The following is a 55,421-nucleotide window of genomic DNA, read 5'->3' as shown; positions in this document are numbered from 1 at the left end:
CTTTGAGTGGATTGAAGCGCAGCCCCACCTCCAGCGCAAAATCACCGCTTTTCGGCGGCTCTACGAAGAAGGAGACGCCCTCACCCGGATGATGGCCTCGTGCCTGCTGGAAACGGCGCTCTTTTACTCCGGGTTTTTCTATCCGCTGTACCTCGCGGGGCAGGGCAAGATGAGCCACATGGGGGAGGTCTTTACCCTGATTTGCGCGGATGAGGCCCTGCACGGCACGTACGTGGGGCTGCTCTTCCAGGAGCGCTTCGCCGCGCTGCCGGAAGACGAACAAGCGGAGGTCCGCGCCCGCTTTGAGGCGCTGGCCCGCGAGTTTTACGAAAACGAGTGCGGCTACACCGACGAGGTGTACGCGGCGCTGGGGCTGGCGTCGGAGGTCAAGAAGTTCGTGCGCTACAACTTCAACATCTGCTGCGACAACCTCGGCCTAGAGAGGCTTTTCCCCGACGAGGAGGTCAACCCGCTGGTCCTCAACGGGATTCGGACGACGGGGGGCACTACCCACGACTTTTTCAGCATCAAGGGGGCGGGGGGCTACTCCAAGATTGCGGTAACGCCCCTGACCGACGCCGCCGTGCGGGAGGCGTGGGATGCCTAAGCCCTTTGTGCTGCTCACCCAAGAAGACTGCCCGGCGTGCGTGCGGCTGGAACGGATGCTCGCCGGGCCGCTGCGCGGGGCCTTTGACGCGCAGATTGAGGTCGTGCGCCGCGAGGACGGCGAGCGGGCCTTTCTCGCCCTCGCGGAGGAATACGGGGTGCGCTCCACCCCGGCCCTGGTGGAGCGGGGAACGGGGCGGCTTTGCGGAGGGGAGAGCCTGTACGAGGTGCGGACCTTTCTGAGGGGGTAGGGGAGGCCGGGGAGCGCTACCCTGTCTTCCATATGTCTGACGCTCTGCTCACGCTGGAAATCGAAAAACTGGTCGCCGGGGGGTTGGGCCTCGCCCGCGACGAGTCCGGCGTGGTGCTCGTGCGCGGGGCACTGCCCGGCGAGCGGGTGGAAGCGGCAGTCCGCACGGGCCGGGGCGTGCGCCAGGGGATGACCCGCCGGGTGCTTATCCCCAGCCCCGACCGGGTGGACGCGCCCGACCTCCCCACCGTGGACCTCGCGCACGCGGCATACCCCGCTCAGCTCCGCTATAAGCGCGGCTTTGTGGAAGAGGCCCTGAGCCGCATCGCCAAGCTGCGCCATCCGGTGGGTCAGACGGTGCCCAGCCCCCGCGAGTGGCACTACCGCAACACGGCCCAATACCTCGTGACTCCGGCGGGCCTCGCCTACCGCGAGCGCCGGGGCCGCGAGCCGCAGCCTGTCGGCGAAGACCCCCTCGTCATGGAGGCGATAGGGGCCGTGATGGACCGCCTCGACCCGGCACTGCTCGCCCCCGCTGGCGAGGTCGCCTTTCGCGCCAGCCGCCTGACGGGGGAAGTGGTCGCCGCGCTGGTTGGGGCGGGCGAGCCACGCGCGTTTCTGCGGGCTTCGGACCATCTGATGGACGCGGGAGCGGTCGGCGTCAGCCTCGCGGAGCCCGCCGGGCGGCGCTTCGGGGCGGGGGTGCGCCTGGTCGCGGGTGAAGCCGAGGTGCAAGAGGAGTTCGGAAGGGTGCGCGTGGGCGTCACCGCAACGGGCTTCGCGCAGGTCAACCCCGAAGCGGCGGGGTTGGCCTACCTCCGCGCGGCGGAGCTGGCCGGGCAGGGCACCCACGCCGCCGACCTCTACGGCGGGACCGGGGCCATCGGGCGGCACCTTGCGCCCCACTTCACCCGCGTGACGGTCCTCGATTCGGCCCCCGAAGCGCTGGCGCGGGGGCGGCAGGCGGCGGCCCGCGCGGGCGAGCGCAACGTGACCTACCGCAGCGGCGACGCGGCCCGCTTCAGTGAACTCGGCGTGGACGTCATCGTCGTGGACCCGCCCCGCGCTGGGCTGGATCCGGAAGCCCGCGAGCACATCCACGCGAGCACCGCTGACCGCCTGGTGTACGTGAGCTGCGACCCGGCAACCTGGGCGCGGGACGTCGGGGACTTCGTGCGCCGGGGCTGGCAGCTCGGCGAGGTGACCCCCCACGACTTTTACCCTCAGACCAGCCACGTCGAAGTCGTGAGCGTGCTGGAGCGGTAGGGCGTGACTCGCTGCCGTCCCCTCCCGCTGCTCCTCTTGGGGTTGGCCCTTCCCCTCACCGCCTGCCAAGACCGCGAGGCCAGGGCCGAGGTGGCCCGCCTGGAAGCCCGCGTGACCGACCTCGAAGCAAGGGTGGAGGCCCTCCGCGCTGCCGCTCCCCTTTTGGCAGAGGCTACTGCCACCGTGCAGCGGGCCGCTGCCGCCCACTGCGAGGCCGACTTCTCGCGCACGCTGGAGCTGGCCCGGCAGGAGCGCGGCAGCTACCCCGCAGAGGCCGCGCTCACGGTGCCGGGGTCCTGCCAGGGGTTCCGGGTGACCTGGGCGCGCCTCACGCCGCAGGGGTACGCCTTTCGCGTGCTGGACGGGTCCGGGCAGACGTTGGCGTCGGGGGCGGAGGAGTAGGCTGGCCCATGCCTCCCGTGCCCCTCTCTTTCGACGACCCCCGCGCTGCCCGCCTGATGACCGCCCAGCAGCGCGAGCTGCGGACCCTCTACGGCGACACCGACGAGCGCACCGAACCCTTCGACCCCGGCGTGCTCGCGGGCGAGGGCAGCGTGCTGCTGGGGGTGGAGGAGGGCGGCGAGCTGCTGGCGTGCGGTGCCCTCAAGCGCTTGGGGACGGAGAGCGCCGAGGTCAAGCGCCTGTAGACGGTCCCGGAGGCGCGGGGCCGGGGGCTGGGGCGGCAGATTCTGGCAGGGCTGATCGAACGGGGGCGGGCGCTGGGCTACACGCGGCTCGTGCTCGAAACCGGCGACCGTCAGACCGGGGCTTTGCACCTCTACGAATCGGCGGGCTTCCGCCGCATTCCCAACTACGGTTACTCCGTAGGGATGGAAGGCAGCCTGTGCTACGGGCTGGACCTGGGCGAAGCGGCTGAAATGGAGCGGGACGGCTGATAGCCTCGCCCCCATGGGTGACATCGTGGTAATCGGCGCGGGCCTTGCCGGGCTGACGGCGGCGCGGGTGCTGACGCGGGCGGGGTGGCGGGTGCGGGTGCTGGAGGCAGCGGGGCAGGTTGGCGGGCGGGTGACCAGCCGGGTGGTGGACGGCTACACGCTGGACGCGGGCTACCAGGTGTTGTTCCCGGCCTATCCGGCCCTGCGGCGCAACGTGGACCTCGCGGCGCTCGACCTCGTGCCCCTTCTCCCGGCAGGGGTGGTGCGGCGCGGGGAGCGGGCCGACGTGGTGGGTGACCCCCGCCGCGACCCCGCCAGCCTGCCCTCCACCCTGAGCACGAGCGCCCTCACCCTGGCGGACAAGGCGCGGGTGGCCCGGCTCGCCGCGCGGCTGGCGCTGCCCGCCCCCCATACCCTACTCGTCGGCCCGGACGAGACGACCGAGCATTACCTGCGCCGCCAGGGCTTCAGCGAGCGGGCGCTGACGAACTTCTTCCGGCCCTTTTTTGGGGGTATCTTCCTGCGCCGGGACCTGGGGACGAGTGCGCGGCTCTTTCGCTACTACTTCCGGATGCTCTTGGACGGTGGCGCGGCCCTGCCCCGCAGCGGCGTGGGCGAACTCTCCCGGCAGCTCGCGGCGGGGCTGGACGTGAGGACCGGGGTGCGGGTGACCGCGCTGCGGCCCCGGCCCGGCGGCGTGACTCTGGTGACGAGTGCCGGAGAACTCGATGCCGCGTCGGTCCTCGTGGCGACGGACGCGGACACCGCCCAGGCGCTCACCGGCGAGCCGCTCTCGCGGGGGCGGCTGGGGAGCACGTACCTGCACTACGCCTCCACGGTCCGCCTGGATCCCCAGCCCCGGCTGCTGCTCAACGCCGAAGAGGGCTTTCTCAACAACGCCCAGTGGGTCAGCGAGGCGCTTCCGGAGCGGGCACCCGCCGGGGGACACCTCCTCACGGTGACGGTGCTGGGGGTGCCGGACCTCGACGACGACGCCCTCGATGCCCGCGTGCGTGGCGAACTGGGCCGCTGGTACGGGGCGAGGGCGGCGGACTTACGGACCCTGCACATCGAGCGCATTCCTTTTGCGCAGTTTCCCCAGCCCCCGGAGTACGCCGCCACCCTGGCGGGGCACGCGACCGGGCTGCCCGGCGTGCTGCTCGCCTCCGAGGCCACCTCCATGAGCAGCATTCAGGGGGCGATGGAAAGCGGCGAGAAGGCGGCGGCCATCCTCCTCGGCGACCCCGCAGGCATGAGCCGTCCGCGGGGGGCGTAGGGGAGGGGAAGTGGGGAGTGGTGAGTGGGAGCTTCTGCTCTGGCGGAGGTGGCCTTTTCCGCTTCCCACTCACCACTTCCTACTCTCCACTCCCTCTTTCCCCTATCCTCCTCGCATGTCCGCCGCCATTCCCGACCACCTCGTCGTTGCCGCCCGCACGTTGGAAGAAGGCCGCGCCTGGGTGGAAGGCCGCCTGGGGGTCGGGATGCAGCCCGGCGGCGAGCACGCCCTCTTTGGCACCCACAACGCGCTGCTCTCGCTGGGGCCGGACCTCTACCTGGAGGTCATCGCAGTCAATCCGGCGGCCCCCTCACCTCCCCGCCCGCGCTGGTTCGGGTTGGATACGCCGACCGTACGGGCGCGGCTGGAAGGCGGTCCGGTCCTGCTGCACTGGGTGGCCCGCGTGCCGGACCTGCTGGGGGTCGACCTCTCCGGGCATGGGGAGGGGCTGGAGCTGTCGCGCGGCGAGCACCGCTGGACGCTCACCGTTCCGGCAGACGGCTTGCTGCCGGGGGGCGGGCCGCTTCAGGGGGTGCTGCCCAGCCTCATCGCGTGGCACACGCCGCCCCCGCCGACGCGCCTGCCCGACGCCGGGGTGCGCCTGCTGACCCTGCGCCTGGGCACCCCCGACCCGGACGCTCTCCGCGCCTTTCTGAGTGCCCTGCCCCTTGCGGGCGACGTGGAGGTCTACGAGGCTCCGCAGCCCGAACTGGCGGCCTTGCTGGAGACGCCGGGGGGGATGGTGACGCTGTGATACGGAGTCCGGAACATCCGTGCCAGCCCCTGCGCTTCGCTTCGGTGCCTCCACTCCTCTCCGTCAATGCCTGTTCTTCTCCTGGCAGCTGGGGTTCCAGTTCTTGCAGAACTGTTCAACCGGAACTCTTATGACCCGGCGACCGGGCAGCCCGCTGCTTGCACTACAGTTGGCCCCGTGACCGTTCCGCCCGCCGCTCCCGACCCCAGTCCGCCCCCGCAGGGTCCCGCCGCACCCGCTCCGGCTCCGCAGCGCTCGCTGCGGGTCAACACCCTGATTGTGATGGCCGGGACGCTGGGGTCGCGGCTGTCGGGCATCGTGCGCCAGCAGATGGTCAACCTGTTTGACACGTCGCTCACGGACGCCTTTGCGGTCGCCGTGCGAGTGCCGAATCTGTTGCGCGAGCTGCTTGCCGAAGGCGCCCTCGTCAACTCTTTTATTCCGGTCTATAAGACGCTGAATGGGGCCGACCGCAAGCGGCTCGCGCAGGCTTTTAGCGGGGTGCTGGTCGCGGTGAACCTCCTCGTGATGGCGCTGGGCATCTTCGCGGCCCCCTGGATTGTGAACCTCCTGACCGCCGCGAACTCCAACGTGGACCCGGCGCTCGCCACTTACCTCACCCGGCTGGTGATGCCCTTTTTGATGCTCATCAGTCTCTCGGCGGTGGCGATGGGGCTGCTCAATGCCGACGAGCACTTCAAGGAGAGCAGTTTTGCCCCCGTCGCCTTTAACCTCGCGTCCATCGCCGCGCTGCTGCTGCTGCCCAATACAGCGACGTGGCTGGCCTTTGGGTGGCTGATAGGGGGCGCCGCGCAACTCGTGGTGCAGCTTCCGGCCCTGGCCCGCTTCGGGCTGCTGCCCACCCCCGCCCTGCGCAGGCACCCGGCGCTGGGGCGGGTGCTGCGGCAGATGGCTCCCTTCACCCTGACGGCAGGGGCGCGGCAGGTCCTGAACGTGTACGTGACCCGACTGCTGACCAACAGCAGCCAGTTTCCGGTAGGCACCCAGACGGGCTATGCCAACGCTGAGGCCCTCTTCACGATGGCGAATGGTCTTTTCGTGGTGTCGCCCGTCTTGGCCCTCTTTCCGCGCTTCTCGCAGCACGCCGCCGACCGCGACTGGCGGGCCTTTCGGGCGCTCACGGTGCAGGGCCTGCGCACGACCACCTTCTTCGCCGCGCCCATGAGTGCGCTCCTGGTCGCACTGGCCCCCTATGCCGTGAGCCTCTTTAACCTCAGCCGCTCCTATGAGGCCACCAAGTTTCAGGCGGGGGCGGGCATCCTCACCGGGTGGGCGCTGGCGCTGGTGCCCTGGGCGGTCGTGACCGTGCTGCTGCGGACCTTTTACGCCCGCGAGCGCACCCGCGAGGCCGTCGCCGTCAGCGCCGCGGGCTTCGTGCTGGAGGTCGGGCTGTACCACGCGCTGGTGCCCCGGCTGGGGTTCTTGGGCTTTGGCGTCAGCACGGCGGTCAGCGGCGTGCTGATGGCGGGGGCGCTCATCTTGATGTACCGCCGCGCCCTGGGCTTTCCCTCGCGGGAGGTCGCCGGGCACCTGGGGCGGGTGGTGCCCCTCGCCGCCGTTTCAGGGCTGGTTGCCTGGCTGGTCTCGCTGGTGATGCCCAGTCCCGGCTTTATCGTGCCCGGCATGGTTGGGTTGGCGCTGGCAGGCGGCGCAGGCCTGGCTGCCTACCTCGCTGGGGCACTGGCCTTGCGGTTACCGGAGGTGGCAGGCGTGCTGCGGCGGCTGGGACGCTGAGGGAGCAAACGCGAGCCGCCCGCGTCACATCGCTTCGAGACTGAGGGTGGGCGTCCGCGTGCCGGCCACCCGGTCCCAGCTCCAACCCGCCTGCCGCACCATCGCGTGCAGGGCGCGCCGCAGGGCCGCTTCGCCCTCCAAGCGGGCCGCGAAGTCGGCGTCGTCACGCAAGGGAAGTCCGGCCTCCCGCAGCGCCGCGAGGTCCGGCAGGGGAGGAACGGGCGGGTCGCTGTCGTGGACCTGGGCAAACGATTCCAGCATGCCCATGACTGAGGCCCGCAGGGTCCGCAGTCCCCGCAGGCGCGGCCCCTTGAGGCCGTGCTCGGCAATCAGGAGGGCCTCGCCCAGCGCGGGCAGCAGCAGGTGCACGTCTTCTTCGGCGAAGCGGTCGTGAAAGCGGTGCAGGTAGGGTGCATTGCGGTGCTGGGCGTCCACCTGCACGAGGTCGCTCGCCATCTCTGCAAAGAGGCCCTCTAGCCCCTGCGGGTGCTCCTGCCAGCCGGAGAGCACGAGTTGCTGGGCGGTGTCTCCGGCGCGGTGAATGCGCAGGGCGAGTTCGCGCCGCGCCCCGTGCGCCTGCGCGAGCGGCGTCAGGAAGGTGATGGAAAAAGTCACCAGAAAAAAGCCGTCCAGCGCGGCGAGGGCCGTCAGCACTCTGGGAAGCTGGCCTTCGGGCCGCAGCTCGCCCAAGCCCAGGGTGCTGATGGTGAAGCCCACGAAGTACACGACCGCGCCGAGCTGCGCCTGGGTGCCCTCGTCGGCCCCCACCACCCAGCCGGGCACCGACCAGAAAATCAGCACCCAGCCCAGCCAGGTCAGCGCAATCCACACCAGCAGCGTGCCGATGACGAGGACGCCGGGCGTCCAGGCCAGGACCTCGCGGGGATGAACCAGCCGCGAGAGCGCCCGCATCGGTCGGTACAGGCCCGTATGAACCAGCCGGGTGAGGCGGCCCTCGCCCGACTTCAGGCTGGTCACCAGCAGGTCGGCCAGCACGGCGAGCAGAATCAGGGTGCCGGGCACCCACAGCAGCGAACGGAGCATGGCGGGCATTGTGTCAGGCGCCGGGGGTGGGGACCTGTGCCGCCCGTTACCGGGAGCGCACGCCCAGCACCGCAGAGGCCAGCAGCGCCAGCCGCTCGCGCCCCCGGTAACGCCAGTCGGGAGGCCAGTTCAGCGGGCTGGGGCTGGCGTTCGCACGCATGCCCAGGGCGCGCGCCAGCCCCAGGGCGCGGGGCATGTGCGCCGGGTCCGTCACCAGGGTGACGGGGGTGCCGGGCGGCAGCAGGGCGCGGGCACCGCGCAGGTTGTCGGCGGTGGTGCGGCTTTTCGTCTCGGCAAGCAGGGCCGGGGCCGGAACTCCCGCCGCCCGCAGGTACCGCACGCCGACTGCCCCCTCGGTGTGGGGGTCGCCGGGTTGCCGCCCGCCCGTGACCACGATGCGGCGCACCACACCCGCCCGGTACAGGGCAAGGGCGTGGTCGAGCCGCCGGGCAAAGGCGGGGCTGGGCGTGCCGGCGTACTGCGCGGCCCCCAGCACCACGGCGGTGGAATGGGGCGTGCTCGCCGGAGCGGGCAGCCGCGGCATCAGCACAAAGCCGAGGAGCAGGCCAAGCAGCACCAGCAGCGGCAGCAGCGAAGCGGCAGACCCCCGGTCACGCATGGGAGCTGGAGCGTAGCACGGCATTCTGCGGCCTGCTCTTGCACCAGCGCGGCCCGCGCCGCCTTCCACCCCGCAAAGAGCGTGCTACGCTCGGCGCACTTCGCCCCGGTGGAGTCACCTCTTATGCCCAAAACCCTCGTCATCGTCGAGTCGCCCGCTAAGGCCAGAACCATCGAGAAATACCTCGGAAAGGGGTACGCGGTGGAGTCCTCCATCGGGCATATCCGCGACCTGCCCAAGAGTGCCGCCGACATCCCGGAGAAGTACCGCGGCAAGGCATGGGCACGGCTCGGTTTGGACGTAGAGGACGATTTTCGGCCCCTGTACGTCGTCGCGCCCGAAAAGCGCCAACATGTCGCTCGCTTAAAAAAACTGGCTGCCGAAGCCGACGAGATCATTCTGGCGACCGACGACGACCGCGAGGGCGAAAGCATCGCCTGGCACCTCTACCAGGAACTCAAGCCCAAGGTTCCGGTTCGGCGCATGGTCTTTCACGAAATCACCAAAGAAGCCATCGAGCAGGCCATCCGCAACCCCCGCGACATCGACACCAACCTCGTCGAGGCGCAGGAAGCCCGCCGAGCCCTTGACCGACTCTACGGGTACGAGGTCAGCCCGGTGCTGTGGAAAAAGGTCGCGCCGCGGCTCAGTGCGGGCCGGGTGCAGTCGGTGGCAACCCGGATGCTCGTCGAGCGCGAGCGCGAGCGGATGCGCTTTGTTTCTGCGGTGTGGTGGGACCTTCTGGTCACCGGGCGCACGGCGGCGGGCGCAACCTTTCCCGCCCGCCTCACCGAAGTGGACGGGGTGCGCCTGGCGACGGGCAAGGACTTCGACCCCCTGACGGGCCGTCTGAAGGAGGGCGCAGCGGTGCGCCTCTTGGACGAGGCGGCGGCCCGCGCCCTCGCAGATGGCCTCACCGGGCAACTCCTGACGGTCACCTCGGCGGAGGAAAAGCCCTTTACCCAGCGGCCCTACGCGCCCTTTATCACCTCCACCCTCCAGCAGGAGGGCAGCCGCAAGCTGGGCTTTGCGGCCACCCGGACAATGCGGGCCGCACAGCGGCTTTATGAGGGCGGGTACATCACCTACATGCGGACCGACTCGACCACCCTCTCTTCGGAAGCGGTGACGGCGGCCCGCACCCAGGTGAAGTCGATGTATGGCCCGGAATACCTTGCGGGGCAGCCCCGCGTGTACACCAAAAAGGCCAAGAACGCGCAAGAAGCGCACGAGGCGATTCGGCCCGCCGGGTCGAGCTTCCGCACGCCCGATTCGCTGCGCGGCGAGCTGGGCACGGGGAGCGATGAGTGGCGGCTCTACGACCTGATTTGGAAGCGCACGGTCGCTTCTCAAATGGCCGATGCGCGGGGCCGCAGCCTGCGGGTGCGCCTGGCGGGGAGGGCCATGACCGGGGAGGCCGTGACCCTGAGTGCCTCCGGGCGCACGATTGACTTTCCCGGTTTCCTGCGGGCTTACGTCGAGGGCAGCGACGACCCCGCCGCCGCTCTCGAAGACCGCGAGACGCCGCTGCCTCCGCTGCGGGAGGGTGACCGCGTGACCGCCGAGGCGGTGAGGGCCGAGGACCACGCCACGCAGCCCCCCGCCCGCTACACCGAAGCCAGCCTCGTGCAGGCGCTGGAGGCGGCGGGCATCGGGCGGCCCTCGACCTACGCTTCGATTCTGGGCACCATCCAGGACCGGGGCTACGCGGTGAAAAAGGGACAGGCCCTCGTGCCCACCTGGACCGCCTTTGCGACCTCCGCCCTGCTGGAGGGGCATTTCGGCGAGTTGGTTGACTATGACTTCACCGCCCAAATGGAAGAAGCCCTCGACGACATCGCGGGCGGGCGGGCGCAGCGGGTGCCCTACTTGCGGCGCTTCTACCTGGGGGAAGGCGGTGAGGGGGTGGCGCTGCGGCCCCTCATCGATTCCAAGATGGGCGAGATAGACGCCCGCGGCATCGCCACCATCGAGGTGCCCCGGCTCGCGGGAAGCGGCATCGAGGTGCGGGTGGGCCGCTACGGGGCCTACATGCAGCGCGGCGAGGAAAAAGTCAACCTCCCCGATGACCTGCTGCCTGATGACCTCACGCTGGAGAGGGCCGAGGAGCTGCTCAGCCGCCCCAGCGGAGACCGGGTGCTGGGCGAGGACCCCGCGACCGGGCATCCGGTGGTCGTGCGGGCGGGGCGCTACGGCCCCTATGTGACCCTGGGGGACGAGACGCCGCCCCTGCGCTCGGCGAGCCTCTTTCCCGGCGAGGACCCCGCCGCCCTCACGCTCGAACGGGCGCTGCAACTGCTCAGTTTGCCCCGGCTTGTCGGCGTCTCGGAAGGCGAGGAAATCTGGGCGATGAACGGCAGGTTTGGCCCGTATCTGCGGCGCGGGGGCGACTCGCGCAGCCTCGCTTCGCACGAGCAACTGTTCACGGTGACCCTGCCCGAAGCCGAGGCCCTCTTCCGGCAACCGCGCTTCCGGGGGAGGGGGGCCGCCGCCGCGCCGCTGCGGACCTTCGAGTACGAGGGCCGCGCGCCCATCTTGCTCAAGTCGGGCCGTTACGGGCCGTACCTCACCGATGGCGAGAAAAACGCCACCCTCCGCAAGGGCGAGGACGAGGGAACCCTCACCGCCGAACGCGCCCTGGAGATTTTGGAAGAGCGCGGCAAGGAACCCAAGAAGAAAGCGGGCACACGGACCGCCAAGGCAGGCGCAAAGGCCGGGGCCAAGGCGGGCACGGCGAAAAAGGCCCCCAAGGCCACGGCGGCCAAAACCGCCGCGAAGAAAACTTCGGCCAAAGCCCCCGCCCTGAGTTGGGCCGACCTGAAACCCCACCTCGCGGTCCTCAGCGACACCGAGCGGACGCTGCTGACCGCGACCCGCGACGGGGGGCGCAAGGTTGAGGACGTGGCCGGCGAACTCGGTCTGGACGTGAACAAAGCGAAAGGTCTGGTCCTGCAAGCGAGCAAGAAGCTCCACCGGGCGGCGCGGGGAGAGGGGCGCTGAGGCTCTTGCCCCCGCGCCCCCCCCGCCCGGAGCCGCCCCAGGCCCTGCACCTCGTGCGGCTGGCGGGGGGTACGCCGGGCGAGTGGGTGACCCTTCCCGGCGGGGGCTTGCGGGTGCTCGCGTTGCCGGGCAAGGTGGGTGGCCCTCCCGTCACGGGCTGGCTGACTTGCCTCGCGGGTGAAGCGGTCCTCGACCTGCCGCACGGCGAGTTCGTGCGCCTGCGGGCCGCCGAGGGCTACCGGGTCACGCCCACTCAGCCCTGGACAGCCCTGCCCGTGCGGACGGGGACGGTGCTGCTCCTCGTGCCGCAGGCGGAAGGGCGGGACGCTTGACGCCCCCCGGCGGTGCTAGCGTGCGGGTATGACGGCGGACGTGCGCGTAGGGGCCAGAGTGCTGGAAAAAGCCGCCTCCGGGGTGCGGCTGGAGGCGGAGGAGTTGGAGGCGCTGTACGCCCTGCCCCTGCCGGAGGTGGCGGCGGTCGCGCATGGGCTGCGGCTCACGCGTGCTCCCGCCGAGGTCGTCACGTTCCTGATTGACCGCAACATCAACTACACCAACATCTGCAACGTGGGCTGCAACTTCTGTGCCTTTTACCGCACTCGTCGCCAGCCCGACAGCTACGTGCTGGACTATGAGCAGGTCAGCGCCAAAATCCGCGAGCTGGAGGCGGTGGGGGGCACCCGCATCCTGCTTCAGGGCGGGGTCAATCCGGCGCTGGGGCTGGACTACTACACCGGGCTGCTGCGGCACGTCCGCGAGCATCACCCCACCATCCGCATCGACGCCTTCTCGCCCGAAGAGATTCTCTTCATGGAAAAGACCTTTGGCCTGAGCCTGGACGCCCTGCTGGACACCCTGATAGACGCCGGGCTGCACGGGCTACCGGGGGCGGGGGGCGAGATTCTGGAAGACGAGGTCCGGGCCAGGGCGGCCCCCGCCCGCATCCGCTCGGCAGACTGGTTCCGCATCATCGACGCGGCGCAGCAAAAGGGGCTGTACACCATCGCCACCATGGTGATTGGGTTTGGCGAGACGGTCGCGCAGCGGGTGCGCCACCTCACCCGCCTGCGCGAGCAGCAAGACCGGGCGCTGCGCGAGTACGGCGGCAACGGCTTTGCGGGCTTTGCCCTGTGGACCCTCCAGACCGAGCACACCCGCCTTGCGGGGAAAGCCCCCGGTGCCTCTGCCCACGAGTACCTTCAGCAACTCGCGGTGGCCCGCATCGCTCTGGACAACTTCCCCCACCTGCAAGCCTCCTGGCCGGGGCAGGGCTTCAAGGTCGCGCAGGCCGCGCTCTACTACGGCGCGAACGACCTCGGCTCGACCATGCTGGAGGAAAACGTCGTCTCGGCGGCGGGGGGGCACGGGCGGCACCGGGCCACCGTCCGCGAACTCGTGCGGATTGCCGTGGACGCGGGCTTTACCCCCGCCATTCGCAACAGCCGCTTTCACATCATCGAGTGGCCCGACGTAGAAGCGGTGCTGGGCCGGGCCGAGCACAATCCCGAAGCCGGGCGGGCGGTGGGGGTCTAGGGTTCCTCGCTCCAGCTCAGGCGGGGTGCCCCTCCCGTGACCGGGCCAAGGGGCGGCGGGTCCCCTCCAGGCCCCTGGTGCCCCCGTCAGCACCGAGATTCAGCCGGGTCTGCCGAGCCGCGGCGTGGGCCAGCAGCGCGAGCAGCACCATCAAGACGAGCAGAGCGAACATGGGCACCAGGGTAGGGGAGAGGGCTTCTCATGTGCCTTGCTGCGGCCTGAAGGTGAAGGGGGGACGGTGAACTTCCCTCCAACTCTCCCTCACGCGGGGGGGCGGCTGCACCCTCACACTGAGCCGCGTGACGACGCGCATCGCCGGAAAAAAAGTGCTGGCCATCGTCCTCGCCGGGGGCAAGGGCAGCCGCCTTTCTCCGCTGACGACCGAACGGGCCAAGCCCGCCGTGCCCTTTTTGGGCACCTACCGCCTGATTGACTTTCCGCTTTCCAATCTCGTCCACAGCGGCGTGCAGGACGTGTGGGTGGTCGAGCAGTACCTGCCGCACGGCCTCAATGACCACCTGTCGGGCGGGCGGCCCTGGGACCTCGACCGCACGCGGGGCGGGCTGGTGGTGATGCCGCCCTTTTCCAGCCCGGAGAACGAGGACGGCGAGTTCGCCCATGGCAACGCCCACGCCCTCGCCCAGCACGTGCCGCTGATGCGCGAGTTCGGCCCCGACGTAGTGCTCGTCATGAGCGCCGACCACATCTACAAGCTCGATTACTCCGAGGTGATTCGCGCCCACATCCGCCACGGGGCCAGCGTCACGATGGTCACGACCGAGCTGGCGGACGAGGCCCAGGCCACCCGCTTCGGCAACGTGCGGGCAAACCGCGAGGGCAAGGTCACGAAGTTCGCCTACAAACCTGACCAGCCGCTTGGCAAGACCGTGACCGCCGAAGTCTTCGTGTACGACGCGAAGATTTTGATGGAAACCCTGGAGGAGCTGGAGCGGCAGGGCGAGCTGGGCGACTACGGCGAAGAGCTGCTGCCCGCCCTCGTGGCGCGGGGGGACGCCTACGCCTACCCGCTGGAGGGTTACTGGATGGACGTGGGCACGCTCGACGCCTACATGCAGACCCACCAGGATTTTCTGGACGGCCAAGGCTTTGAGCTGGACACCCCCGACTGGCCCTTTATCACCAGCTCGATTGCCCGGCCCCCCACCCGCGTTCACGGCTCGGCGCGGCTGGACCACGCCTATGTCTGCGGCGGGGCCGTGATTGCGGGCGAGGTCATCAGCAGCGTGGTTGGTCCCAACGCGGTTGTGGAGGAGGGGGCCAGCGTGCGGCACAGCATCGTGCAGCCGGGGGCGGTCATCCGGGCCGGGGCGCGGGTGAGCCGGGCCATCGTGGACGTGGGCGCGGTCGTGGAGGAAGGTGCGGTCGTGGGCGGCCAAAGCGCCAACAGCCGCCTGAGCGTGATTGGAGCGCACAGCACCGTGCAAGCGGGGGCCAAAGTCGGCCCCGGCCTCATCGTCGAGCCGCGCCGGACCGTCCGCGCCGGGCGGGAAGGGGAGGTCACCCAGCCCGCCGAGCGGGACGACCAAGGCGGAAAGTAGGGGCCGGGGAGGCGCTTCCATTTGGCTCTGCCCCCGCCGGCTACACTGCCGGGCGATGAGCGCCGCCCTCCGCCCCCCTCATACCCTGTCGGTCGCCCCGATGATGGACTGGACCGACCGGCATTGCCGGGTCTTTCACCGCACCCTGACCCGCCGCACCCTGCTCTACACCGAGATGGTCACGACGGGGGCCATCTTGCACGGCGACCGCGAGCGGCACCTGGGCTTTTCCGGGGTCGAGCACCCGGTCGCCCTGCAACTCGGCGGCTCGGACCCGGCGGCCCTCGCGGAATGCGCCCGCATCGCCGAAGACTGGGGCTACGACGAGGTCAACCTCAACTGCGGCTGTCCGTCGGACCGGGTGCAGAGCGGCGCGTTCGGGGCCTGCCTGATGGCGACCCCGGACGTGGTGGCCCGCGCTGTGGAGGCGATGCGGGGCGCGACCCGCCTTCCCGTCACGGTCAAGCACCGCATCGGCATCGACGACCAAGACAGCTTCGCGCACCTCACCCGCTTCGTGGCGGCAGTCGCGGCGGCGGGGGCCGAAACCTTCATCGTCCACGCCCGCAAAGCGTGGCTCTCCGGCCTCTCGCCCAAGGAAAACCGTGAGGTGCCGCCCCTGCGCTACGAGGTCGTGCGGCAACTCAAGGCCGACTTTCCGTGGCTGACGGTGGTTCTCAATGGCGGGGTCCTCAGCCTGGAGGCGGCCCGCGAGCATCTGCGCTGGGCCGACGGCGTGATGATCGGGCGGGCGGCCTACGGGGAGCCGTACCTCCTGGCGACCGCCGACCGGGACGTGTTTGGGGAAGACGTGACTCCGCCCACCCGCCGCGAGGCCATCGAAGTTTTCCTGCCTTACGTCGCCGCGCAGCTAGAGCGGGGCCAGCCCCTGCACCGGCTGATGCGGCATACCCTGGGCCTCTTTGCCGGGCAGCCGGGGGCACGGCACTGGAAGCGCACGCTCAGCGAGCGGGGGCACCTGCCCGGAGCGGGGCTAGAGGTTGTGCGCGAGGCGCTGGCGGGGGTGCCAGAGAGCGTGCTGGAGGCACGGGCGGGGGTGGCGGAGATTGCCCCACCTAGGGCCGCACCGGAAGCAGCTCGTACACGCTCTTGACGCTGCCGTTGTCAAAGGTCAGCTTGCCGATGACGCCCAGACGGGTGTACACCCGGTCGGTGCGGGCGCGGACGTTGAGGGGCAGGGTGAAGATGAGGCGGCTGCCTTCCTGCCGGAAGCGGATGGCAGTGCCGCCCGCGGGGGGCCAGCGGTCCACCCCCGGCAGGCTGAGTTTGCCCGTTTTTCCGCCCTCGCGGTACTCCAGCTCGTAGCGGAACTCGGCGGCGACGGGACGCGCTCCGTTGGGCACCGTCTCGATGACCAGGTCGCACAGGTGCGCCCGCCCCGCCAGCAGCTCGGCGCGGACGGCCCCGCTCGCCGCGTCGCGGCAGGCCGTGAAAGACCACTCGGTGAACCGGGGAGCGCCCACCGCCGCCGTGCCCGCCGCCCCGGCGGGAGCAGCTCCGGCAGAGGTTTTTGCCCGGCCATAGGACTGGCAGCCATTGACGCCCGCCCAGGCCACGTCAAAGCCCCGCGCCGGGAAGGTGTAGGTGAGGGCCTGGCCCCCGCTGCGCCGATTGACCCGCACCACCAGCCGCTTGCCCGCGTTCAGCCCGGCGGCGATTTGCGCGACGACCGCGCCCTGAAAGCCGATATTGCGGGTCAGCACATTCTCCCCGCGGTCCACGACGGTCACGAGGTCCGCGTCGCGCAGCACGACCGGGGGGTCGTCGCCCAGCCGAATGGTTACGGTGGGTTTGAGGCCCGCATAGGCGTCTTCCTCGCTCAGAAGGGCGTTTTTGGTCGCCAGTGAGGCCCACAGCTCTGGGCGGTCGCGGTCGGCGCAGCGCAGGGCAAACCGCGTCTGCCCGGAGGTATCATTCACCTCGTCGATGACCACGGTGCCCGTGTTCGCGTCGGTGATGGGGTCGCGGGCCGCCGAGTAGTAGGTATAGGTGCCGGGCACGCGGGTCGCCGCGAGCGCCGTGCTGGAGAGGGCCGCGCTCATGAGGCCGCCAAGAAGCAGGATTCGCCGCATGCCCCCACTGTGCCTCAACTTGCCTGCTCCGGGGGCCGCACATGAGGAAGCGGGCGGGGAAAAAAGCCCCCCTCCACACCGCCCCACTGCCGTGCTATTATCCCCGTCGCCCACCGGCCTCAGCCGGAGCGCCACCCGCGGAGAGGTGCCAGAGTGGTTGAATGGGTCGGTCTCGAAAACCGAAGTAGTCGCAAGGCTACCGTGGGTTCGAATCCCACCCTCTTCGCCAGACAAAACGCCAGCCCTCAAGGGGGTTGGCGTTTTTGCTCTGGGGGCGGAGTTGGACCGGAGGAGGGAAGACGGATGCTGCTTGACCCGCCAACGAAGTGCTTTCGTCCGAGCGGACTCGCAAAGCTGCGAAGCAGAGTGAGGATCGAGGGGTGACGCTGACGCATGACCCCCAGGTTGCTTTTCCAGTAAGGCCAGTAAGGAAAGGAATCGAACGGAATCCGTGTAAGCCACCCAGCTGATGTCCCCTTCTCCCCTGACATGCCACGCTGACTGCACGATGCTCAAGCTCCTGAAGTAAAGGCACACCTTTTCCCTCGCTCTCCCGGTCTACCCTGGGGTGATGCCGGAACGTGCCTCCCCTCCCGCCGCCCGGTGCTTGCCGCGCGGCCCGGAGTGCGTTTTTCTCGCCTCTCTTTCCTCTGCAAAGGATGTGACCTCGCATAGATAAAGTGCATGGCAATACGTCGGGCCTCAAGGCGGCCCAACTCAAGGCTCTGGGCAACCTTTACCGCCGCCGCATCGAGCCGGGGCGGGTTGGCTCGCCTGAACTCGCGCGCAACCTCGCCGAACTCTCGCACGATATCCGCCGCGAAATCAGCGTGCTCATCGACCGCCGGGGCCGGGTGCTCTCGGTCAGCGTGGCCGACGCGAAGGGGGCCGAACTGCCGGGGGTGCGCCTCGGCGAGAACCGCTTGGCGGGCTTTCACCTGCTGCACACCCACCCGCGCGGCGGGGCGCTGAGCAAGGGCGACCTCTCCACCCTGTTTTTGCGGCGACTGGACGCGGTCAGCGCCATCGAGGTGCGCGAGGGGGGTCAGCCCGGCCCCGTGCACACCGCGCATCTCACCCCGCCCGGCACGGTGGGCGAAGAAGAAGATTGGCGCATCCTCGCCCCGGTGCCCAGCTTTCAGATTGACGAGTTTGACCTCGGTGCGCAGGTCGCGGCGCTGGAGGAAGAAATCGCCCGCGCCGCCCGCACCCGCGAGGCCAAAAGAGACCGCGAGCGGGCCATCCTCGTGCAGATTGACGGCGGCGAGTTCGATGCCGAAGAGCGGCTAGAAGAACTCTCGGAGCTGGCGCGAACTGCCGGAGCCGAGGTCGTCCACCGCGAACTCGTCTACCGCCGTCACCTCAAGGCGGGGACACTGGTGGGCGCGGGCAAGCTCGAAGAACTGACCAGCCGGGCCTACCACCTCGACGCCGACCTTCTCATCTTCGGGCAGGAACTTGGCCCAGCTCAGGCCCGCGAGATTGAGGCGGCAACCGGACTCAAGGTCCTGGACCGCACCCAGCTCATCCTCGACATCTTCGCCCTGCACGCGCAGGGGGTCGAGTCGCGGCTGCAAGTCGAGCTGGCGCAACTGCGGTACATGAAACCCCGGCTGCTGGGCGCGGGCGCTCAGCTCTCGCGCATCGGCGGCTCGGCGGGGGGCGCGGCGGGCGGAGCCATCGGCACCCGCGGCCCCGGTGAAACCAAGCTGGAGCTGGACCGCCGCCGCATCAATGACCGCATCGCTTTCCTGGAAAAGCAACTGGAAGGCGTGGCTGTTCGGCGGGAGGAGCGGCGCAAGGCCCGCGCCCGCAACGACGTGCCCGTCATCTCCATCGTGGGGTACACCAACGCGGGCAAGTCCACCCTGCTGAACACCTTTACCCACGCTGCTGAGGAACCGCGCCGGGTGCTGGCCGAGAACAAGCTCTTTGCCACCCTGCGCCCCACGAGCCGCCAGGGCTACATCGAGGGCATCGGCCCGGTGGTCTTCACCGACACGGTGGGCTTTATCCGCGACCTGCCGAGGGACCTCGCCCGCGCCTTTCGCGCCACCCTGGAGGAAATCGGGGATGCCGACGTGCTGCTGCATGTCGTGGACGTGGCAGCACCGGGGGCTGACACCCGTCTCGACGCCGTGAACCGCATCCTCGAAGACCTTGGCTTGCGCGAGCTGCCCACCGTGGTGGCCCTCAACAAGGCCGAGGCCGCTGACCCGGACGTGCTGGCGCGTGAGCTGGAGCGCACGGGCGGCGTGCCCGTCAGCGCCTTGAAATCCTTGGGCATCGGCGACCTCAAAGATGCTCTCGCGGACGCGGTTGCCGGGGTGCAGCGCCGCGAACTCGCCCTGCGAGAAGAAGCGCGGGAGCGGGCGGCGGCGTATCCGTAGAGCACCCTCGCACTGGTCTGGGGGCTGGCGAAGGGGTCAGAGAGCGGACGCTTCTCACCCGGCTGCTCGCCGACCGGGAGTGGCCGCGCTGGGCCAGGCCGGACGCTCACGACCTTGCCCGCTTGCCCGATCTGTTCCTGCGCATTGACGACCTGCTGGCGCGGGACCTCACGCCGACCTGGACGCAGGTGCTGCCGGAACTGGGCAGCGCCTACCCAGCACCGTTGGCCGAGGACCGGGCCACCCATTAAGTTTTTCGCGGCGGCGCATGAACCCCCTGTCCTTCCCCATCCCGGCACAATGCCCGGAGGGTTGGGGCCGCTTCGGCTGAGCTGCTGGCGCACCCCCCCGCAGGAGACCTATGCCGCAAACTTCTCCCCCCTTCGCCAGTTTTTTGATGGGTGGCTTCGAGTGTTCGAGCCACCGCCGCCGCGACCGCACCCGGCTCGACCTGATTGCCGCGACTCAGCATGACCGCTTCGCCCGGCAGGACTATGACCGTCTGCGAGCACGCGGCATCCTCACCGCCCGCGACGGCCTGCGCTGGCACCTGATCGAGACGCGCCCCGGCTCCTACGACTTTTCCAGCTTTTTGCCCATGCTGCGGGCCAGCCGAGCAGCAGGAGTGCAGGTCATCTGGGACCTGATGCACTACGGTTGGCCCGACGATACGAACCCCCTTGCGCCGGGGTTTACCGCACGGGCTGCGGCCTTTGCTGGGGCGGTTGCCCGGCTTCTCGCGGCGGAGGGCGAGACGGCCCCCTGGCTCGTGCCCGTAAACGAAATCAGCTTTTTGGCTTGGGCGGGGGGCGAGGTGGGATACATGAACCCCTGGCGGGAGGGAGAGGGGCACCGGCTCAAGCGGCGGTTGGTGCAGGCCAGCCTGGCCATGATGGACGCGGTGTGGGCCGAGTTGCCCGCGGCCCGCTTCTTGCACACTGAACCCCTCATTCACGTGGTGGCGCACCCCCAACGCCCCGCCGACGCGCCCAATGCGGCGGCCTTTAACCGCGGACAGTTCGAAGCCTGGGACATGCTGGCCGGGACCCTGCATCCCGAACTGGGGGGGCATCCCCGCTACCTCGGCCTCTTGGGGGTGAACTACTACGGCCAAAACCAGTGGGTGCACCATGACTCGCCCGCAGAGCGCGAGCTGTTGCCCCCCGGCCACCCCTGGCGCAGACCGCTGGATGAGATGTTGCAGGAGGTATGGCAACGCTATGGGCGGCCCCTGTGCATCGCCGAGACGGGCGCTGAGGGAGACGCGCGGGTGCCGTGGCTGCGCTCCGTCGGGGAAGAGGTGCGCCGCGCCATGAGCGCCAGAGCGCCCGTTCAGGGGCTGTGCTTCTATCCCATCCTCGACTACCCCGGCTGGGACGACGACCGCCACTGCCCCACAGGGCTGTGGGGCTACGCCGACGACGCGGGTCACCGCCCGGAGTACCCTCCCCTGGCCGAGGAGTTGGCGGCCCAGGCCCAGGCTTTCGCCGCCCTCTAGGAGGGTGCTCAGAAAGCTCGCCGCCCGGCCCTTCTTCATGCGCCGTTCGTGAGCGCTCATCGTGCTTTTCATCAAGATGAAGCGAGGCCTTTTTTGCTACACTTCCTTGTGCCGGAAATCCCGGCCATACCTGGGGGTGACCCGGTTTCGACAGGGGAACTGAAGGTGATGCTGCGTGTCGGGGAGCCGTTGGCCCCGTCAACAAACGGCAACGCCATTAACTGGCAACCAGAACTACGCTCTCGCTGCTTAAGTGAGACAGTGACCGCCTAGCCCGGCCTTTGGCGAGGCGCGAACTGCAACAAAAGAAGGCTAGCCGACGCGAGGCTCCATAGCAGCAGGCGAACCTGAGTGGAGATAAGGCTGCAGGAAACCCGCCCGTTGGTGGCCTGCCGCCCGACAACCAAACAGCGGGATACACACGTAGATGCACGCTGGACGGACCTTTGGACGGCGGTTCGACTCCGCCCACCTCCACCATCAAGCCCCGCCGGGGAGAGGCGGGGCTTTTGCTTGGTTGCCTTTGCTTCTGGGCGCCGACAAGTGCTAACCACGTCGGGGAAGGCCCTAGGCAGCAAGACAAACAAAAAAACCCGCGCAGCGTGTGCGCGGGCTTTTGGCTGATGCCAAGTGGTGGCGATGGACGGACTTGAACCGTCGACCTAACGATTATGAGTCGTTCGCTCTAACCAGCTGAGCTACATCGCCTTGAAAAGTGCCCCGCCGAGAAGCGGGGCCTTGTGGTGGAGCTGAGGGGATTCGAACCCCTGACCTTCTGAATGCCATTCAGACGCGCTCCCAACTGCGCCACAGCCCCGAAGGCCCGGTTAGATTACAGTGGCCCCTCCAACTTGTCAACGGCTTCCCGCGAGTCCGGTTGTGCGCCGCGGGCCGCGAGGGCCACGTACCCCTCAATGAGGTGCACCACGACGGGGTTATGGGTATGAACGCCGTGCGCCTCGCCGCTCCTGCCCTCCTCGATGAAGTGAGCGATGACCGCCGCCTCGCCGTCGCGGGCAAGCAAAAAGGCCCGCTGGCCTTCGGCAGCGATGGAGGGCAGGCCCGCGAGGGCAGCGCGGCGCAGCTCGACCCCGCGGGGGGTGAGGCGCTCCAGGCGGTCCGCCAGGGCGGTCTCGCCCGCCATCGACACTCGCCGCCGGGCATTGAGGGTCAGGTCTTCGCACAGGCTGCGGATGGCCGCTTCGCCGTAAAGGTGGTAGACGGCTTCTGGAGCGGGATCGGGCGCGAGGCGCGAAAGGTCGCGGTCCAGGGCACCGAGGCGGTCGTCAAAGGCGCGCCGGGCGCGGGCGAGATACTCGCGGGCGCTGAGGGGCGCATATTCCAGCGGGTTTTGACCCACCCGCGCCGCGAGGCCGCGACCTTCAAGGCGCTCCAGCGTCTCGTAGATTTTGGGCCGGGGAATGCCTGCTTGCCGCGCGATGCGGGCGGGCACAGCGCGGCCCAGGGCGAGCAGGGCGGTGTAGGCACGCGCCTCATACTCGGTGAGTCCCAACGCTTGCAGGTGAATCACGGCGCTCATCGGTGCTCAGCATACGGGAAGCCCGCTCGCGCCCCGCAGAGAAGCGCAGGCCCGCTCCCGGCGGGCTGTCCCTCCTACAGAAACGCAAACCTTACACCCGGTTCATTGATTTCGGATAAAGAGGCTCCTACCCTGCGAGGTGCCCAACCAATTCAGCCGCGTGGCCCCCAGCTGGCTCCGCGCCCCCCTCCGCCTTCGCTCGACTCCAGGAGGCCTCCATGACCGTTTCCCGTCTGCCTTCCGCCGCCGCGCCCACCCGCAACCCGGCCTATGCCCGGCTGGTCACGGAGCGCAACCGCTTCACGGTGCTGATGACCGTGACGTTTTTGGTGCTGTATTTGTTGTTGCCCATCCTGGCGGGCTACAACAAGCCCCTGATGGCGACCAAGGTCTTTGGGAACGTGACCTTCGGATATGTCCTCGCCTTCGCGCAGTTCATCATGGGCTGGGTGATGGCGGCGGTCTACGTCTTTAAGGCTCGGACCTTTGACCGTCTGGCGCAGGAGGCCGTGCAATGACCTTTTTGCTCTCTGCCCTTATTGTTGCGCTCACGTTGGCCGTCACCTTCTGGGCCTCACGGCGCAACACCAGCGCTTCGGACTTTTACGTGGCGGGCGGGCGCATCAGCGCGGGGCAAAACGGCGTCGCCATTGCCGGAGACTACATGAGCGCGGCGTCTTTCTTGGGCATCACTGGCCTTATCGCGCTCAACGGCTACGACGGCTTCATGTACTCGGTGGGATTTTTCATCGCTTATCTGACGGTGCTCTTTATTGTCGCCGAGCCGCTCAGGAATCTGGGCAAATATACCCTGGCGGATATGCTGGTCTACCGCCTCAAGGACCCTCGCGTCCGGACCTACGCGGCGGTCAGCACCATCGTCGTGAGCGCATTTTACATGATTGCGCAGGTCGTGGGAGCGGGCAGCCTGATCAGCCTGCTGTCGGGCGGGGCGCTCACGCCAAGCGTTGCCATTCCGCTCGTCGGCGTGCTGATGATTATCTATGTGGTGGTTGGCGGAATGCTCGCGACGACCTGGGTGCAAATCATCAAGGCCGTGCTGCTGATGTTCGCGACCGGCCTGATGACGGTGCTCATTTTGAACCGCTTCGGGTGGAGTTTTTCCAGCTTGCTGGGGGCAGCAGAGCGGCTGAACGGTGCGTCCTTCTTGGGCGCGGGCGTGAAGTACACCAATCCCATCGACCTGATCAGCCTTTGCCTCGCGCTGGTGCTGGGCACCGCCGGATTGCCGCACATCCTGGTGCGTTTTTACACCGTGCCCACCGCGCAGGACGCCCGCAAAAGCGTGGTCTGGGCAATGGTCCTGATTGGGGCCTTTTACGTGATGACCGCCTTTATGGGCAACGCCGCCAACGTGCTGGTGGGCCGTGAGGCCATCGTCACGGCCAACGCGGCGGGCAACATGGCTGCGCCCCTGCTCGCGCAGGAGTTGTTCGGCGGGGCCGGAACGCTGGGCGGCGAGTTCGGGCTGGCCTTCGTGACTGCGGTGGCTTTTGCGACCATCCTCGCGGTGGTGGCGGGCCTCACCATCGCGGCAAGCACCTCCTTTACCCACGACATCTACAAGGGCGTCATCCGCAAGGGACAGGCCACCGAGCGCGAGGAGTTCCGGGTGGCCCGGCTCGCCACGGTCGCGGTCGGGGTCATCGCCATCTTGCTGGGTCTGGCGGCCCAAACGCAGAACGTGGCCTTTCTCGTCGCGCTGGCCTTTGCGATTGCGGCGAGCTCCAACCTGCCGGTCATTCTCTTTACCCTGTTTTGGCGCAAGTTCAACGCGACCGGGGCCATCTGGGGCATCGTGGGCGGCATCCTGACCTGCCTTGCCCTCATCGCCGTCAGCCCCAACATCCGCGGCATCGACCCGCCCGAAAAGACCACCGGGCGGCACCTGGTGCAGGCCGCGCCCCTCTTCCCGCTGGAAAACCCCGGCATCGTCTCCATCCCTGTGGGCTTCGCCTTGGCCGCCATCGGCACCCTGCTGGGGGCGCGGCGGCGGCGCGAGGAGGAGGACCAAGCCTTCGAGGAGATGCAGTTCCGCGCCTACACCGGAGCGGGGGTCGACGGCACGGTCGCCGCGCACGACTGAGGGGCGGGGCCTGCCTCCAGTCACCAGCGGCCAGCCGCCCGCCCAAGCCCCCGGTCCCCCTGCCGGGGGTCTCCCGCTTCCCGCCCAACGTCTTGAACCCGGTGCAGTACCCCCCGCGTAACGGCGGGCGCGTGGCAGCCCCCCGCGCTCTACAGTGAGGACCTCCACAACCCGCCTCGTTTCTACCCTTTCGGAGGTGTGCCATGACCCAGCCGGCCACGAACGACCACATCGACAACCTGCTGCACGAGGAACGAGTCATCCCGCCTCCCGAAAGCTTCGTGGCCCGCGCCCGCCTCTCGCGGGAGGAGTACGACCGCCTCTACCGCCGCAGCCTCGACGACCCGGACGGCTTCTGGAGCGACGTGGCCGGAGAGCTGCACTGGATGCGGCGCTGGGACCGGGTGCTGGACTGGCAGGAACCGCACGCGAGGTGGTTCGTGGGCGGGCAGACGAATGTAGCCTACAACGCGCTTGACCGCCACGTCGCGGCGGGGCGGGGCGAGAAGACGGCCATCCTCTGGGAGGCCGAGGACGGGGAGGTCCGGCGCTACACCTATTCGGAGTTGCTGCGCGAGGTGAAGCGGGCCGCGAACGCCCTGACCGCGCTGGGGGTGGAACAGGGCGACCGGGTGACCCTCTACCTGCCCCTCATCCCTGAAGCCGCGATTGCCATGCTCGCCTGTGCCCGCATCGGGGCGATTCACAGCGTGGTGTTCGGGGGCTTTTCCGTCTCGGCGCTCGCCGACCGCATCAACGACGCGGGGAGCAAGCTGCTGATTACCGCCGATGCGGGGCAGCGCCGGGGCAGCCTGGTCAACCTCAAGGCGAATGCAGACGAGGCGGCCAACAGTACGCCCAGCCTGGAGCGGATGCTGGTGGTCTGTCGCTCGAACTGTGACGCCCCCATGCAGCCGGGCCGCGACCTCTGGTGGCACGAGGCGCTGGCGGGGGCCGGGGACGAGCACGAGGCGGCCCCCCTCGACAGTGAGCATCCCCTCTTCGTGCTGTACACCTCCGGCAGCACGGGCAAGCCCAAGGGGGTGCTGCACACGACGGGCGGGTACATGGTGGGCACGTACCTCACCACGGGAACCGTCTTCGACCTGCGCGACGACGACGTGTACTGGTGCACCGCCGACGTGGGCTGGGTGACCGGGCACTCCTACAGCGTGTACGGGCCGCTGCTGAACGGCGCGACCGTGCTGATGTACGAGGGGGCACCCAACCACCCCGACTGGGGCCGCTTCTGGCAAATCGTCGAGCGGCACCGGGTCAGCATCCTCTACACCGCGCCGACCGCCATCCGCGCCTTTATGCGGCAGGGGGACGAGCTGCCGGGCCGCTGCGACCTGAGCAGCCTGCGCCTGCTGGGGTCGGTGGGCGAACCCATCAACCCCGAAGCGTGGATGTGGTACTGGCGGGTCATCGGCGGGGGGCGCTGCCCGGTCGTGGATACCTGGTGGCAAACCGAGACGGGGGCCATCATGCTGACCACCCTGCCGGGTGCCCACCCCAGCAAACCCGGCAGCGCGGGCCTCCCGATGTTCGGGGTCGAACCCGCCATCATGACCAAAGGCGGCGAGGAACTTGGCCCTGACGACGGCGGCTTCCTCGTCATCAAACGGCCCTGGCCCTCCATGTTGCGAACGGTGTGGGGCGACGACGAGCGCTACCGCAAGTCCTACTGGGGCGAGATTCCGGGTGTGTACTTTGCCGGGGACGGTGCTCGGCGCGACCGTGACGGCTACGTCACCGTGATGGGCCGGGTGGACGACGTACTCAATGTCTCCGGGCACCGCCTGGGCACGATGGAAATCGAGTCAGCGCTTGTCGCGCACCCCTCGGTCGCGGAAGCCGCTGTGGTGGGCCGCCCGGACGAGGTCAAGGGCGAGGGCGTGGTCGCCTTTGTGCTCCCCCAGAGTGGCCAGCAGGTGGACCCCGCCGCCCTGCGTGCCCACGTCAGCCGCGAGATTGGGGCGCTCGCCCGCCCCGACGCCATCATCGTGGCCGACGCCCTGCCCAAGACCCGCAGCGGCAAAATCATGCGCCGCTTTCTGCGCCAGATTGCGGCGGGGCGACCCATCGAGGGCGATACGAGCACCCTGGAAGACCCCAGCGTGCTGGAGCGGCTGGCGGCGACCCCGGTGGCGTGAGGACCACCAGCGGTTAGCCCAACCCACAGCAACTCGGCAAAAGAGCCGGGGGGACGCTGCGACACGTCCCCCCGCCAGGGTCACCCGCTGGCCCGCCGGGGCCGCTCATGCAGCCAGGCCGCCGCGACCAGCCCCGCCACGAAGCCGAAAAGATGCGCTTCCCACGACACCAGCGGGTCGGTGGGCAGCACCCCCCACAGCGCCCCGCCGTACAGGAAGAGGGCCAGCAGCGCCGCCAGAATCGCCCCCGGTGTTCGCTCCCACCAGCCCACCCCCAGGAGGTAGGCGAGGTACCCGAACACCAGCAGGCTGGCCCCCAGGTGCAGGCTCTCGCCCCGCCCCAGCAGCCACACCAGCCCGCCGCCGAGGAGGATGATGACGGCATTGGCCGCCAGAAAGCGCCCCATCCCCCGCAGCGCCCCCATAAAGGCCAGCACCGCCAGCGGCCCCGTATTGGCCACCAGGTGCGCAAAATCGCCATGCAAGAAGGGCGCGGTCAGCACGTTCTCCAGCCGGGCCAGGTCGCGCGGGACGATGCCGTAGAGGTCGAGGCTGCCGCCGAAGGCGAACTGGTCGATGACCTCCTGCGCCCACACGCCCCCCACCAGCAACGCCGTTAGCAAAAAGGCCGCCCCCACGGGCGAGCGGGGACGGCGCGGAGGCGGGGAACGCATGGCCTTCAGTTTGCCGCAGCGGGGTGCAGAGGGCGGGGTCAGCCCGCGACTCGCCCGCGCAGCGCCCCCCGCTGCTGGAGGTATTCGGCGATTTGCACGGCGTTCAGCGCTGCGCCCTTGAGGAGTTGGTCGCCCGCCACAAAGAGGTCTAGGCCGCCCTCAAACACCAGGCTGGAGCGGATGCGCCCAACCTCCACGTCGTATTTGCCCGTCGCGGTGAGGGGCATGGGATAGAGCTGGCTCGCCGGGTCGTCGCGGACCTCCACGCCCGCCGCTGCCCGCAGCAGCTCGCGGGCCTGCTCCGGGGTCGCCGGGCGCTCCAGCTCCAGGGTAATCGCCTCGGCGTGGGTCCGTAGGGTGGGAATGCGGACGGCGGTGCAGCTGATGCGCAGCGACTCGTCTCCGATGATTTTGCGCGTCTCCCAGACCACCTTCATCTCCTCGCGGGTGTAGCCGTTCTCTCCGAAGGCGTCAATCTGCGGGATGACGTTAAAGGGGATGGGATAGGCAAACACCTCGGCCCCCGCTTTCTGGCCGTGCAGCACCCTATGGGTCTGGGTGAGCAGTTCGTCCATGCCCTTTTGCCCGGCCCCACTGGTGGCCTGGTAGGTTGAGACGATCATCCGCCGCACCCCAAAGGCCCGGTGCAGCGGCGCGACCGCCACCGCGGCGATGGCCGTCGTGCAGTTGGGGTTGGCGATGATGCCCCGGTGCGCGAGGGCCGCGTCGCCGTTCACTTCGGGCACCACCAGGGGGACTTCCGGGTCATAGCGGAAGGCGCTGGAGTTGTCGATAACAACCGCCCCGCCCTCCACCCATGCCGGGGCGAGCGCTTTGCTGATGCTGCCGCCCGCCGAGGCGAGAATGACGTCGGCGTCAATGGCTCCTTCTGGGGTCGCTTGCACGGAAAGCTCGCGCCCCGCAAAGGTCAGGGTGCGGCCCGCCGAGCGCGGGCTGGCGTACAGCTGCAATTCGTCAAAGTTCAGCGTGCTCTGTTCGAGGACCCGCAAGAGTTCGTGGCCGACCGCTCCGGTGGCTCCCACAATGGCGACGCGCATAGGTTCTCCTTCCAGGAAACTCCGCCGCGCGGGGAGGAATGGGGCGCGGGCGGCCAAGACATGGGAGGGCCGCCTCTGAGGATTCGGGGAGTGGGCGGCCCATGGGGCAAGGTACCCGCCGGGGGGTGGGGGGTCAAGCGGGGTGCCGCCCCGGCGCACGGCTGCGCTATGCTGCCCCCATCGCCAAGTTCAAGGCCGAGTGGTGGGGGTCCGTGCTCCCCTCACTCGGAGACGGGAGTCGCTGGTATGCCCGCGAGGATTCGCATCTACGGTCAGGAAGCCACCTTCGCCCAGGGCCGCTGGGCCTGCGCCGACGAGACCTTGCAGGCCATGTTGCAGGCCCTCGCCGACCCCCGCGCCACCAGTCCAGACGCCGAATTCAAGCACGCCCGCTACGCCGCTGGGCGCTTTGGGGGGCAAGTCGCCGTTGGGGACGGCTGGGAGGCCGCGCCCCTCCCCGAACCCGAACTCCGCTTGGAGGACTTTGCCCCGTCCGGTCGCCCGCAGGCTGCCGGATGGCTGTCCTTTCTGCGCAAACGCCGCTAAAGGCTGACCTCTGCCCCCCTTTACCCCTTCTCGCCCAGCCGCCGCTCATTGCCCGCTCGCAGCCGGGCGACATTGTCGCGGTGCTGCCAGACCATCAAGGCGACGAGGGCCGTCACGATGAGGCTGAGCCACAGCGGTTGCCCGGTGACCCACGCGACGAGGGCCGCCGCCACGCCCCCCAGGATGCTTCCGGCAGACACCAACCGGGTCAGGGCGACCGTAAGCAGCCCGATGACAGCCATCCCCAGCCCGGCACTCGGCAAGAGAACCGCCAGCGTGCCGAAGGTGGTCGCCACACCCTTGCCACCCCGGAACCCCAAGAAGGGGCTGAAGTTGTGCCCGATGACGGCAGTGGCCCCGCACAGGGCAGCTTGGACGTCGCTTAAGCCTGCCGCCCGCGCGAGGAGGACGGCGAGCGCTCCCTTGGCGACATCAAACACGGCGACCACCGCCGCCGGACCCTTGCCCACCGACCGCAGCACGTTGGTGGCACCGCTGTTGCCGCTGCCCACCCGGCGGATATCGATGCCGCGGGTACGAGCGACCCAGGCGGCAGCGGGAAGAGACCCCAGCAGGTAAGACAGGGCCAAGAGGAGCACGAACAGCAGCGGGTTCAAAGGTGCATCACCCCCCCATTTTACGGGGCGAGGCCCCAATCCCCCCGCTGGGGGGCCGCGAGTCTCAAGAACAGGTCACCTCAGCGGGGCAGAACCTTCACGCAGGGGCGTGGGCGAGCCGCTAGGGTGCGGGGCGTGTCTTCTGTGCCGCCCCCCTCCGCCTCTGAGGCGGCTCGCCTGGCTGCGCTGGCCCGGTACCGCATCCTGGATGCGCCGCCCGAAGCGTCGTTTGAGCGCGTCGCTCGGCTGGCGGCGCGGGTGCTGGGGGTGCCGCTTGCTGCCGTCAATCTGGTCGGCGAGGGCCACCAGTGGACCAAGGCCTGCGTGGGCGGGGACACCACCGAGACCACCCTCAACGAGTCCTTTTGCGTGTGGACGGTGCGGCAGCAAGAGGGGGTACTCCTCGTGCCCGACGCTCGGCGGGACCCCCGCTTTCGCGACCTGCCCAGCGTGCGGTCGGGCCAGGTGGTCGCCTATGCGGGGGCACCCCTCATGACCCCGGACGGGCACCGCATCGGCACCCTGTGTGTCACGGCACCGGAGGCGCGGGACTTCACCCCCGCCGAGGCCGAGACGCTGGAACTGCTTGCCGGAATGGTCGTCGACGAACTGGAGCTGCGGCTGCGCACCGAGGAACTCACCCGTGCCCGCGACCAGGCCCACACTCTGCGCGACCTCGCGGAGCTGATGGGCGAGCCGCTCGGTCCGGGCGAGATGGCGCGGCGGGCGCTGCGGCTGCTGGGGGGTGCGATGCGGCTGGACTGGGCGGGGCTGCTGCATCTTTCCGCCGAGGGCGCGGAAGTCCTGAGTGACCACGCTTCGGCCCCCGCCGACGGGTTCGGGGCCGAGGTGCGCTGGCGGCTCCTTGACCCGGCGGGCGGACTGCGGTCCACCCTGCTGGGCTGGGAGCGGGTCTTTCTGGACGACGCGGAAGCCGTCGCCCAGCGCTGCCCCGACCTGCTGCGCAATGGCCTCGCGAGCGCGGCGTGGCTGCACGTACAGGTCGAAGAAGCACGCCACATGCCGGGCGGGGCTTATGTGCTGCTGCTCGCCCGGCTGGGCGACCCCGCCGTGTGGCTCCCTGAAGAGCGTCTCTTGCTCGAAGCCGCCGCCCGCAGCGTGGGGGTGGCGCTGGAGCGGGCCGAGTACCTGCAAGCGCTGGAGCGGGCGGCCCTGACCGACGCCCTGACCGGGCTGGGCAACCGCCGGGCGCTTGACGACGCCCTCGATGAGGCCGACGCCCGACTCGCGGCGGGGCAGGGGTACGTGCTGGGGGTGGTGGACCTCGACGGCATGAAGCGGGTCAACGACGAGCGCGGGCACGCCAGCGGCGACGACCTGCTGCGCGAGTTTGGGCGCGGGCTGCTGGCCCCCGGCTTGCGGGCCTACCGCCTGGGCGGGGATGAGTACGCGTTGCTCGCTCCGGTCCCCCCCGGCGACGACCCGGCGCGGCAGGCCGAGCGGCTGCGCCGCCAGGTCCGGGAGGCCATCCGGCGGGTGCAGGAGCAGGGCTACCCGGCAGACGCCTCGCTGGGGCTGGCCGCCGTGCCGGGCGACGCGCCGGGAGCCACCGCCGCTCTGCGCCGCGCCGACGCCTGCATGTACGAGGAAAAGCGGGCGCGGCGGGCAGGCCGGGAAGACCGCCAGGGTGCCGCCGCCGAGCAGCCGCTAGCCTAAGGCACATGACGGTTACCCTGCTCGACCATGTCGCTATTGCCACGCCCGACCTCGCTGCCGGAAGTGCGCCCTACCTCGCCTTGGGCCTGCACCCTGAGGGACCCGACGAGGAAGTGCCCTCGCAGGGCGTTCGGGTCCGCGCCTTCGTGGTTGGCGCGACCCTGATAGAGCTGCTGGCCCCCACCCGTCCCGACAGCCCGATTGCGGCTTTTCTGGCCAAGCGCGGCCCCGGCCTGCACCACACGGCCTACCGGGTCGCAGACCTGGAGGCCGAGATGACCCGGCTGCGCGGGGAAGGTGCCCGCTTTCTCTCCGACGCGCCCACGCCGGGCCGTGCTGGAACCCGCGTTGCCTTCCTCCACCCGAAGTGGGGCGAAGGCACCCTGATAGAACTCGTTGAGCACCCCGCCGGGGGCCGGGGGCATTGACCCGCCCGGCCCGGCCCGGCTGGTGGGGTCCGGCTTTGCTGCTCATGGGGACGATTTGGCAGTTGAGTTCGCGGAGCGATACGCCCGGCCCGCCGCTGCCGCATCCCCTTGACTGGGCTGCCCATTTCCTGGCCTATCTCGCGCTGGCCTACGCGCTCGCACGGGCCACCGGACGCCGGGGCCTCGCCGTGGTGCTGGCCGCCTGGTTTGGCGCTGCCGACGAAGTTCATCAGGCCTTTGTGCCGGGCCGCGAAGCGGGGTTGAGCGACTGGCTCGCGGACCTCGCCGGAGCGGGGGTGGGGGCGTGGTGGGCGCTGGCGCGTGCCCCGACCGGGGAGGGGTGACCCGCCCCCCCGCCCTCTTGCCCCGCAGGGTGCTCAGCTCTGCCGCCCCGCCCGCCGCAGCACCACCCCGGCGACCACCGTCCCCGCGAGGCTCAAGAGCGCCGCAAGGTAAAAGGCCGCGCCGGGTTCGTGGTACGGGTTGCCGGGCCGGGTAAAGGCTGCAAAGACGCTCGTGGCGACGAGCGGCCCGGCAATCCCGACGAGGCTTTGCACGCTGGTGAGTGCCCCCTGCACCCGCCCCTGCTCGGTGGGGTCCACCCGGCGGCTGATGAGGCCCTGGATGGCCGGACCCGCGATGCCCGCGAGTGACCCCAGCACGATGGAGGCGTACAGCAGGCCGTCCGTGCGGGCCGCCCCCAGCAGCAGGTACTGCATAACCCCCAGGCCCAGCCCGGTGAGGATGGCCCCGCGCTCGCCGAGCACCCGGACCGCCGTGCCCACCAGCCCCGCTTGCACGACCGCCGAGAGCAGACCCACCAGCGCGAGCGCCAGCCCATTTTGGGTGGCGGTCCAGCCCAGCACCCGCGTCGTGAAGAGGACCCAGGTGCTGAAGATGGTCTGCTGCGCCAGCCCAAGCAGCACGAAGGCGGCGGCGAGATTCCGCACGAGGGGATAGTGGCCCAGCACCGCGAGGGGCGCGAGCGGGCTAAGGCGGAGGCGCTCCGGGGTGCCCCGGCGCTCCGGCGGCAACGATTCGGGCAGAATGAAAAAGCCGTAGGCCGCGTTCAGCAGCGCGAGCACCGCCGCCGCCAGGAAGGGCAGCCGGGCATTCACGTCGCCCAGCACCCCGCCCAGCGCCGGCCCCAGGATGAAGCCCACCCCAAAGGTGGCCCCCAACAGCCCGAAGGACCGGGCGCGGTGTTCGGGGGCCGTCACATCTGCCAGGTACGCATTCGCCACCGTGATGCTCGCCCCGGTGATCCCGGCCAGCACCCGGCCCAAAAAGAGCCACCACAGGTTCGGCGCGAAAGAGAGCAGCAGGTAATCCAGCCCCAGCCCGGTGAGGCTCAGCAGCAGCACCGGCCGCCGCCCATAGCGGTCCGACAACGCCCCCAGGAGGGGCGCGAACACGAACTGCATCAGCGCGTAGACCGCCGTAAACACGCCCAGCAGCCGCGCCCCCTGGGTGGGGTCCCCGGCGAGGTCGCTCACCAGCCCCGGAAAGACCGGGATGATGAGGCCGATGCCCATCACGTCCAGCAGGACCGTCAGCAGGATGAAGGGCAGCGCGGCACGCCGGGCCGGGGCGGGGGAGGGCAGGGGAGAGGAGGTCACCCGCCGAGTGTAGGGGCGAGGCTGGCCACCAACCATGGGCCAAAACGCTTGCCCCTCTCCGCCTCAGCGCAGGAAGTCTTCGCCCTCCTCCAGCCGCCGAATCCAGGCCGCGATGAGGTCGGTGCAGGCCTTCACGTCGCGGGCGTCCACCATCTCGGAGGGCGAGTGCATGTAGCGGTTGGGGATGCTCACGACCGCCGTGGGCACGCCCCCGCGCACCAGCGTCAGGGCGTCGGCATCGGTGCCGGTATAGCGCCCGCTCGCGCTGAGGGTGTAGGGGATGCCTTCCTCGCGGGCGGCGTCTTGCATCTGGCGCAAGATGGCGGGGCTGGTCATCGGCCCCACGCTGAGGTTGGCCCCCGACCCGAAGGGCACGGTGCCGTACTTCTTCTCGGAAACGCCGGGTTGCCCCGTCTCGTGGGTGACGTCCACCGCCACCCCCGCGACCGGGTTCAGGCGGTGCCCGCTGACCTGCGCCCCGAAGACGCCAATCTCTTCTTGGCTGGTGCCCACGGCGACCACGCGGTGCTTCAGCTCCGTGTCCCTCAGCGCCCGCAGCGCTTCGAGGACGATGAAGCCGCCCACCCGGTTGTCGAGCGCCCGGCTGACAATCTTGTCGCCCACCCGCAGGGGACCCTGTTCGATGACCCCGTAGGTGCCCACCGGAACGCGCTGCTGGACCTCTTCCTTGCTTAGGCCCACGTCAATCCAGAGGTCTTCGAGCTTCGAGGCGTTCTTGCGTTCTTCGGGTTCCATCACATGAATCGCCTTTTTGCCGACCACACCGAGGATGTCCCCGCCCGGCGCGAGCAGGCGAATGCGCTGCCCGACCAGCACCTGGGGGTCCCAGCCCCCCACCCCCAGCACGCTGATGAGGCCGCCGTCCCCGACATGCGATACGATGAGGCCGATTTCGTCGAGGTGCCCCATCAGGGCGATGGCCGGGCCGTCTTCGGGGCCAAGTTCGGCGTACACGTTGCCGTAGTGATCTTCCCAGACGCGGGCGAAGGTCTCCGCCTCCCGCTTCCACACGTCGGCGGCGCGGCGCTCGCAGCCGCTGGGGGCCGCTTCCCGCAGCAGGGCAAAGAGGAAGTCTTCGTTGATGGTGGCGGGGGCGCTGGTCGGATTGTCCTGACTCACGCGGCCCAGTCTAGGCCCCCCGGCTATCCTCGCCCCATGAGCCATCCTGCCTATGCCCCCTCCCCCCCCGACGTGCGCGTCTCGGTGGAGGTGAGCTACCTCGCCGCGCACTCGGCTCCGGGGCGGCACCTCTTCGCCTATGTCGTCCGCATCGAAAACCACAGCGGCGACACCTGGCAGCTCCTCGCCCGGCACTGGGACATTGTGGACGGCGCGGGCCGCCACACGGTCGTGGACGGGGAAGGCGTGGTGGGTGAGCGCCCCGTCTTGGCCCCCGGCGGTGTCTTCGTCTACGACTCCTTTGTCACCCTCGAAGACCCGCCCGGCCAGATGAGCGGCCACTACGTGATGCAAGACGCCTGGGGAGTGCGGGCGCGGGTGCCGATTCCGGCCTTCGGGCTGGTGGGGGGGGCGGGGGGGAGGACGTTGAACTGAAGCCGCCAGCAACCAGCCGCCAGCAGCAGAAGTGGGCGAGCTGGCTGCTGGAAGCTGGTCGCTGCCCTCACGCCTGCGGCACCTCCGCTTCCACCAGCGTTCCGTGGCCCGGCTCGCTGAGGACCCGGTAGGTTCCGCCCCGGCTCTCCACCCGCTCGCGCATCTGCATCAGGCCCAGGCCCCCGGCGCTGCTGACGCGGCCTGACACCTGCGAGGGGTCGAAGCCCGCGCCGTCATCCTGCACGCGCAGGGTGACCCGGTGCCCCCCGTGTAGGCTGACCGTGACCTCGCGGGCGCGGGCGTGCTTGGCGACGTTGTTGAGGCTCTCTTGCAAGATGCGGAAGACCACCGCCTCGTCGCCCGGCGCGAGGTGGATGTCCCCGGTGACGTTCAGCGTAGTGCGGATGTTGTTTTGCTGCCCGAAGTCCTCGACGTAGCGCCGCACCGTCTCCAGCAGGCCGTAGCGCTCCAGGTCGATGGGGCGCAGGGCGAAGATGGAGCGCCGCACCTCCCGAATCTGCTCGCGCAGCAGGGCGGTCGCGGCGCGGACCTCGGCTTCGGCCCCGTCTGGGTCGCCCCGCAGCTGCCGGGCCACCACGTCGAGTTTGAGGGCGGCAAAGGCGAGCGACTGCGCCACCCCGTCGTGAATCTCGCGGGCGATGCGGGCGCGTTCGTCGCTGATGGCGAGTTCTTCCGAGTACAGGTAGGCGCGGGCATTGCGCACCCCCAGCGCAGCCTGCGCGGCCAGGAGCGCGAGCAGGGGCAGCCGGGCATCGTCAAAAGCTCCGGCTCCCCGCCCGCCCAGTACCAGCACCCCCACCAGCCCCTGCTCGTCACGCATGGGAAAGCCCAGGGCGGAGGTCGCGCCGGGAAAGACCTCGGCGGCCTCGTCTTCTGCCGCAACCAGCGGCGTCCCGGCCTCGGCCACCCGCTCGACAAAGGGGGGAGCGAGGGACCCGCGCCCGCCGCGCTCGCCCTGCCAGTCCTCGGCGTATTCCAGCCGCAGGAGGCCGTCTTGGTCGCGCAGGTAGGCGGCGCGCGCTCCGGCCTGCACCCGCTCGGCCATGTTGCGCGTCACGCGGGCGAGGAGGCGGCGCATGTTGCGCTCAGCGCGGATGGACTGGTCGACGCTGTAGAGGGTCATCAAGTCCAGGGTGCGTTGCCGGGCCGCCTCCACCCCGGTCGCGACCTCGGCGGCGATGGCCTGAGCGAGGGCCTCGGTCTCCGGCGTTGGCGGCTCCGCGAAGTGCAGGGCGAGCGCCCCCCCGCCGGGGATGGGCACCCGCAGCGGAAAGCGGGCCTCTCCCGCTGCCCCCCCCTCACCCGCCGCCGCCGCGCTGAGGCCCCCCGGCACCGTCAGGGTGGCGTGCGCGGCCCCGGTCGCCCGCACCGCCCCCCGCGCCGCGACTTCCACCACCGCGCCGAGGTCGGGTGCCCCGCTGAGGTCGCGCATCAGCTCCTGCACGGCCTGAAGCTGCCCATGCGAGGCGCTGAGCTGCGCGTAGGTGGCCCGCAGCTCGCGCTCGGCCCGCTCGCGGGCGCGGGTGCCCTGGGCAATCCACTCCACGCTGAAAAAGGTGGCCGCTGGCCCCACCAGCCCGTAAAAGAGCAGGTGTGCCCAGACCTCGGCGCGGGGGTCCGGCAGCCGCGCAATGAGCAGCTCGACCACCGCCACCACGAGCACGATGAGGGGCGGCAGCACGTTGCGCAGCAGCCGCACCCGGCGCGACAGCGGCCAGTCTCTCACCGGGAGGGAACGGCGCACGGCGGGTGGGGCAGCGGGCACCTCAGTCATGGGGGACAGTGTAGGGAGGAGACCTCCCCCACACAGGAGCCTACCAAACCTTGTACAGCATTTCTGTACAACAAATCCGGTATCCTGGGGGGGTGATTGAGCGAACTTACACTCAGGCTCGTGCGGAGCTGGCGACCCTGATGGATCGGGCCGTCAACGACCGTGAGACGGTGATTATCGAGCGCCGCGGACGGGAAAGCGTCGCTCTTATCGCCGCCGACGAGCTGCGCAGCCTCCAGGAAACGGCCCATCTGCTGCGCTCGCCCGGCAATGCCCGGCGTCTGCTGACGGCGCTTCAGCGGGCGCTGGAGGGGGGTGGCAAACCCCTCACGCCCGCTGACCTTCGGCACCGCGCGGGTCTGGACGGTGAATGATGACCCCCGTCTGGCCGTCTTTCAGCCGGAGTCCCTGGAGGACCTGACCTATTGGGTTCAGACGGACCGCAAGACGGCGCTGCGGCTGTTGCGGCTCGTCGAACTCGTGCTGCGCGACCCCTTCGCGGGGATGGGCAAGCCTGAACCCCTCAAGTATCTCGGCCCCAACCTCTGGTCACGCCGCCTGACCGACGAGCACCGATTGGTGTACCTGGTCCGCGAGAACCGGATTGACTTTCTGCAAGGCCGCTATCACTACGGCTGAGGGTCCTCCCCCTGGCCCCCCACCGCGCCCCGCCGCGCCGCGTCGCGCACCTTCCACTCGACCTGCCGCAGAAAGCTCCGGAAGAGGCGGCTTTCCGCGCTGCTCATCAGCGAGCGGTCGAGCATCGCCCGCCACAGCCGCAGCGTGTGCCGGGCGCGGACCGCGTCGGTGTAGCCGATGAGCCGCATGGTCTCGTGCAGGTGGCCGTACATCGCCTCCATCTCCTCGCGGGTGGCCATTTTCCGGCGGTATTCGGGCAGCTCGTCTTGCGCTTGCAAGAACTCGTAACACACCAGCAAGACGGCCTGCGCGACGTTCAGGCTGGCATACTCGCCGGTGGGCACCCGCACGGTGACCTGACACTGCTCCAGGTCCGAGTTGACCAGCCCGGTTTCCTCTGGCCCGAACACCACCGCCGGGGCCGCGGCCGCCCGCACCAGGGGCCGCACCTGCGCGGGGTGGCGGGGGGCCGGGAGGTCGGCGCGCAGGCGGGCCGAGGTGCCCACGCTGAGGTCACGGTCAGCCAGGGCCTCGCGCAGGGTGGGATAGACCCGTGCCCCGCGCAGCAGGTCCGCCGCGTGGACCGCCATGGCCACCGCCTGCGGGTCGAGGGGGTCGCAGCGGGGGGCGACCAGCCGCAGGTCCTGGGCACCCATGTTCAGCATGGCGCGGGCCGCCGAGCCGATATTGCCGGGCGTTTTGGGAGAGACGAGGACGACGGCGAGGTTCACACCCGCGATGCTAGCGCGGCTTCTCCTCAGCTCAAGGCCCGCTCAATGGCCCCCGCCGCTCACCCGCCCTAGCCTAAGGGCCATGACGGCCCCCCATGCCCCCCGCACCGTGCTCTTGCTCCACGCCTACCCCCTCTCCGCCGCCATGTGGGACGACCAGCGGGCGGCGCTGGAAGAGGCGGGCTTCACCGTCATCGCGCCCAACCTTCCCGGCTTTGGGGGAGAGGCGGGGGCCATCACCACCCTGGAGGACGCCGCCCGTGACCTGCTCGCGGCGCTGCCCCAGGGAGAGCCGCTCGCCGTGGTCGGCCTGAGCATGGGCGGGTATCTGACGCTGGAGCTGCTGCGGCAGGCCCCGGAGCGCTTCGCCCGCGTGGTGCTCGCCGACACGACCCTGCGGGCCGACCCCCCCGAAAAGGCCGAGGACCGCCGCGAGCAGGCCGACCGGGTGGAGGCAGGAGGCGCGGGCTTCATCGTGGCCGCCGCCGAGGAGGAGCACTCGCCCGCCACCTTCCGCCGGGTGCGCCCGATGATCGAGGCGGCTTCCCGTGAGGGCATCGCCGGGGCGCTGCGGGCGATGGCGGTGCGGGGCGAGGGCCGCGACGCCCTGCGGGGGCTGGCGGTGCCCCTCCTCGTGCTCGTCGGCGAGGAAGATGACATCACCCCCGTGGAGTACGCCCAGGAACTCGCCGACGCGGGGCGCGGCGAGCTGCGGGTCCTGCCGGGGGCGGCGCACCTCTCCAACCTCGACAACCCGGCGGCCTTTAACGCGGCGCTGCTGGAGTTCCTGAGCTGAGTACGTTGAACTTAACATTCCGCATTTTCGGGAGGGCACCGAAACTGCTCCATTCCCAGTTCAACGTACTTTTTCTGCCACGCGCTCCGCGCGGTTTATCTAAAAGATAAACGCAGTGTCCTTAAGCCGCTCGTACAGCTCTAGGGAGTGCCGGGCCGGGCTCTCCCAGCCGAAGTCCAGGCTCATGGCGCGTTCCATGCGGGCTTCCCACCCGGCGCGGTCGTCCAGCGCTCGGCGGGCCTCGGCGCAGGCGGCACTGAGGGCGGGCGGGGAGGGCGGGGTAAAGAAAAATCCCACGTCGTGCGGGACCGTGTCCACCAGCCCCCCGGTGGCCCTCACAACGGGCAGGGTGCCGTAGCGCAGGGCAATCATCTGCGAGAGGCCGCACGGCTCGAAGCGGCTGGGCATGGCAAAGGCGTCCGCCCCCGCGTAGATGCGGTGCGCGAGGGCCTCGTTCATCCCGGCCACGAAGCGCACCCGCGGGTGATACCCCCAGCCCGTCAGCGCAGCGGTCAGGAGGGGGTCTCCGCCCCCCAGCACGACCACATTCCATTCCTGCACCAGCTCTGGCAGGCTCATCAGCAGCAGGTCCATGCCCTTTTGCTCCGCGAGGCGGCTGACCACCCCCAGTACCGGGGCCGCGTCCAGCCCGAACTCGGCCCGCAGGCGCTCGCGGTTGGGCGCTTTGCCCGCCGGGTCGCCGAAGGGCACGACCTCCGGGTCGGTGGCCGGGTTCCAGCGCTCTTGGTCCAGGCCGTTGAGGATGCCCGTGAGCCGCCCTTCCCGCGTCAGCCGCACAAGCAGGCCGTCTAGCCCCTCCCCGTACTCCGGCGTGGTGATTTCCTGCGCGTAGGTCGGGCTGACGGTGGTCACGTGGTCCGCGAAAGTCAGCCCCGCTTTCATCAGGTTGAGGTCCCCATGAAACTCCACCCCCTCGGAGGAAAAGGCCCACTCCGGCAGCCCGGTCCAGGCGCGGGCTTCGGCCAGGTTCCAGCGGCCCTGGTACTGGAGGTTGTGGATGGTAAAGGCCGTGCGCCAGCCCGCCAGGTGCGCGTGCGCGACCGCCAGCCCCGCTTGCCAGTCGTGGCCGTGCAGCACGTCGGAGCGCACCCCCAGCGCCGCCAGCGCTGGAAGAGCGGCCCGCCCGAAGGCGCAAAAGCGCTCCACGTCGTCGGGGTGGTAGAGGCCGGAGCGGTCAAAGGCGGGCAGCCCCAGAAACAGGAAGTGCACGCCGCCCATCCGCAGCTCACCCACTCGCACGGGGCCGACGCCGGGCAGGTCGCCGCGCCAGACCTCTGGCGGCGTGCCCGACAGCGCCCCGTACCACGGCGAGAGCACCGTGACTTCGGCCCCCTGCCGGGCTTGCGCTGCCGGAAGCGCGGCGAGCACGTCGCCCAGCCCGCCCGACCGGGAGTAGGGATAGACCTCAGCCGCCACGTGCAAGACCCGCATGGCCCGCACGCTACCACCCCCCGGCCCGCCCCCGTTTGACAAGGGGCGGCCCCCCCCGTTACACTTCCCCTCGCTCGCCCGGCCCAGGGGCTCTTAGCTCAACGGTCAGAGCAGTCGGCTCATAACCGATTGGTTGCCGGTTCAAATCCGGCAGGGCCCACCAGCACTGTGGGGGCGGTTAGCTCAGCGGTAGAGCACTCGCTTCACACGCGAGGGGTCACGTGTTCAAATCACGTACCGCCCACCAGACAGACGACCTCGGCTCAGCCGGGGTTTTTCTTTTGACGGGTGCCGCAGGGCGGGGGGCGCGTAGCCCCTGCTCTCCAGGGCGGCCCCCGCGGCCAGGTCCACACGCAAAAAGCACCGACCCCGCCGGCCAGTGCCTTCTGCTGCCTTTTGCATCTCGTGCTTTGTGCTGGTGCGAGGAAAGGGACTTGAACCCTCACTCCCTATGGGAACCAGATCCTAAGTCTGGTGCGTCTACCAGTTCCGCCATCCCCGCAAAAAAGCCCCGGACCTCACGCTGGGGCGGGGTCCGGGAACACCTGGGGTGGGTTATGGGACTTGAACCCACGGCCTCCGCTTCCACAGAGCGGCGCTCTAACCAGCTGAGCTAAACCCACCGCATGCGCCGCTTTCGCAGGCCCACACAGCTTAGACGCGCCGCAGCCGGATGTCAATGCGGGGAAGTGGCTTATCTCTCCTCTTCCTTGTCTTGCCCCCCCTTCCCACTCCCCCCTGATCGGCGTAGCCTGTCTCCTACCTATGAACTTCACCCTGCCGGAGGACCTGCGAGAGATGCAGGCGGCGGTGCGCGGCTTCATGCTGGAAGTGGTTGAAGCTCGTGCCCGCGAGATTGAGGACACCAACCGGGTCCCGCCCGAACTGCTGCGTGGGGCCGCCGAGCTGGGGCTGTTCGGCCTGAGTATCCCGGAGGAATACGGCGGGGTGGGGCTGGGTGCCTTGGGCCGCTGCGCGGTGTACGAGGCGCTGGGGCAGGGGCACATGGGCTTTGGCGGCGTCATCAGCGCCCACGCCAGCATCGGCACCAGCGGGCTGGTGAGGCTCGGCACCGAGGAACAAAAGCGGCGGTTCTTGCCAAGGATGGCCAGCGGCGAGTGCATCGCGGGCTTCGCCATCACCGAGCCGTCGAGTGGGTCGGACGCGGCCAACATCCGCACGCGGGCCGAGCGCCGGGGCGACGTGTACGTCCTGAACGGCACCAAGCATTACATCTCCAACGCGCCGGTCGCGGGGCTGCTCACCGTCATCGCGGTGACGGACCCGGCGCGGGGCACCCGCGGCATGAGCGCCTTTTTGGTGGAGCCGGGCCGCACGCCCGGCGTCACCATCGGCAAGATTGACGAAAAGATGGGCCAGAAGGGGTCCCTTTCCGCCGAGGTCATCTTTGAAGACGCCGAAGTGCCCGCCGCGAACCTGCTCGGCCCTGAGCATCTGGGCTACCGCGAGGCGCTGGGCATCCTGACGAACGGGCGGGTGGGCATCGCGGCGAGGGCGACGGGTGCGATGCAACGGCTCCTCGACCTCTCGGTCGCGCACGCCAAGACCCGCGAGCAGTTCGGGCAGCCCATCGCGGAGTTTCAGGCCGTGCAGTTCATGCTGGCCGAAATGGAGGTCGCCATCCAGACCAGCCGCCTGCTGTGGCAGAAAGTCGCCTGGATGGTGGACGAGGGACAGGACGTGCGCCGCATGGCGTCGGTCGCCAAACTTTATGCCACCGAGATGCTCTCGCAGGTCGCGGATAAGGCCGTGCAGGTCGCCGGTGGGATGGGTTACATGAAAGACTCGCCCGTCGAGCGCTACTACCGTGACCAGCGGCTGCTGCGGATTTACGAGGGCACCAGCGAGATTCAGAAGCTCATCATCGCGCGGGACCTGCTCGCCTAGGCTCCCCACCCCCTCAGCCACCACCGCAGAAACTCCGGCAGCCGCTCGCGCCAAGCGGATTCATCGTGCCAGTGGCCCGCGCCCACCGTGACCCGGACCTCGCGCACCCGCGGGCGCAACTTGGCGGCGAGGTCGTGGGTGAGCCGGACCAGGGCGGCGGCGCTCTCCAGGGAGCTGCCCTCATGGTCCCCCATGTCGAGCCACACGCGGGCCTGAGGGTCGGCGCGGCCCTCCAGCCAACGCAAGAAGGCATGGTCGGCGGGCCAGAGCGCGGGGCTAAAGACGCCCAGCGTCCCGTAGGTGCCAGGGTCGCGCAGCCCCGCGTAGGCGGTGATGAGGCCACCGAACGACGACCCCGCCAAGGCCACCCGCTGCGGCGGCAGGGGGCCGAAGCGCTCCCGCAAGTGCGGCAACAGCGTGCCCCGCAGCCAGTCGGCGTACTCGTCCGCGCCGGACGCGAAGCCGTTGAACTCGAAGGGGAAGGGCACGTAGCGGCGGTTGCGTTCCTCGTTCACAGGAAGGGCGGCGAGGCGGCAGGGAAAGCCCATGTCCGCGAGCGCCCCTGCCGCCCCCGCCGCGTCCCAGCTCTCGCCCGCAAAGGAGGGACCTTCGTCAAAGACGTTCTGGCCGTCGTGCAGAATCAGGAGGGGCAGCTCATCCCCCGCCGCCGTCCCCTGCGGCCACCACAGCCGCACGGGTTGCTCGCCCCAGGGGGCCGCCAGCGAGACCGTCTCGCGGGGCGGGGCGCTGCGGGCGGGACGACCCTGGCCCCCCTGTTCGTCCTGCCATCCCGCTACCGGAAGGTCGAGGGTGGTGTCCCCATGCACCACAAGCCGGTGAGCCGGGGCGCGGCCTCCCCAGCGGTCCCCCTCCTCGGTGACCCTGCCGTCTGGCCCCAGCGCCCGCACCTTCACGTTCAGCAGCGCCCCCTGGGGCACCTCGGCCCGCAGCGTCCCGTCGGGGGCGAAGGTCCAGCCCTGCGGCTCGTCGCTCCAGCCCCGGTGGGTTCCCGTCAGAAAGAGGACGGCCCCCGGCACGGGAGGGGGCACGGACAGCCGGAACACGACGCGGGGCATGGCCCCAGTATGGCTTCCCGCTCGTCTCAAGGTCATTTCAGTGACCGGTGAGGGCCGCGTCAGCCAAGCGGCGGTAGGCTTTTGGCGTGGCAGACGGGGTGCGGCCCGTCCCCGCCCCGGCGTGCCAGGCCTTGCCCCCTCCTCCGAAACTTGATATACTCACACTCAAGTTTCCTGGTAACGCTTTCCGCCGGAGACCCTGCTACAGCGTCCGCTTCGGCGTCACAAAGGAGCCTCTATGCCCAACCCGCTTTCGTCTACGCCATTGCCCGCCACCGTGCCCGTGTGCCCGGTGCGCGGCAGCGTCATCTACCCGACGATGGTGCAGCACATCGACGCCAGCCGTGCCCTCTCGATCAAGGCCATCGAGGCGGCCCTGAACGGCGACAAGGTTATCCTGATTGTCTCGCAGCGCGACAAGGACGTCGACGACCCGCAGGGAGCCGACCTCTATGACGTCGGCACTGCCTGCAACGTGCTGCGCGTGCGCAAAAATCCCGACGGCACCGTGCAGATGCTGGTGGCTGCAACCGCACGGGTGCGCGTCACCCGCTACGAGCGGGGCGAGTACCTCACTGCCGCAGTGGAGGCCCTGGAAACCGAGCCGGGCGACCCCGTCGAGCTGCGGGCGCTCACCCGCGAGCTGCGCGAGAAGTTCGAGACGGTCGCTCAGGGCGGGCGCATCGGGGCGGAGAGCGTGCAGGCCATCCAGAGCAAGGAAGACCCCGGCGAGATGGCCGACCACATCGCCTTCCACCTCGATTTCAAGCTCGAAGACAAGCAGGCGGTGCTGGAAGCCGTCCGCCTGACCGACCGGGTGCGCCGGGTGCTCACGCTGCTCGACACCGAGCAGGAGGTTCAGGCCGTGCAGGCCCGCATCCGCGCTCAGGTCAAGGAAGAGATTGACAAAAACCAGCGCGAGTACTACCTGCGCGAGCAGATGAAGGTCATCCAAAAGGAGTTGCAGGGCGGCGATGACGGCGACGAGGGTGACGAGGCCGAAGCCTTCCGCGCCAAAATCGAGGCGCTGGGCCTCCCCGCTGAGGTCAAGAAAGAGGTGGACCGCGAGGTGAACCGCCTCGCCCGGATGCACCCCGACGCCGCCGAGGCCTCGGTGATTCGCACCTACCTCACCTGGATGACCGAGCTGCCCTGGAATGTCCGCAGCGAGGACCGCCTCGACGTGGGCGAGGCCGCGCACATCCTTGACGAGGACCATTACGGCCTGGAAAAGGTCAAAGACCGGGTCCTGGAGTTCCTGGCGGTGCGCCGCTTGCGCCGCGAGCGGGCCGAGCGCGGCGAACTCGACGCCGCCGAGGTCAACAAGGGGCCAATCCTGGTCTTTACCGGCCCTCCCGGCGTGGGCAAGACCTCCATCGCCCAGAGCATCGCCAAGTCGCTGGGGCGCAAGTACGTGCGGATTGCGCTGGGCGGTGCCCGCGACGAGTCGGACATCCGGGGCCACCGCCGCACCTATATCGGGGCGATGCCGGGCCGCATCATCCAGGGCATCCGCACGGCGGGCACCAAGAACCCGGTCATCCTGCTCGATGAGGTCGACAAGCTGGGCACCAGCTACCAGGGGGACCCCTCGGCGGCGCTGCTGGAGGTCCTCGACCCCGCGCAAAATCAGCACTTCACCGACCACTACCTCGGTGTGCCCTTTGACCTCTCGGAGGTCATGTTCATCGCCACCGCGAACTACCCCGAACAGATTCCGCCCGCGCTGATGGACCGCATGGAGGTCATCGAGTTTTCCTCCTACATCGAGCAGGAGAAGCTGGAAATCGCCAAGCGTTACCTGCTGCCGCGGCAGCTCGCGGCCAATGGCCTCAAGGCCAATCAGCTCAGCTTTACGGACGCGGCATTAGAGCGCCTGATTAGCCACTACACGCGGGAAGCGGGCGTGCGCAACCTGGAGCGCGAAATCGGCACCGTGGCCCGCAAGGTGGCCCGCCGCATCGCCACGGGCGAGGTCAAGCGCGTCAAGGTCACCGACAAGGAACTCGACCGCTACCTCGGCCAGCCCCGCTTCGTGCCCGAAAGCGAGGGCCAGGAGGACAAGGTGGGTGTCTCGACTGGGATGTTTTACACCCCGGTGGGCGGCGACATCCTCTTCGTGGAGACCAGCGTGATGCCCGGCAAGGGTCTCGTGCTCACCGGACAGCTCGGCGACGTCATGAAGGAGTCGGCCCGCGCCGCCCTGACCTACGCCAAGAGCAACGCCGAGCGCTTCCACCTCGACCGTGACCGCATCGAGAACAGCGAAATCCACATCCACGTTCCGGCGGGCGCGATTCCCAAGGAAGGCCCCTCGGCGGGCGGCGCGATGGTCACCTCGTTGATTTCGGCCCTGAGCGGCATTCCCGTGCGGCACGACGTCGCGATGACGGGCGAGATGACCCTCACCGGGCGGTACTTGCCCATCGGCGGCTTGAAGGAAAAGGTGCTGGGTGCTCGCCGCGCCGGAATCAAGCACATCATCATGCCGAAAGCGAACGAGGGTGACCTGCGCGACATCCCGTTGCACCTGCGCTCGTCCATGCGTTTCCACCCCTGCGAGACGGTCGACCAGGTCCTCGACGTGGCGCTGGTGGGTGGCCTGAAAGCCCTGGAAACCCCGCGTGGCCCGGCGGCGGGCGCGGCAGAAACGGCCCCCCCGCCTGCCAAGCGCCGAACGAGCCGCCGCAGCCCCGGCGCGAGTGCGTAATGCGTAAGACTGACTCCGATTGAACTGACTGTGATTGAAAGGTTGACCTGTCAACCTGGAAATCCGAGCGGAGTGAGGAGGAGAAAAACGGGTTCCGGGCGTGGAGTGAACAAGTCGGCGCTGTTCCGGTTTGTTCACGAAACAGACGGAACCCGTACAAAGCCCCTGTTTTTGCGGCCCCCCGCCCCCACCCGCGGCGGGGGGCCTGCGCTTGTGCCCCCTGCCCTGCCCAGGCCCCACTATCCTGAACCCATGACCGTCCCGCTGACGTTCCTGGTCGCCAGCCCTCACCTGCGCGGCAGCGCCTTTGAGCGGGCCGTGATTCTGCTGCTGGAACACGACGGGTCGGGCGCGATGGGCCTCCTCATCAACGCGCCCCTGAGCCAGAGCGTGGCCGAGCTGCTCCCCGACGCGCCCAACACGGGCGCGGGCACCGCCTGGGCGGGCGGTCCGGTCGAGCCGGGGGTGGGCTGGTGCCTGTACCGCGAGGCGCTCAAGGTGCCCGGCGAGGTGCGCCTCTCGCCCGGCCTGTGCGTGACGAGCAGCCTAGACGTCCTGCACGCGGTCATGGCATCGGGTCAGCCCTACATGCTGCTGCTGGGCTACGCGGGGTGGGCGGCGGGCCAGCTTACCGAAGAGGCCCGCGAGGGCACCTGGCTGTGGGTCGAACAAGACACGCCAGAGCTGATTTGGGACGTGCCCGCAGAGGAACGCTGGCAAGCCGCCCTCGACCGCTTGGGCGTGAATCCGGGCACGATTATGCCCGGCGGGGCGCAGGCCTGAAGTGCTCCCCTTGCAAAAGGGCCGGACCCGTGGTACTCTCCCTCTCGCGCCGGAAACGGCCCGCCCGCAGCAAACGCAGCAGCGGTATTCGGCAGTAGCTCAGTGGCAGAGCATCCGACTGTTAATCGGACGGTCGTTGGTTCGACCCCAACCTGCCGAGCCAGCAAACCTCCCCGCCCACCGGCGGGGGCTTTTTTTGCGCTAGACTGAGGGGGTCTTTTGCCTGCCACTGCGTCTTCGGAGGCCCAATGAGTGACTGTGCACCCCACGAGCATGAGCATGACCACGCCGGACACCGCCACGGGCCAGGGCGCGCGCACGGCCACGGGGCCGACGCCCGGCGCCTCAGCCTCGCGCTGGGGGTTACGGCGACCTTCATGGGCCTGGAAATCATCGGCGGGCTGGTGTCGGGAAGTTTGGCGCTGCTCTCGGACGCGGGGCATATGGCGTCCGACGTGGCAGCACTGGCGCTGAGCCTCTTTGCGGTGCGCTTTGCCCGCCGCCCAGCCACTCCAGAGCGGACCTATGGTTTTTACCGGGTCGAGATTCTGGCGGCTTTTGTGAACGCGGCAGCGCTGCTGCTCCTCACGCTGTGGATTTTGTGGGAAGCCTCTACCCGGCTCTCCCAGCCGCCGGAGGTGCAGGGCGGGGTCATGCTGGCGGTCGCGGGGGCCGGGTTGGTCGCCAACCTGGTGAGCGCCGCCATCTTGCACGGGGGGCAGCGGGACAGCCTCAACGTGCGCGGGGCCTACCTGCACGTGCTGGGCGACCTGCTGGGGTCGGTGGGGGCCATCGTCGCCGCGCTGCTGGTGCTGGGGCCGGGGTGGACGGTGGCTGACCCCCTGGTGAGCGCCCTGATTGGCCTGCTCATCCTGCGCAGTGCGTGGGGCCTGCTGCTTGACAGCGTGAACGTGCTGCTGGAGGGGGCACCCCAGGGCCTGGACGTGCGGGCGGTGCGGGCCACCCTGCGCGGGGTGCCGGGGGTGCGGGGCATCCACGACCTGCACGTCTGGGCGATTACGGCGGGGCAGCCGATTTTGACGGCGCATGTAGAGGTGGCGGGGGGGGCCGACGCCGCCGCCGTGCTCGTCCGCGCCCGGCAACTGCTGCGCGAGCGCCACGGCCTGACGCACGTCACCCTGCAACCCGAAGTCGAGGGGCAGCCCTGCGAGGACCGGGACGCGCTGCACGCTTAACAAGGCTTCCGGATGAACAGTTCTGGAAGAACTGTGAATCCCGACCAGCGGGAGAAGGAAATAAGGATGACGGAGGGGAGTGAAAGTACCGTAGCGGAGCGAAGGGGCTGCAACGGATTCTCCGGCATCTATATAAGGCCGCGCCCGATGTCGCAGTTCTGTCAGAGGGGCGCGGCTAAACTCGCCCCCATGACGCGCGTGTCCGCCGCTCTCTCTCCCTCGGCCAGTGCGGCGGCGGTGGGCCGGGCGCTCGCACAGCTCGACGGGGTGATTCTGGGCAAGCCGGAACAGGTGCGCCTCTCGCTGGCCTGCTTGCTGGCGGGGGGGCACCTCCTCATCGAGGACCAGCCCGGCGTCGGCAAGACCACGCTGGCGCACGCGCTCTCGCGCACGCTGGGCCTCTCGTTCCGGCGGGTGCAGTTCACGGCGGACCTCCTGCCCGCCGACCTGCTGGGCGTGAGCGTCTGGGACGCCCCGGCGGGGGTCTTCCGGTACCAGCCCGGCCCCATCTTCTCCGAAGTCCTGCTTGCCGACGAAATCAACCGCGCCGCCCCCCGCACCCAGAGTGCGCTGCTCGAAGCGATGGAGGAACGGCAGGTCAGCGAGGGCGGGGTCACGCGGCCCCTTCCGGACCCCTTTTTCGTCATCGCCACCCAGAATCCGGCGGCGTTTGTGGGCACTTCGCCCCTGCCCGAAGCGCAGCTCGACCGCTTCCTGATGTCGGTCACGCTGGGCTACCCCGACGCCCGCGCCGAGCGCACCCTGCTGGAGACGGGCGGGCGAGGGGGCGTGGTGCGCGAGCTTACGGGAGTGCTGGACGCGGAAAGCCTGCGCTCGGCCCGGCGGGAGGTGGAGGCCGTGTACGCGGCGGGGCCGCTGCTGGATTACCTGCAAGCACTTGCCCGCGCCACCCGCGAGCATCCGGCACTGGGGCCGGGCCTGAGTCCCCGCGCCCTGCTGGGGCTGCTGGCGGCGGCGCGGGCCTGGGCTTACCTTGCCGGGCGCGGGATGGTGTTGCCGGAGGACGTGCAGGCGGTCTTTCCCAGCGTAGCGGGCCACCGCCTCCCGGTGCGCGGCGGAACGTCCTCCGACGTGCTGGCCCGCTTGCTCGCCGAGACGCCCATTCCCTGACCTGCCCTGCGATGGCCCCCGCCCCGCCCCCCTCCGGCTCCCTGCGGCCCACCCGCTTGGGGACGGCCTTTTTGGGCCTCACCCTCGTGACCTTGGTGGGGTGCATCAACTATTCGCTGGGGCTGGGGTACGCGGTGACCTTTCTGCTGGCGGGCGTGTGGGTAGCGGCGGCGGCGCAGGCGCTGCGGGCAGGGCGGGGCCTGTCCGGGCGGGTGGCGTCCCCGGCTGCGGCGGTCGCGGGGGACACGGCCTCCTTCACGGTGCGGCTGGAGAGCCGGGGGCCGGGGGGAGCCGTCCTGGTGCGGCTGGAGCCGGGGGCCGAGGGACTGGGGCGCGTCCCGGCGGGGGGCCTGGCCGAGGTCACCGTCCCCGTTCCCACTCCGGCCCGTGGCCTTCTGTCCTTCTCCCGGCCTATTGTCGCCGCCCTCGACCCCCTGGGGCTGTGGGCGGTGTGGCGGCCCCTCCCGATTCCGGCCCCCCTCCCGGTCGCCCCGCGGCCAGAGGCGGGAGCGCCGCCGCCCCCCGACCCCTTCCCCGGCGCGGGCGAGGAGACGGGGCGGCGCGGTCCCGGCCCGGACGACTTCAGCGGGCTGCGGCCCTACCAGCCCGGCGACTCGCCCCGGCAGGTGTCATGGCGGCACGCGGCCCGCCTGGGTACGCCCGTGGTTCGCGAGACGGACGCGCCCGCGGGCCGGGTGCTCGCGCTGGACTGGGCGCAGACGGCTGCCCTGCCGGACGGCGAGGCCCGCCTCTCACGCCTGGCCGCCTGGGTGGAGGGGGCGCGGCGCACGGGGACGCCCTTTCGCCTGACGCTGCCGGGCCGCGCCCTGCCCCCCGGCGTGGGGGAGGCGCACGCGGCGGCAGCCCGCGCAGCGCTGGCGGAGGTGCAGCCCTGGCCCACCCCCCCGCCAGCGGCTTTTTCCCGCCGCCCCCGCCCGGCCCCGCTGCCCGGCGCTCCGCTCCGCTTCGCCCTGCTCGCGCTGGCCTTCGCGTTGGCCCCTGCCGCCCTGCGGCAGCCCGCATGGCTCACTGGGCTGGAGACCGGGCTGCTGGGGTACGCGGCCCTGCGGACCCGCCGCCCGCACCTCCCCGCCCCGCCGAGCTGGATGCTGGGGCTGCTCGCGGGGCTAGGCTTCGTCGCCCTGAACGCCGCGTACGGCACCCTGCTGGGCCGCGAGGCGAGCACGGCCCTCCTGGGGCTGCTCGTCACCCTCAAGGCCGCCGAGACGCGCACTCGGCGGGACGCCCGGCTGCTCGCGCTGCTGGGCGTGTTCGTGCTGCTCACACACCTCTTCTTCGGACAGGGACCGCTCGCGGCGGCACACGTCGCGCTGGGGCTGGTGGGCCTGCTCGCCGCGCTGGGGCGCTGGAACGGGCCGGACGTGGGGGGGCGGGGGGCGCTGGGGGGCGCGGCCCGGCTCGCAGCGCTGGGCACGCCACTCATGCTCGCCCTCTTCCTGCTGTTTCCCCGGCCCGACGGCCCGCTGTGGCACCTTCCGGTGCAGGCCGCGCAGACTGGGCTGGCGAACGAGATTACGGCGGGCGAATACAGCGAGCTGGCCCAGAGCCGCGCCGTGGCCTTTCGCGCCGAGTTCGCTGGCCCCCTCCCCCCCCCAGAGGAGCGCTACTGGCGCGGCCCGGTCTACGAGCGCTATGACGGGGTGCGCTGGGAGCAGGTGCGCGAACGCTTTGGGTCGCCCACCCTGGAGTTCTACGGCCCGGCGCTGGCCTACCGCCTGACCCTGGAACCCGGCAACCCGCCCTGGATTCCAGTGCTCGACACGCCGACCACGCTGCCGCCGGGGGCCTTCCTGACGACCGCGTTTCAGGCCGTGTCCTTCAGCGTGGGGGCGAGCCGCACCCGCCACGACGTGCAGGGCCGCGCTGCTCGGCTGGGGGTGCGGGAGGCCCCAGAGCGCCTGAGCCTCAACCTGGGGCTGCCGCCGCAGGAGAGTCTGCGGGCGCGGGCACTCGCCGCGTCGTGGGCGGCCCTTCCCGCGCCGGAGCGGGTGGAGGCGGCGCTGGCGTGGCTGCGGGACGGGGAGTTCCGCTACACCCTCACGCCTTCAGCGCTGCCGGGGCGCGACCGGGTAGACGCGTTCCTGTTCGGCTCCCGCGCTGGCTTTTGCGAGCACTACGCTTCAGCGTTCACTTTCCTGATGCGGGCGGCGGGGGTGCCCGCCCGCGTGGTGGGGGGGTACCTCGGCGGCGAGCGAAACCCCGACGGCGGCTATCTCATCGTGCGGCAGCAGGACGCGCACGCCTGGGCCGAGGTCTGGCTGGAGGGCCAGGGCTGGGTGCGGGTAGACCCCACGGCGGCGGTCGCGCCGGGCCGGGTGACGGCGGGGCTGCCCACCGCCCTCTCGCGCCCAGAGGCGAGCACCCCCCCGCCCCCCGCCCCCCTGGAACAGGCCGCCCTGCGCTTTGACGCCTGGCAGACTCGCTGGAACAGTTGGGTCGCGGGCTATGACGGCCCCCGGCAGCGCGACCTGCTGGCGCGGCTAGAAGCCGGGGTGGGCGGGCGGCCCGCGCTGCTCGCGCTGGGGGTTGCCGGGGCACTGCTTGCGGCGCTGCCGCTCCTGCTCGTGGCCCGGCGGCGCTCTCCCGCCCCCGACCCCGCCGCCCGGCTGCTCGATGACCTCGCTCGGCGGCTGCGCCTGCCCCGCGCTCCCGGCGAGACGGCCTCAGCCTACGCGGAGCGGGCCGCCGCGCACTCTCCAGCGCAGGCGCAGACCCTTCGCCGGGCAGCAGAGGCCTACCACCGCGCCCGCTACGGCGGGGACGGAGCAGCGCTGGCCGAGCTGCGGGCGGCGGTGCGGCAGGTCAGGGGCTGAGGCCCGCGGTTTCCTCGCCGCCCCCCTCTTCCCCCAGCAGCGCGGCCCGCTCTCCCGGCGTCAGGGCGGCCATCACCCGGCGCAGCACCACGTCGACCGCTTGCTCGGCGCTCTCGTCGAGGGTCAGGCCGTCGAGCAGGGGCACATCCTCGCGGCGGGCGAGTTCTTCGAGGTAGTCCTGCATGGTGCGGATTTCATCGAAGTAGGCCATGTAGCGGTGCAGGGGGCGGCTGGCCGCCGTCTCGCGGTCACGCGACTCGAAGTGGCGGCGGTGCTCGGCCTCGTCGGGGAGGGTCACCAGCATGGGCACGACGAGCGCCCCCGCGAAGTCGGCGGCCCGCAGGTAGCCGGGAACGAGGTGCACCCCCTCCAGCACCAGGCTGGTGCCTTCTTCGATGGCGCGGCGCACCACCGCCCCCAGCCCCACGCTGACCTGCTGCACCTGGTCGCGCAGCCCGGCGAGGAGCGCGGCGCGGCTGGGCCGCTCCGGGCGCGGCTCGCCGGGGGGCCACAGGGCTTCCCAGGCGTTGAAGGTGCTCGCGTGCAGGCCGGGCACGAGTTCGCGCGACACCATCGCCCGCATGACCTCGCGCACGGCGTCGGTGCCGATGACGCGGGTGATGCCCAGGCGGTAGGCAATCTCGGCGGCGAGGTAACTCTTGCCCGTGCCGCTCACGCCCCCCAGCAGCACGACGAGGGGACGCGGCGGGCGGCGAATCACCCGCAACAGGCGGTAGCGGGCGCTGACGTCGGGACCGACTTCGTCGCGCAGCAGGGCTTCCACCTTCTCGCGGATGGCCTGGCGGGTCACGAGGCGGTCTTCGCTGCCGCGCAGATCGCGCTGGGTCACGCGGGCCACCTTGCGGGCCACGTCGGGGGCGACCCCCGCCGCGAGCAGCGACTGCACGAGCAGCCCCTTGCTGAAAGGGGTGGGCGTGCCCCCGTCCCCGCTGACCACCCCCAGGCGGCCCCGGTTGCCCTTCAGAAAGCGGTAGGTGCGGCGCAGGTGCTCGCCGTAGCGCTCGGCGAGCACGGCCTCGGTCAGCTCGTCGAGTTCGGCGACCGTGACCTCGCGCCGCCCCGACTGGCGCAGCCGCACGTCCACCGCGCTCGCGGTGCCGTAGGCGTCGCGCGGCGAGAGACCCGTGTCTTCCAGGGTGCGGGCCAGCACGCCCCGGCTAAAGGGCAGGGTGCCCTTTTTGGCCTGCACGGGGATATCCACAAAGGCGGGGGTCTGCCGGGCGGCGGCCTGGGCGACCTCCTCGCCCAGCGTGTCCCGCGCGAGGTCGACCATCAGCGCTTGCAGCTCGGCGGGCGTCACGGGGGTACGCCGGGCGTGCCGCAGCGCCTGCTCGACCCGCCGGGCGACGGTGGCCGCCGCCGGAGCGCTCGCGCCCGCATTCACGAGCGACTCGACGACCAAGCCCCGGCTAAAGGGCCAACTGTGCCGGGGAGTGCCGATGCTGAGTTCAGGCTGGGTCACGGGACGAGGAACGCGGGACTCAGGAGGGCCGGGCCGGGGGGTCGCGCCGCAGCGCTCCTTCCAGCAGCAGGTTGAGGGCCAGCCGCGTTTCCTCCTGAAGGGTGCGGTCGGTGCCGTAGGCGCTCCAGCGCAGGGCGACGAGGAGGTAGGTGTCCGCAATCAGGTTGCTGATGCGTTGCAAGCTGAGGTCGGTGCGAATCTGCCCGGCCTGGTGCAGGGGCTTTAAAATCAGCTCGATGACCTTGCTCAGGGGCAGGGCCTGATACGCGGTCCTGGCCCGCTCTGGGTTGGGATTCATCACCTCGTAGGCGAGCGGCGGAAAGAGGTCACGCTCGCGGCGATTTTCCTCGGCGAGGTCGTCCCAAATCTCGTACAGAGCCGTCAGGGGCGGCACCCCCTCGGCCAGCCGCGCCTCGGCCTTGTCGCGCAGGCGCTCCATCACCTCGCTGCCGTAGTCGAGCAGCACCGCTTCCTTGTAGGGGTAGTAGTTGAAAAAGGTGCCCCGCGAGACATTGCTGGCCCGCGCAATGTCGGTGGCGGTGGTCGCCTGAAAGCCGCCCCGCTTGAACAGGTCGAGGGCCACGCTGTAGATCCGCGCACGGCGGCGTTCTTTCTGGCGTTCCCGGAGCGACGACGAATCCATAATCCCCACGTATAGCGCTTGGAGTTCAATTTTGCACCCTGTTCAAAGGGGGAACAGGGCCGGGAGCGAGGGGCCCGCTACGGCTCGAAGCTGTCTTGAAAGGCGTAGCGGTCGCCCCGCACCCAGTAGTTGACGTAAGAGACGCGCTGCGGGCCGCTGTAGGTTGTGCGCCGCAACAAAAACGCGGCGGTGCCGGGCGGCACACGCAACAGCTCGGCTTCCTCCTGACGCAGGTTGACGGCTTCCAGGGTCTGTTCGACGCGGGTGATAGGCACCCCCAGCGAAATCATCACCTCGTGGATGCTCTCGGAAGCGAGGTCATGGTCGAGGAGGGAGGGCGCGAGGGCGGCGCTGATGTAGCGCTTTTCGATCACCAGCGCTTCGTCACCCGCCGTGCGCAGGCGGTGCACGTAGGTCACCGGGTCCCCGACTTCCAGGTGCAGCACCGCGGCGATTTCCGGGGTAGCCTCCACCGTCAGCGCGCGCAGGACGTGGGTGCGGTGGTCGGGGTGCCGCGCCCACTCCTTGAAGGGCCGCACCCGGAACATGCCCTGGCGGAAGCGCTTCCCTGTGGGGAAGGTTCCGGCCCCCTGCACTCGGTAGACGTAGCCCTCGCGCTCCAGCTCATCGATGGCGCGGCGGGCGGTCATGCGCGAAACCTCGAACTCGCGGGCAAGCTGCGGTTCGCTGGGCAGGGGCAGGCCTTCGGCGTAATGGCCCCCCAACAAGCGGTCTTTGAGGGTGGTCTTGATTAGCGGGTACTTCGCCATGCTCGCCTCCCAGCCCGGCTGCGAGCGCAGGGGCTTTCTGCCGTTCTTGAGGCCTCATCTTAGGGATTGGTGTCCCCTGGACACAAGCACCGGGCCGGGGGGCGCGGCGCTACCCGGCGGGAGACAGGTGCGGCCCCCGGTTCGCCCTAGCCCCCGATGTGCGACATCTCGACCTTGCTCTGGGCGCGGGCGCTGGCTTCCCCGCGTTCCTCGCTGTAGCGGTCTTGCCGGGCCTGCCAGACGGCGGCGACGCGCCCCCGCAGCGCTTCGTCGCTGTCCCCAGCCCGCAGCGGCCCGCGCAGGTCGGTGCCGGAGGTGGCAAAGAGGCAGGTGTACAGCACGCCCACCGCCGAGAGCCGCGCCCGCGAGCAGTCGCCGCAAAAGGGCGCAGTGACCGAGGCAATCAGGCCGACCTCGCGCCCCGCACCGTCCTGGTAGCGGGCGGCCACCTCCCCCCGCTCGGCGGGGTCAACCGGGCGAAAGGCGAGGCCCGGCTCGGCCTCCGTGAGGCGGGCGAGCACCTCCCGTGCGGGCACCACTGACGCCAGGTTCCAGCCATTGTGGTTGCCCACGTCCATGAACTCGATAAAGCGCACGGTCGCTCGGTCGCGCAGCGCTCGCCACAGCTCTGACAGTCCGGCCTCGTTCACCCCACGCTGCACGACCGTGTTCACCTTGACCCGCAGCCCCGCCCGCAACGCCGCCTCGATGCCGTCCAGGACCCGGTCCGGGGTCACGTTCAGGCCATTCATGCGCCCGAAGACCTCCGGGTCAAGGCTGTCGAGGCTGACCGTGACGCGCCGCAAGCCCGCCGCCCTCAGGTCCGCCGCCAGCCGGGGCAAGAGCAGCCCGTTGGTCGTCAGGGCGAGGTCTTCGACCCCCTCCAGCGCCGCGAGGCGGCCCACCAGCTCCGGCAGGTCCCGCCGCAGCAGTGGCTC

51 protein-coding genes, 8 tRNA genes, 1 other RNA gene and 1 pseudogene (1 of these 61 running past the window's edge) are annotated in these 55,421 nt (G+C 70.1%); 39 read left to right on the top strand and 22 right to left on the bottom strand.

The genetic code is table 11. From position 1 onward, the window contains the following. The 9 genes and pseudogenes from H565_RS0105080 to murJ all read left to right on the top strand — a co-directional run. Nucleotides 1–607: the 3' portion of a ribonucleotide-diphosphate reductase subunit beta gene (locus H565_RS0105080; RefSeq protein WP_027460089.1), read on the top strand. The gene continues 353 nt to the left of window position 1, outside the view; only the last 607 of its 960 coding nucleotides appear in the window; the start codon falls outside the window, past its left edge; its stop codon occupies nt 605–607. Continuing rightward, nucleotides 600–857, top strand: coding sequence for a thioredoxin domain-containing protein (locus tag H565_RS0105075; protein WP_027460088.1), 258 nt, complete (start codon nt 600–602; stop codon nt 855–857). Before H565_RS0105080 ends, H565_RS0105075 begins: the two co-directional genes overlap by 8 nt. A 32-nt stretch (nt 858–889) precedes the next feature. Next, complete coding sequence (locus H565_RS0105070) at nt 890–2,122, top strand: class I SAM-dependent RNA methyltransferase (protein WP_027460087.1); 1,233 nt, start codon at nt 890–892, stop codon at nt 2,120–2,122. A 3-nt stretch (nt 2,123–2,125) separates the two neighbouring features. After that, entirely contained in the window at nt 2,126–2,524 is a 399-nt protein-coding gene (locus tag H565_RS0105065) for a hypothetical protein (RefSeq protein ID WP_027460086.1), read from the top strand. An 8-nt stretch (nt 2,525–2,532) separates the two neighbouring features. Then, the gene (locus tag H565_RS16810) at nt 2,533–2,769 is read left to right on the top strand and encodes a hypothetical protein (protein ID WP_245576165.1); all 237 of its coding nucleotides are present in this window, start codon (nt 2,533–2,535) and stop codon (nt 2,767–2,769) included. 15 nt (nt 2,770–2,784) lie between these two features. After that, a pseudogene (locus H565_RS16805) lies at nt 2,785–3,018 on the top strand (GNAT family N-acetyltransferase); the annotation flags it as partial. A 13-nt stretch (nt 3,019–3,031) separates the two neighbouring features. Next, a complete protein-coding gene (locus H565_RS0105055) occupies nt 3,032–4,294 on the top strand; it encodes an NAD(P)/FAD-dependent oxidoreductase (protein WP_027460085.1) in 1,263 nt (420 codons plus the stop codon). 115 nt (nt 4,295–4,409) lie between these two features. Continuing rightward, nucleotides 4,410–5,048, top strand: a complete 639-nt coding sequence (locus H565_RS0105050; protein WP_027460084.1) for a VOC family protein — start codon at nt 4,410–4,412, stop codon at nt 5,046–5,048. A gap of 177 nt (nt 5,049–5,225) precedes the next feature. Further along, nucleotides 5,226–6,803, top strand: coding sequence for a murein biosynthesis integral membrane protein MurJ (gene murJ, locus H565_RS0105045; RefSeq protein ID WP_425387387.1), 1,578 nt, complete (start codon nt 5,226–5,228; stop codon nt 6,801–6,803). A gap of 24 nt (nt 6,804–6,827) precedes the next feature. Here the strand turns inward: murJ and H565_RS0105040 are convergent, their stop codons facing one another. After that, on the bottom strand, nt 6,828–7,847 hold the full coding sequence (locus tag H565_RS0105040) for a potassium channel family protein (protein ID WP_084542899.1): 1,020 nt from the start codon (nt 7,845–7,847) through the stop codon (nt 6,828–6,830). A 46-nt stretch (nt 7,848–7,893) separates the two neighbouring features. Further along, entirely contained in the window at nt 7,894–8,466 is a 573-nt protein-coding gene (locus H565_RS0105035) for a YdcF family protein (protein WP_027460081.1), read from the bottom strand. 123 nt (nt 8,467–8,589) lie between these two features. Here H565_RS0105035 and topA point away from each other — a divergent pair, with 123 nt between their 5' ends. Genes topA through mqnC form a run of 3 tightly spaced genes read left to right on the top strand, consistent with a single transcriptional unit; the run spans nt 8,590 to nt 12,999 of the window. Then, complete coding sequence (gene topA / locus H565_RS0105030) at nt 8,590–11,466, top strand: type I DNA topoisomerase (protein ID WP_027460080.1); 2,877 nt, start codon at nt 8,590–8,592, stop codon at nt 11,464–11,466. A 5-nt stretch (nt 11,467–11,471) separates the two neighbouring features. Next, entirely contained in the window at nt 11,472–11,798 is a 327-nt protein-coding gene (locus H565_RS0105025; RefSeq protein ID WP_027460079.1) for a hypothetical protein, read from the top strand. Nucleotides 11,799–11,826: 28 nt separating this feature from the next. Further along, on the top strand, nt 11,827–12,999 hold the full coding sequence (mqnC, locus tag H565_RS0105020; RefSeq protein ID WP_027460078.1) for a cyclic dehypoxanthinyl futalosine synthase: 1,173 nt from the start codon (nt 11,827–11,829) through the stop codon (nt 12,997–12,999). 16 nt (nt 13,000–13,015) lie between these two features. Here the strand turns inward: mqnC and H565_RS16290 are convergent, their stop codons facing one another. Further along, entirely contained in the window at nt 13,016–13,171 is a 156-nt protein-coding gene (locus H565_RS16290; RefSeq protein ID WP_157468883.1) for a hypothetical protein, read from the bottom strand. A gap of 127 nt (nt 13,172–13,298) precedes the next feature. Here H565_RS16290 and H565_RS0105010 point away from each other — a divergent pair, with 127 nt between their 5' ends. Together H565_RS0105010 and dusA are read left to right on the top strand one after the other, a co-directional pair. Next, complete coding sequence (locus tag H565_RS0105010; RefSeq protein ID WP_027460077.1) at nt 13,299–14,558, top strand: glucose-1-phosphate adenylyltransferase family protein; 1,260 nt, start codon at nt 13,299–13,301, stop codon at nt 14,556–14,558. A gap of 55 nt (nt 14,559–14,613) precedes the next feature. Then, a complete protein-coding gene (gene dusA / locus H565_RS14365; RefSeq protein ID WP_051363424.1) occupies nt 14,614–15,672 on the top strand; it encodes a tRNA dihydrouridine(20/20a) synthase DusA in 1,059 nt (352 codons plus the stop codon). Here dusA and H565_RS0105000 read toward each other — a convergent pair. Continuing rightward, nucleotides 15,635–16,651, bottom strand: coding sequence for a hypothetical protein (locus H565_RS0105000; RefSeq protein ID WP_034408435.1), 1,017 nt, complete (start codon nt 16,649–16,651; stop codon nt 15,635–15,637). The two genes, dusA and H565_RS0105000, sit on opposite strands and share 38 nt — an antisense overlap. A gap of 139 nt (nt 16,652–16,790) precedes the next feature. Here H565_RS0105000 and H565_RS0104995 point away from each other — a divergent pair. The 5 genes from H565_RS0104995 (at nt 16,791) to ssrA (ending at nt 21,019) form a co-directional block, all read left to right on the top strand. Further along, nucleotides 16,791–16,880 (top strand) — tRNA-Ser (locus tag H565_RS0104995). Between the two features lie 451 nt (nt 16,881–17,331). Further along, complete coding sequence (hflX, locus tag H565_RS0104990) at nt 17,332–19,041, top strand: GTPase HflX (protein ID WP_027460075.1); 1,710 nt, start codon at nt 17,332–17,334, stop codon at nt 19,039–19,041. 122 nt (nt 19,042–19,163) lie between these two features. Beyond that, nucleotides 19,164–19,292 (top strand): hypothetical protein, encoded by a 129-nt coding sequence (locus H565_RS16950; protein WP_281170893.1) that lies wholly within the window; start codon nt 19,164–19,166, stop codon nt 19,290–19,292. Between the two features lie 110 nt (nt 19,293–19,402). Continuing rightward, a complete protein-coding gene (locus H565_RS0104980) occupies nt 19,403–20,539 on the top strand; it encodes a beta-glucosidase (RefSeq protein ID WP_027460074.1) in 1,137 nt (378 codons plus the stop codon). 132 nt (nt 20,540–20,671) lie between these two features. Continuing rightward, nucleotides 20,672–21,019: a transfer-messenger RNA gene (gene ssrA / locus H565_RS15970) on the top strand. Nucleotides 21,020–21,170: 151 nt separating this feature from the next. Here the strand turns inward: ssrA and H565_RS0104975 are convergent. The 3 genes from H565_RS0104975 to H565_RS14360 form a co-directional block, all read right to left on the bottom strand. After that, nucleotides 21,171–21,247, bottom strand: a tRNA-Met gene (locus tag H565_RS0104975). A 33-nt stretch (nt 21,248–21,280) separates the two neighbouring features. Then, nucleotides 21,281–21,356: transfer RNA gene (locus H565_RS0104970), tRNA-Ala, on the bottom strand. A gap of 15 nt (nt 21,357–21,371) precedes the next feature. Next, entirely contained in the window at nt 21,372–22,079 is a 708-nt protein-coding gene (locus tag H565_RS14360) for a TrmB family transcriptional regulator (protein ID WP_051363423.1), read from the bottom strand. A gap of 218 nt (nt 22,080–22,297) precedes the next feature. Here H565_RS14360 and H565_RS0104960 point away from each other — a divergent pair, with 218 nt between their 5' ends. From H565_RS0104960 to acs, 3 genes are all read left to right on the top strand, one after another. Next, entirely contained in the window at nt 22,298–22,597 is a 300-nt protein-coding gene (locus tag H565_RS0104960; RefSeq protein ID WP_027460073.1) for a DUF485 domain-containing protein, read from the top strand. Then, complete coding sequence (locus tag H565_RS0104955) at nt 22,594–24,186, top strand: solute symporter family protein (RefSeq protein WP_027460072.1); 1,593 nt, start codon at nt 22,594–22,596, stop codon at nt 24,184–24,186. Before H565_RS0104960 ends, H565_RS0104955 begins: the two co-directional genes overlap by 4 nt. Before the next feature lie 203 nt (nt 24,187–24,389). After that, nucleotides 24,390–26,342, top strand: a complete 1,953-nt coding sequence (gene acs / locus H565_RS0104950; protein WP_027460071.1) for an acetate--CoA ligase — start codon at nt 24,390–24,392, stop codon at nt 26,340–26,342. An 80-nt stretch (nt 26,343–26,422) separates the two neighbouring features. Here the strand turns inward: acs and H565_RS0104945 are convergent, their stop codons facing one another. Together H565_RS0104945 and H565_RS0104940 are read right to left on the bottom strand one after the other, a co-directional pair. Beyond that, on the bottom strand, nt 26,423–27,016 hold the full coding sequence (locus H565_RS0104945; protein WP_027460070.1) for a rhomboid family intramembrane serine protease: 594 nt from the start codon (nt 27,014–27,016) through the stop codon (nt 26,423–26,425). Between the two features lie 38 nt (nt 27,017–27,054). Continuing rightward, a complete protein-coding gene (locus H565_RS0104940; RefSeq protein ID WP_027460069.1) occupies nt 27,055–28,074 on the bottom strand; it encodes an aspartate-semialdehyde dehydrogenase in 1,020 nt (339 codons plus the stop codon). 246 nt (nt 28,075–28,320) lie between these two features. Here H565_RS0104940 and H565_RS0104935 point away from each other — a divergent pair, with 246 nt between their 5' ends. Next, nucleotides 28,321–28,620, top strand: a complete 300-nt coding sequence (locus H565_RS0104935; protein WP_027460068.1) for a hypothetical protein — start codon at nt 28,321–28,323, stop codon at nt 28,618–28,620. 20 nt (nt 28,621–28,640) lie between these two features. Here H565_RS0104935 and plsY read toward each other — a convergent pair whose 3' ends face one another. Then, nucleotides 28,641–29,237: a glycerol-3-phosphate 1-O-acyltransferase PlsY gene (gene plsY, locus H565_RS0104930; protein WP_245576164.1), complete on the bottom strand. Its 597-nt coding sequence runs from the start codon at nt 29,235–29,237 to the stop codon at nt 28,641–28,643. Between the two features lie 135 nt (nt 29,238–29,372). Between plsY and H565_RS15680 the strand changes: the two genes are divergently transcribed. Genes H565_RS15680 through H565_RS14350 form a run of 3 tightly spaced genes read left to right on the top strand, consistent with a single transcriptional unit; the run spans nt 29,373 to nt 31,686 of the window. After that, nucleotides 29,373–30,914, top strand: coding sequence for a sensor domain-containing diguanylate cyclase (locus H565_RS15680; RefSeq protein ID WP_051363422.1), 1,542 nt, complete (start codon nt 29,373–29,375; stop codon nt 30,912–30,914). 5 nt (nt 30,915–30,919) lie between these two features. Beyond that, complete coding sequence (locus H565_RS0104920) at nt 30,920–31,342, top strand: VOC family protein (protein WP_027460066.1); 423 nt, start codon at nt 30,920–30,922, stop codon at nt 31,340–31,342. Continuing rightward, nucleotides 31,339–31,686, top strand: coding sequence for a VanZ family protein (locus tag H565_RS14350; protein ID WP_034408431.1), 348 nt, complete (start codon nt 31,339–31,341; stop codon nt 31,684–31,686). Before H565_RS0104920 ends, H565_RS14350 begins: the two co-directional genes overlap by 4 nt. Before the next feature lie 33 nt (nt 31,687–31,719). Here the strand turns inward: H565_RS14350 and H565_RS0104910 are convergent, their stop codons facing one another. Beyond that, entirely contained in the window at nt 31,720–32,961 is a 1,242-nt protein-coding gene (locus H565_RS0104910; RefSeq protein WP_245576163.1) for a TCR/Tet family MFS transporter, read from the bottom strand. 63 nt (nt 32,962–33,024) lie between these two features. After that, nucleotides 33,025–34,101 carry a M42 family metallopeptidase gene (locus tag H565_RS0104905; protein WP_051363420.1) on the bottom strand — a complete coding sequence of 359 codons (1,077 nt, stop codon included), beginning with the start codon at nt 34,099–34,101 and terminating at the stop codon, nt 33,025–33,027. A 36-nt stretch (nt 34,102–34,137) separates the two neighbouring features. Between H565_RS0104905 and apaG the strand changes: the two genes are divergently transcribed. Continuing rightward, a complete protein-coding gene (apaG, locus tag H565_RS0104900) occupies nt 34,138–34,536 on the top strand; it encodes a Co2+/Mg2+ efflux protein ApaG (RefSeq protein WP_027460063.1) in 399 nt (132 codons plus the stop codon). 67 nt (nt 34,537–34,603) lie between these two features. Here the strand turns inward: apaG and H565_RS0104895 are convergent, their stop codons facing one another. Beyond that, the gene (locus H565_RS0104895) at nt 34,604–36,331 is read right to left on the bottom strand and encodes a sensor histidine kinase (protein ID WP_027460062.1); all 1,728 of its coding nucleotides are present in this window, start codon (nt 36,329–36,331) and stop codon (nt 34,604–34,606) included. A gap of 92 nt (nt 36,332–36,423) precedes the next feature. On the opposite strand from H565_RS0104895, the gene H565_RS0104890 reads away from it, so the two are divergent. Then, nucleotides 36,424–36,705, top strand: a complete 282-nt coding sequence (locus tag H565_RS0104890; RefSeq protein ID WP_027460061.1) for a type II toxin-antitoxin system Phd/YefM family antitoxin — start codon at nt 36,424–36,426, stop codon at nt 36,703–36,705. Then, nucleotides 36,698–36,970 carry a Txe/YoeB family addiction module toxin gene (locus H565_RS0104885; RefSeq protein ID WP_027460060.1) on the top strand — a complete coding sequence of 91 codons (273 nt, stop codon included), beginning with the start codon at nt 36,698–36,700 and terminating at the stop codon, nt 36,968–36,970. Before H565_RS0104890 ends, H565_RS0104885 begins: the two co-directional genes overlap by 8 nt. Here H565_RS0104885 and H565_RS14345 read toward each other — a convergent pair. After that, nucleotides 36,961–37,701, bottom strand: coding sequence for an RNA methyltransferase (locus tag H565_RS14345; RefSeq protein WP_034408428.1), 741 nt, complete (start codon nt 37,699–37,701; stop codon nt 36,961–36,963). The two genes, H565_RS0104885 and H565_RS14345, sit on opposite strands and share 10 nt — an antisense overlap. An 82-nt stretch (nt 37,702–37,783) precedes the next feature. Here H565_RS14345 and H565_RS0104875 point away from each other — a divergent pair, with 82 nt between their 5' ends. Next, on the top strand, nt 37,784–38,497 hold the full coding sequence (locus H565_RS0104875) for an alpha/beta fold hydrolase (RefSeq protein ID WP_027460059.1): 714 nt from the start codon (nt 37,784–37,786) through the stop codon (nt 38,495–38,497). A gap of 99 nt (nt 38,498–38,596) precedes the next feature. Here the strand turns inward: H565_RS0104875 and H565_RS0104870 are convergent, their stop codons facing one another. After that, nucleotides 38,597–39,949: a glycogen synthase gene (locus tag H565_RS0104870; protein ID WP_027460058.1), complete on the bottom strand. Its 1,353-nt coding sequence runs from the start codon at nt 39,947–39,949 to the stop codon at nt 38,597–38,599. 87 nt (nt 39,950–40,036) lie between these two features. On the opposite strand from H565_RS0104870, the gene H565_RS0104865 reads away from it, so the two are divergent. Together H565_RS0104865 and H565_RS0104860 are read left to right on the top strand one after the other, a co-directional pair. After that, a tRNA-Ile gene (locus H565_RS0104865) sits at nt 40,037–40,112 on the top strand. A 9-nt stretch (nt 40,113–40,121) separates the two neighbouring features. Beyond that, nucleotides 40,122–40,196: transfer RNA gene (locus H565_RS0104860), tRNA-Val, on the top strand. 169 nt (nt 40,197–40,365) lie between these two features. On the opposite strand, the gene H565_RS0104855 is transcribed toward H565_RS0104860, so the two are convergent. Together H565_RS0104855 and H565_RS0104850 are read right to left on the bottom strand one after the other, a co-directional pair. Further along, nucleotides 40,366–40,451, bottom strand: a tRNA-Leu gene (locus H565_RS0104855). A 44-nt stretch (nt 40,452–40,495) separates the two neighbouring features. After that, nucleotides 40,496–40,572: transfer RNA gene (locus H565_RS0104850), tRNA-His, on the bottom strand. Between the two features lie 142 nt (nt 40,573–40,714). Here H565_RS0104850 and H565_RS0104845 point away from each other — a divergent pair. Then, nucleotides 40,715–41,857: an acyl-CoA dehydrogenase family protein gene (locus H565_RS0104845; protein WP_027460057.1), complete on the top strand. Its 1,143-nt coding sequence runs from the start codon at nt 40,715–40,717 to the stop codon at nt 41,855–41,857. On the opposite strand, the gene H565_RS0104840 is transcribed toward H565_RS0104845, so the two are convergent. Continuing rightward, nucleotides 41,854–42,933, bottom strand: coding sequence for an alpha/beta hydrolase (locus H565_RS0104840; RefSeq protein WP_027460056.1), 1,080 nt, complete (start codon nt 42,931–42,933; stop codon nt 41,854–41,856). The two genes, H565_RS0104845 and H565_RS0104840, sit on opposite strands and share 4 nt — an antisense overlap. Before the next feature lie 238 nt (nt 42,934–43,171). Here H565_RS0104840 and lon point away from each other — a divergent pair, with 238 nt between their 5' ends. The 6 genes from lon to H565_RS0104810 all read left to right on the top strand — a co-directional run bounded on the left by lon (nt 43,172) and on the right by H565_RS0104810 (nt 51,587). Then, entirely contained in the window at nt 43,172–45,643 is a 2,472-nt protein-coding gene (lon, locus tag H565_RS0104835; RefSeq protein WP_027460055.1) for an endopeptidase La, read from the top strand. 252 nt (nt 45,644–45,895) lie between these two features. Then, nucleotides 45,896–46,426, top strand: coding sequence for a YqgE/AlgH family protein (locus tag H565_RS0104830; RefSeq protein ID WP_027460054.1), 531 nt, complete (start codon nt 45,896–45,898; stop codon nt 46,424–46,426). An 88-nt stretch (nt 46,427–46,514) separates the two neighbouring features. After that, nucleotides 46,515–46,589: transfer RNA gene (locus tag H565_RS0104825), tRNA-Asn, on the top strand. A gap of 85 nt (nt 46,590–46,674) precedes the next feature. Next, nucleotides 46,675–47,622: a cation diffusion facilitator family transporter gene (locus tag H565_RS0104820; RefSeq protein ID WP_027460053.1), complete on the top strand. Its 948-nt coding sequence runs from the start codon at nt 46,675–46,677 to the stop codon at nt 47,620–47,622. A 189-nt stretch (nt 47,623–47,811) separates the two neighbouring features. Next, entirely contained in the window at nt 47,812–48,753 is a 942-nt protein-coding gene (locus H565_RS0104815; protein WP_027460052.1) for an AAA family ATPase, read from the top strand. Between the two features lie 11 nt (nt 48,754–48,764). Next, nucleotides 48,765–51,587, top strand: a complete 2,823-nt coding sequence (locus H565_RS0104810; protein ID WP_027460051.1) for a transglutaminaseTgpA domain-containing protein — start codon at nt 48,765–48,767, stop codon at nt 51,585–51,587. On the opposite strand, the gene H565_RS0104805 is transcribed toward H565_RS0104810, so the two are convergent. The 4 genes from H565_RS0104805 to H565_RS0104790 all read right to left on the bottom strand — a co-directional run. Continuing rightward, on the bottom strand, nt 51,577–53,070 hold the full coding sequence (locus H565_RS0104805; RefSeq protein WP_027460050.1) for an ATP cone domain-containing protein: 1,494 nt from the start codon (nt 53,068–53,070) through the stop codon (nt 51,577–51,579). The two genes, H565_RS0104810 and H565_RS0104805, sit on opposite strands and share 11 nt — an antisense overlap. A 19-nt stretch (nt 53,071–53,089) precedes the next feature. Further along, nucleotides 53,090–53,713, bottom strand: a complete 624-nt coding sequence (locus H565_RS0104800) for a TetR/AcrR family transcriptional regulator (RefSeq protein WP_027460049.1) — start codon at nt 53,711–53,713, stop codon at nt 53,090–53,092. Nucleotides 53,714–53,790: 77 nt separating this feature from the next. Next, nucleotides 53,791–54,483 (bottom strand): GntR family transcriptional regulator, encoded by a 693-nt coding sequence (locus H565_RS0104795; RefSeq protein ID WP_027460048.1) that lies wholly within the window; start codon nt 54,481–54,483, stop codon nt 53,791–53,793. A gap of 146 nt (nt 54,484–54,629) precedes the next feature. Further along, the coding region (locus H565_RS0104790; RefSeq protein WP_027460047.1) for a GTP 3',8-cyclase MoaA at nt 54,630–55,421 on the bottom strand (792 nt) is incomplete at its 5' end.

This window comes from Deinococcus murrayi DSM 11303 (assembly GCF_000482805.1).
In the GTDB taxonomy this organism is placed as follows: domain Bacteria; phylum Deinococcota; class Deinococci; order Deinococcales; family Deinococcaceae; genus Deinococcus; species Deinococcus murrayi.
This window is presented reverse-complemented; position numbering and strand designations above follow the sequence as displayed.

Bases quoted from the DNA above. Each gene is read 5' to 3' on its own strand.
- H565_RS0105075 (WP_027460088.1), top strand. From the start codon at position 600: ATGCCTAAGCCCTTTGTGCTGCTCACCCAAGAAGACTGCCCGGCGTGC.
- H565_RS0105070 (WP_027460087.1), top strand. From the start codon at position 890: ATGTCTGACGCTCTGCTCACGCTGGAAATCGAAAAACTGGTCGCCGGG.
- H565_RS16810 (WP_245576165.1), top strand. From the start codon at position 2,533: ATGCCTCCCGTGCCCCTCTCTTTCGACGACCCCCGCGCTGCCCGCCTG.
- H565_RS0105055 (WP_027460085.1), top strand. From the start codon at position 3,032: ATGGGTGACATCGTGGTAATCGGCGCGGGCCTTGCCGGGCTGACGGCG.
- H565_RS0105050 (WP_027460084.1), top strand. From the start codon at position 4,410: ATGTCCGCCGCCATTCCCGACCACCTCGTCGTTGCCGCCCGCACGTTG.
- H565_RS0105040 (WP_084542899.1), bottom strand. From the start codon at position 7,847: ATGCTCCGTTCGCTGCTGTGGGTGCCCGGCACCCTGATTCTGCTCGCC.
- H565_RS0105035 (WP_027460081.1), bottom strand. From the start codon at position 8,466: ATGCGTGACCGGGGGTCTGCCGCTTCGCTGCTGCCGCTGCTGGTGCTG.
- topA (WP_027460080.1), top strand. From the start codon at position 8,590: ATGCCCAAAACCCTCGTCATCGTCGAGTCGCCCGCTAAGGCCAGAACC.
- mqnC (WP_027460078.1), top strand. From the start codon at position 11,827: ATGACGGCGGACGTGCGCGTAGGGGCCAGAGTGCTGGAAAAAGCCGCC.
- H565_RS16290 (WP_157468883.1), bottom strand. From the start codon at position 13,171: ATGTTCGCTCTGCTCGTCTTGATGGTGCTGCTCGCGCTGCTGGCCCAC.
- dusA (WP_051363424.1), top strand. From the start codon at position 14,614: ATGAGCGCCGCCCTCCGCCCCCCTCATACCCTGTCGGTCGCCCCGATG.
- H565_RS0105000 (WP_034408435.1), bottom strand. From the start codon at position 16,651: ATGCGGCGAATCCTGCTTCTTGGCGGCCTCATGAGCGCGGCCCTCTCC.
- H565_RS0104980 (WP_027460074.1), top strand. From the start codon at position 19,403: ATGCCGCAAACTTCTCCCCCCTTCGCCAGTTTTTTGATGGGTGGCTTC.
- H565_RS14360 (WP_051363423.1), bottom strand. From the start codon at position 22,079: ATGAGCGCCGTGATTCACCTGCAAGCGTTGGGACTCACCGAGTATGAG.
- H565_RS0104960 (WP_027460073.1), top strand. From the start codon at position 22,298: ATGACCGTTTCCCGTCTGCCTTCCGCCGCCGCGCCCACCCGCAACCCG.
- H565_RS0104955 (WP_027460072.1), top strand. From the start codon at position 22,594: ATGACCTTTTTGCTCTCTGCCCTTATTGTTGCGCTCACGTTGGCCGTC.
- acs (WP_027460071.1), top strand. From the start codon at position 24,390: ATGACCCAGCCGGCCACGAACGACCACATCGACAACCTGCTGCACGAG.
- H565_RS0104945 (WP_027460070.1), bottom strand. From the start codon at position 27,016: ATGCGTTCCCCGCCTCCGCGCCGTCCCCGCTCGCCCGTGGGGGCGGCC.
- H565_RS0104940 (WP_027460069.1), bottom strand. From the start codon at position 28,074: ATGCGCGTCGCCATTGTGGGAGCCACCGGAGCGGTCGGCCACGAACTC.
- H565_RS0104935 (WP_027460068.1), top strand. From the start codon at position 28,321: ATGCCCGCGAGGATTCGCATCTACGGTCAGGAAGCCACCTTCGCCCAG.
- H565_RS0104920 (WP_027460066.1), top strand. From the start codon at position 30,920: ATGACGGTTACCCTGCTCGACCATGTCGCTATTGCCACGCCCGACCTC.
- apaG (WP_027460063.1), top strand. From the start codon at position 34,138: ATGAGCCATCCTGCCTATGCCCCCTCCCCCCCCGACGTGCGCGTCTCG.
- H565_RS0104895 (WP_027460062.1), bottom strand. From the start codon at position 36,331: ATGACTGAGGTGCCCGCTGCCCCACCCGCCGTGCGCCGTTCCCTCCCG.
- H565_RS0104875 (WP_027460059.1), top strand. From the start codon at position 37,784: ATGACGGCCCCCCATGCCCCCCGCACCGTGCTCTTGCTCCACGCCTAC.
- H565_RS0104870 (WP_027460058.1), bottom strand. From the start codon at position 39,949: ATGCGGGTCTTGCACGTGGCGGCTGAGGTCTATCCCTACTCCCGGTCG.
- H565_RS0104845 (WP_027460057.1), top strand. From the start codon at position 40,715: ATGAACTTCACCCTGCCGGAGGACCTGCGAGAGATGCAGGCGGCGGTG.
- H565_RS0104840 (WP_027460056.1), bottom strand. From the start codon at position 42,933: ATGCCCCGCGTCGTGTTCCGGCTGTCCGTGCCCCCTCCCGTGCCGGGG.
- lon (WP_027460055.1), top strand. From the start codon at position 43,172: ATGCCCAACCCGCTTTCGTCTACGCCATTGCCCGCCACCGTGCCCGTG.
- H565_RS0104830 (WP_027460054.1), top strand. From the start codon at position 45,896: ATGACCGTCCCGCTGACGTTCCTGGTCGCCAGCCCTCACCTGCGCGGC.
- H565_RS0104820 (WP_027460053.1), top strand. From the start codon at position 46,675: ATGAGTGACTGTGCACCCCACGAGCATGAGCATGACCACGCCGGACAC.
- H565_RS0104815 (WP_027460052.1), top strand. From the start codon at position 47,812: ATGACGCGCGTGTCCGCCGCTCTCTCTCCCTCGGCCAGTGCGGCGGCG.
- H565_RS0104810 (WP_027460051.1), top strand. From the start codon at position 48,765: ATGGCCCCCGCCCCGCCCCCCTCCGGCTCCCTGCGGCCCACCCGCTTG.
- H565_RS0104800 (WP_027460049.1), bottom strand. From the start codon at position 53,713: ATGGATTCGTCGTCGCTCCGGGAACGCCAGAAAGAACGCCGCCGTGCG.
- H565_RS0104795 (WP_027460048.1), bottom strand. From the start codon at position 54,483: ATGGCGAAGTACCCGCTAATCAAGACCACCCTCAAAGACCGCTTGTTG.